Genomic DNA, 57,671 nt, shown 5'->3' with positions numbered 1-57,671 from the left:
GCTCTACCCTATAAACTGATTGCCAGAGTAACGGCCGGAGTGGCTGCTTCCTTTAGTGGAGTCATGTATGCCATATCACTCCGATTGATTAATACCAATGCCTTTTCAATTGAAGTAACTCTGGATGCTCTCTTAATGACGGTGATTGAGGACGGGAGCTCCCGCGGGTGCCATGGCAGGAGCAGGTTGGTAAACAAGGAATTTAAACTATTACTGAAGAAGTAGTAATAGCAAGTAAAGTTTTTTTAATTCCTAAAGTATATTTTAAGGTTAATACATTTCTTATTGCGGATTGGGTATTAAGCAGCAGGTTTGCTGAAAAGGAATTACGAGATTCAAAAAAATAGCAGCTTGTAATGACAAGGAGTTGTGAGGATGAAATTACTGCTTACATCTGCAGGCATTAATAACAAAAGCATACATGACGCGCTGGTTGACATGCTGGGGAAGCCAATCGCCGACTCCAACGCACTGTGCATTCCCACCGCGATGTACGGACACCCCTGGGTCGGTCCTGGCGTCAAAGCCTGGGAGTTTATTAGCGGAAAAGAAGAGAATCCGATGGTCGGTCTGGACTGGAAGTCTGTCGGCGTATTGGAGCTCACAGCGCTGCCAAGCATCGGCGAAGACCGCTGGGTGCCGCTGATCCGGGAGACAGACGCCCTGCTGGTGTCGGGCGGCGACGCCCTCTACCTTTGCCATTGGATGAGGAAGTCAGGGCTCGCAGACCTTTTGCCGTCACTGCACGCAGTCTATGTGGGAATGAGTGCCGGGAGCATGGTGATGGCACCAAACATCGGGGACTTCTTCTTTGGCTGGAATCCACCCAACGGTGGTGATGAAACGCTGGGACTTGTCGATTTTGCAATGTTCCCGCATTTGGATCACGAAATGCTGCCGTATAACACGATGGCTAATGCAGAGAGATGGGCCGCCGGGATGAAGGGGCAGGCATATGCAATTGATGATCAAACCGCCCTCAAGGTGATCGAAGGAGAGGTCGAAGTGGTCTCCGAAGGGCACTGGAAACTGTTTACGAAATGAAATTACTCCGCCGTTAAAAAATTTTTTCTAATATTGTCTGCTTATGATAAAAAAGGTTCGATAAAGGGGAAATGACAATGGAAAAGGTTCTAATTCTTGGTGCAAGCGGTCTAGTAGGAAAAGCTTTAGCTGATGAACTTAAAGAGGGATTTGACCTGTATGGAACATATTCTTCTTCATTTACAAGCCTTACCGAAAGTAAGGAATTCCAATTGGAAGTCCAACAAATCGATAAGATGAGACAAATTATACGATCAATTAAGCCTGACGCAGTGATTTCTTGCATAAGAGGGGATTTCGTTGACCAACTCCAGTTTCATAAAGAATTGGCTATGGAGTTAAGGAGTATCGGCAGCACAAGACAAAATGATTGATGTGTATAGAAATTTAATATGCAGCAATCTTTTGGATGTCGTGTTAGCAAGACAATTACGGTTCATCATTGAAAATAAACTAAAGGGCATCTTTCATTTAGCTTCAGAGGATCTATTTGCTTATGGACAATTCTTTGAACAGATTGTAAGTACAGTTGCAAGTGAAAAGAATATTTTGCGATATAACCTTTTTCAAGACAATGAGAACACCCATTATTTTGCATTGAAATCAATTCGTGAAGATATTCCAGATTCTCTGCAATGCAAGAATAAAGATATTATTTCTTATCTGCTGGGAGAAATGATCCCTTGAAGCTATTAAACTAACACAGGTAATATCATGGCACTACAGGGCAGGTAGGTTAGCAAAATTCCATACTATATTCATACAAAAAACGGAGGAGGTGTTTATGACCTTTTCCGTTTTTTTATCTAAAGCGATAGCCTCATCATCCTTTTCTCAATTTATAAGATCTCCGCTATTTCTTAGCATTAAGTAATAGAAAATTAAATAAATTGACGCATTTACAACACTCTATGTTTTATTTAGACTGTAAAAGTTGGAAAATTAAGAATTTTTGTTGCTTGACGGAAGGAAACCAAATTACAAAGGGGAGAGAATCATGAGAAGGAAAATATGTATTATAGGCAGTGGCACAGCAGGTTTACAGCTGGCTTATTCTCTTAAAGAAGATTTTGATGTAACGGTTATTCACTCAAACTCTTCCGAAAAGATTCAACATGGACGGATTATGTCTACCCAAGTGCACTTTGGTCCAACAAGAACCCGGGAAAACCGTTTTAAAATGCCAAAGTGGGATGGAAAAACGCTTATTAACAGTATCCATATGACCATTGGTGATCAAAAACTATTTGTTGGAAATCTAAAAGAACCAGCATTATCTGTTGACCAGCGTCTTTACTTCTCCCATTGCTTGGAGGATCTTGAAAACAAAGGTGTATCTACTCGGCTTTTAAGAGTTAATAAAGATCAGGCAGAAAGTTTGGCAGATGAGTTTGATTTAATCATTGATTGTACAGGGAAATCGGGCCCTGTCTTTCCATTTCCTATTGAAAAGGAGCTTTCTCCTTTCCAAGTGCCTCAACGAAAATGCATCGTTGGTTATTTTAACGGAGTAAAGCCGGTTGAGCCTTCTGGTGTAAGCGTAACAGTTCTGCCTGAAATTGGAGAAATGTTTGAAATTCCTGCAATCACAGAACACGGGCCAGTTACGATATTGTTCATTATGGCCATCCCAGACAGGGAGTTAGATGTATTTAAAGAAATTAAGCACGAAAAAGAATTTACAAATCAAATGAGGAATGTAACAAAGCAATATTTCAAAGATATCCATGAACGAATCGATCAGGATCGCTTTGCTCTTTCCGATGAAAATGCCTTCCTTAAGGTTGCCATTAAGCCTGTAATTAGAAAGCCTTATGCAACGATGAAAAATAAACTAATAGTTGGCTGTGGAGATAGTGTCTTTCTGAATGATCCGATTACTGGCCAAGGCTGTAATCTGTCTTCTTACTGTGCTGAACAATTATACGAAACTATAATCCAGAATAAAAATTCTAAATGGGACAACCAGCTTGGGGAGGAATATTGGAATCGTACAAAACCATTTGTAAAAGAAGTAACAGCATGGACCAATGCAATGACGCAGGCACTGCATGAGCATGTTGTTCAAACCCTGTTATCAGGCGCAGAAGATCAAAAGATTGCAGACGAAGCAGCCGAGTGGTTCGAGAATCCGCGAAAAGCTTATAGTGCTTTTTTTCAACCGTTGCATTAAGAACAGTACAAGTTGTCCTGTATAAGGATGAGAGGGGATAATACAAAAGAATTTTTGACACTAAAGAAGCCTCCCGTATAGGGAGGCTTTATTATTTATGGGGAGCCACTGCTCAAATTCCGATATTCTACAAGCAATAGATCCAGGAAAAGTTGAAAGGGTGCCCGGGAGCACATATCAATGTCATCAAGGTAGCAATGTTCAATAGGGGTGTAAAAAACAAAATCCGATAGTTCTACTAAACCGTTTGATGGGGTTCCGACAATGGATAGCATTGTGATGCCGCGCTCTTTTAGAATGTGTGCATACTCTAAAATATGTAAGGTTTCTCCGCTATAGGAGACAAAAATAGCAAGGTCATCCGTTCTTACGTTGAGGGCAGCACTCCGCAAATCATCCCAATCCATTCTAGCCGTGCTGCTCTTGCCTAACATCAGCAGTTTTTTGGAAGCATCCCAGCAAACAGAATAGGAATGGCCCATACCGAACCATTCTACATGTCTTGCCTGCTTAATCAGCGAAGCAGCTTTATTCAGCTTCTCTTCATCAATTCTATTTAATACTTCCTGTATATCTTTTTCATAGCGTTTAACATGGAATGATAAGGATTCTGAAATTCCCTGGCTTTCACCTTGATCATTATACCTAATGTTTAAATGCAGCTGGAGTTTAAAGTCCTGAAAGCCCTGAAAGCCGAGTTTTTTACAGGTTCGGCTGATGGTAGCAGTCGAAACATACATTTCCTTTGCTGCCTCTTCGAGTTTTAAATTAATAATCTTCTTAGGATAGCGTATGATATAATCCAGTACCTGCTTTTCAAGCTGACTTAATTGATCCCGATGCTGGGCTAGCCGTTTCATAAACGATTGCATGATATCACCTTTTCACAGCCATGGATCAAGAGTTCTTATCAGTTATGGTGTAAGAGATAGAACCGAGCGTTTTAGTCTCTCTAAACCTTCTATGACTTTAGATTGAGGGCAGCCAACATTCATTCGTAAAAAGATTCCTCTTTCCTCACCATAGACTGCGCCAGACATGATTCCGACCTTTCCCGCTTTAACAAGGGCCTGCTGGAGCTCTTGATTGGTTTTCCCAAGTTCAGTGCAGTCCATCCATGCTAAATATGTGGATTCAGGGATACGAAATTGAATGGATGGCAGTTCTTGATCGATGAACTCCTTCACTAATTTCATATTATTATACAGGTAGGAACATAGTTCATCAACCCACTGATCACCATGACGATAGCCTTCGATAACGGAAATTTCTCCAAAAATTGAGGCGCTTGAAACGCCATCCCGATATTTTAAAAGCTTCATATAGCTTTCTCTCGTCTTTTCGTTCGGAATCAATAGATAGGAGCCGCCCAAGCCGGGTGTATTAAAGGTTTTACTGGCAGACGTACAGATATAGATATTTTGCAGATCATCTGCCACACTGGTAATAGGAATAAACCGGTGGTCTTGAAAGGTAATATCCATATGAATATCATCAGAAATGATCTTTACCTGGTATTTGGCACAAAGGTCGGTGATTTTCTTCAGCTCCTGCTCTGTCCACACCCTCCCGGTCGGGTTATGGGGATTGCAGAGCAATAAGATCTTTGCTTTTGGATGACGCAGCTTTTTTTCCAAATCCTCATAATCAATTTCATATTTTCCATTCTGGTATAAAAGCGGGTTAGGAATCAGCTCCCGTTTCGACTGGTGAATGACATGAAAAAAAGCATCGTAGGCAGGCACCTGCATAACCACTTGATCGCTTTCAGATGTTAAAATCTCTATCAGTCTTGCAATCGAATAAATGACACTCGGACTATAGATTACCCAATCTATTGGTATTTCGTTATCGAACCTTCTTTTATACCAGCCGGCAATGGAAGATTTATAGTCTTCATGGTTCCATCTTGTATACCCAAAAATGCCATGGCTGGTGCGTTTTTGTATCGCCTGAATCATCTCTGGAGGGCTTTTAAAGTCCATATCTGAGATGCTAAAAGGCAGTAAATCACTTGAACCAAATCGATCCTCCATATAATCCCACTGCGTGCAATAGGTCCCGATTCGACTGATAGATTGATCAAAATGATGTTTCATAATAAACCTCTTTTCTCTAGTTGTTTTCAAAGCTGCGTAAGATGAAAAAAGGGATGAGAGATTTCTCATCCACTTTTCACTTCATGAATGTCTATAAGCTTATCTATCTCAACTCGAACATGATTTACTTGTGGTCCAATGACCACTTGAATATTATGGGCATCTAATTTAATCACGCCAAGTGCACCATTCTTCTTCAATGCCGGTTCATTAATTTTTTGAATATCATCAACCACAAGCCGTAATCTGGTAATACAGTTATCAAGCGAAATAATATTTTCTGCACCACCTAAGGCATATAATAATTCTTTTGCCTGGCTGCTCGTTTTTCCGTTGATGCCTTCTGGTGCAGCCGATCCTTCAGTTTCTGTTTGATCTTCTCTGCCTGGAGTCTTTAAGTTGAATTTGACAATGGCATAACGGAAAACGGAATAATAAATCGCAAACCAAACCAATCCCACTGCTGCAACCAAATACCATTTTGATTCAGCTCCTTGCAGGATTCCAAAAATAAAGAAGTCCAAAATTCCGCCATCGGTATTCCCAATTTTTACATTAAGAAGGGCCATTACCATAAATCCTAGTCCAGTTAATACCACATGGATTCCATATAGGGCTGGTGCAAGAAACAGGAACAGAAACTCAATTGGCTCGGTAATCCCCGTTACAAAAGTAGCAATGACTCCTGAGATTAGCAGCCCCTTAATCTTTTGGCGATTCTCTGGTTTTGCTGTGTGATAAATGGCTAAAGCAACCGCTGGAAGACCAAACATAAAGGTCGGCATTTTCCCTTGTGATAGGAAGGCTGTTGCTGAAGAACTGATAGGCTCTCCGCTTTGCAGCTGGGCATAGAAGATATTGAGCGCTCCTGAAACAGTCTCACCATTTACCACCATGGTTCCCCCGGCTTCTGTAAAACGAATCATGGCTACTAAAATATGATGTAATCCAAATGGAAGAAGCAATCGTTCACCGGCGCCAAATAGGAATGGACCGAACACTCCGGCACTGCTTATCATTGACCCTATTCCATTTATAATCATGGTAAACAATGGCCAAATCATTGGAATGAGTATACCTGCGACTGACATGACAATAGAAGTAATGATAGGAACGAATCTGACCCCTCCAAAGAAGGCAAAGGCATTTGGCAGCTTAATCGTATGGAAGCGCTGATGCAGCAAATAAACAAGAATACCCGCGATAATCCCGCCTAAAACACCCATCTCGAGACTCTGAATGCCAAGGACCATCCCTTGACCTTCTTGTCTCATCACATCTGCAGCGGCAAGCTGGTCTGTTTCTGTTAAGTAAAAATTAATCGATAAATGCATCATGATATAACCAATAAGACCTGAAAAAGCGGCGACCCCTTTTTCAGAGCGGACTAATCCAAGCGGAATCGCTACAGCAAATAAAAGCGGCAAATAAGTAAAAGCAAAACCGCCAACCATTGACATAAAGCGTAAGACAACCTGAATCACGCTATGATCCAGAAAAGGTAAATTTTCGATGGTTGCAGGACTTGTAAACGAACTGCCGATACCTAAAAGCAATCCCATAAATGCTAAAAGTGCAACAGGAAGCATAAATGTCTTTCCAAGCCCCTGGAAAAACTCCCACCCGCTTGAAGACTTCTTCACCTTCGTATTCATTACTTAACCCCCTTGACGTAGATGTTGAACAATTACCCTAACTTTACTTCCATATCAGCTCGTTCGCAATCGCTTTCATAGGGAATGTAGCTGTATACAATTTTTGTATGCGCAATACAAAGATGGGGCTGAGAACATTGGAAGAATCTCTTATATAAAAGAAGACTCTAAGATTAGCTCAAAGTATTGGGAGTCGCTGAAGTGAATCAACTGGCGGACGAAGGATGCAGTGGAACCAAAAATATCCCAAGAAGTCAGAAGCGTGCTCGAGTAAAGGAGGTGAAAAAGGCACTGTTTGGAAACTCCTCTTTGAAATGATCGAAATAAATGTTCGTATTTTTAATTTAAATGTCTAGACATTTAAATTAATTTGTTTATAATTGGAACTGTAAGCGGTTCATTTAACAAATCTACTAAAATTTTTTAAGGAGTTTGATAGTCATGAAAAAAATTCTACTAGCCTGCAGCTCAGGAATGTCAACAAGCCTTTTAGTAACGAAAATGGAAGCGCACGCAAAATCGATTGGTGAGGAAGCGAAAATCTGGGCAGTCGGTCAGGATCAGGCCAAAAGGGAGATGCCGGAGGCTGATGTTGTGCTGATTGGCCCGCAAATGAGTTTTCTTAAAGAGGAATTTCAGAAGGAAGCGAATCAATATGGCATAAAGGTTGATGTCATCGATATGATGGCCTATGGAATGGCAGATGGCCAAAAAGCGTATGAACAAGCTTGCAAGCTGATGGGGGATAAGTAATGGAACTAGCTGAGTTAGAAAACCTTAATGCAGAGCAGGTGAATTTCATGCTCATCCTTCATAGCGGGAATGCAAGAAGTAAAATACTGCAAGCACTGAGGGAGTATCGTGAGGATAGGGTTGAGAAGGCAGACAGTCTCTTGCTTCAGGCGGAAGAGGACTTAAAGCAGGCGCACGGTATCCATTTTAAGATGGTCCAAAAAGAAGCTTCTGGTGAAAAAGTTGATTTTGCATTGTTATTGATGCATGCGGAGGATCATTTAATGTCCACGCTGACCATGAAAGAATTAGTAAAAGAATTAATTGAATTATTCAAGAAAAAAAGTATCTGATTTTAATAGGTATTGGAGGGAAAGTGATGTTTGAAAAGCTGAGCAAATTCCTGGTGCCAATTGCTGGCCGGTTAAATAACAACCGATATTTAGCTGTTCTTCGTGATGCGTTTATGCTGGCATTTCCATTGACGATTTTTGGGTCCATCTTTGTCGTATTAACCAATTTGCCATTCCTGGATAAGCTGATGAGCGATGAAGCACTTAACATATTCCGGGGGATGTTTGGAAACGCTTCATCGGCTACAATGGGCATCATGTCCATCTTTGTTGTGTTTGGCATAGGGTATTATCTGTCAAAAAGCTACGATGTGGAAGCGATATTTGGGGGAGCCATTGCTTTAGTATCCTTCCTGCTGCTGACGCCGTTTGTGCTTCAGCCTGAGACCGGAGAAGCGATACAGGGAGTTATTCCCGTAGATCGCCTGGGTGCAAAGGGAATGTTCCTTGGAATGATAACGGCCTTTCTTTCTGCAGAGATTTACAGAGGGATTGTCCAAAAGAATATTACCATTAAAATGCCTCCGGGTGTCCCGCCGGCAGTTGCGAAGTCATTTGCTGCCCTTATTCCGGCTGTTTTAACGTTAACTGTGTTTTTAGGGATCAATATCGTTGTTACTCTGGGCTTCAGCACGAATATGCATGATGTTATCTACAAAGCCATCCAGGCACCGCTTGTTGGCTTGGGAAGCGGAATTATCCCGACGCTGATCGCCATCTTCTTTATTCAAATCCTTTGGTTCTTCGGTTTGCACGGCCAAATCATCATCAACTCGGTGATGGACCCGATCTGGAATACATTAATGATTGAAAACCTTGAGGCATATACAAAAGGTGAGCCTGTTCCTCATATTATTTCAAAGCCTTTTATTGAGATCTATACAGTTGGCATGGGTGGTACAGGCATGACACTTGCCGTTGTTCTGGCCATTCTGTTCTTTATGAAGAGCAGGCAAATGAAGCAGGTCGGAAAGCTTGGTCTTGGACCTGGTTTATTCAATGTAAATGAACCGATCATCTTTGGTTTGCCAATTGTGATGAACCCTGTCATTATCGTCCCGTGGATTTTAGCGCCAATGGTGGTTACGTTAGTTTCCTATTTTGCCACGGCCTCTGGTCTTGTGCCGCCGCCAACAGGCGTTTCGGTTCCATGGACAGTTCCGGTTTTTATCAATGGCATCATGGCCACAAATTCCTTGGCTGGAGGAATCCTTCAGCTCGTGAATATGGCAATTGTATTTTCAATCTGGTTCCCATTCCTGAAAGCCATTGATCGAATAAATACGAAAAAAGAGGAAGAAGAAAGCAAGGCTGCATAATTGAAAAATAAATGAAAAGGGCAGGTGTAACGGAAAAAGCAGCATAACCATCTGCTGGACCGGTTCTACTGCTCTTCTTTATTAAAGGCTGTTTTTGCAGCGGTTCTTGCTAGTTGAATTTTATTTACAGAGTTCATTGCAGCGGAAGATTCGAGACTCTGGGGGAGCAGCGGGACAGGTGATACCCTGCAGAATGCTTGAGCACCCATTACTGCAATTATCATAATAACCAACAATTTATACAAAATGATACTTTAAAATAAATAAATGAATAGAATAGGAGAGTTTCATATGACCAGCATGAACAGCAATAATGAAATCAAATACAGTTTCCCTGAGGGGTTCTGGTGGGGGTCTTCTGCTTCAGCCACTCAAACGGAAGGTGCAGCAGATATAGATGGAAAAGGCAAGAATATTTGGGACCATTGGTATGAAATCGAACCCAACCGCTTTTTTGATGGAGTAGGGCCGGAGAACACCTCGCAGTTTTACTATAAATACAAAGAAGATATTAAATTAATGAAGGAAATCGGCCACAACTCCTTTCGGCTGTCAATTTCATGGGCAAGGCTCATTCCCAATGGAACAGGGGAAATCAATCCAAAAGCCGTTGAGTTTTATAACCGTGTAATCGATGAATTGCTTGGAAATGGCATCGAGCCTTTCGTTAATTTATTTCATTTCGATATGCCGATGGAATTGCAGAAGCTGGGGGGCTGGGAGAACAGAGACGTAGTAGATGCTTATGAGGTATATGCGAAAACCTGCTTCGAGCTATTTGGAGACCGGGTGAAGAAGTGGTTTACCCATAACGAGCCGATTGTTCCAGTTGAGGGCGGATATCTTTACGATTTTCATTATCCAAATGAAATCAATTTTGGGAAAGCTGTTCAGGTAGCCTATCATACCATTTTATCAAGTGCCAAAGCCATTAAGGTCTATAAGGAGCTGAATCAAGGCGGAAAGATCGGCATCATCCTGAATTTGACTCCTTCCTATCCAAGAAGCCGGAACCTGGCTGATGTTAAAGCCTCTGTTCTTGCGGATGCATTTTTCAACCGTTCCTTCCTTGACCCTTCTGTAAAAGGTGAGTTTCCGGAGGAGCTTGTTCAGATCTTAAAGGAAGAAGGATTTATGCCTGCAGTGGAAAATGGGGATTTAGAGCTGATTAAAGACAATACAGTCGACATACTGGGTGTGAATTATTATCAGCCGAGACGTGTGAAAGCAAAAGAGAACCTTCCAAATCCGGATGCGCCTTTCATGCCGGAGAGATTCTTTGATAACTACGTCATGCCAGGGCGCAAAATGAATCCTCATCGCGGCTGGGAAATTTATGAGAAGGGGGTATATGATATCCTTGTCAATTTGAAAGACAACTATGGAAATATTGAATGCTTTATCTCTGAAAATGGCATGGGGGTAGAAGGGGAAGAAAAATTCCGCGATGAGAGCGGCGTCATTCAGGATGATTATCGGATTGAGTTTATTCGGGAACACTTAAAATGGGTCCATAAAGCTCATCAGGAAGGTTCGAATGTGAAAGGGTATCATCTTTGGACATTCATGGACAATTGGTCATGGACAAACGCCTATAAAAATCGCTACGGATTTGTATCCGTTAATTTGGCTAAAGACGGAGAACGGACGATTAAAAAAAGCGGTCAATGGTTTAAGACTGTATCTGAACATAATGGTTTCTAAAGAAGATGGTCATATGACCATCTTTTTTGGGTAATTAGCCAAATTAGTATATATTCTATTTATAATGTTAAGGTAAGAGCCAATATATTTATTTAGGGTGGATCAGTTATGACCAAATATGAATCTATTTCTGCGGAAGTCAGGGAGAGAATCAGCAGCGGAAAGTATTCAGTTGATGAACCGATTCCTGATGAGATAACGCTTGCGAAGGAATTCGGCTGCAGCCGGATGACGATGAAGCGTGCACTTGATATTTTAGTACTTGAAGGTCTTCTATACCGAAAGAGAGGACATGGGACTTTCATTGTAAAGTCAGCCATCCAAAATGGCCGTGTGAATGTAGTAGGTAATGAAGCGGCCGGGCTGACAGGCCTGCTGAAAAATAAAAAAGTGACGAGTGAAGTGATTAAGTTTGAGGTTCAGTTTCCGAGCGAGGAAGTTGCCTCCCATCTGGCAATTGACAGGAAAACCCCGGTATACTATTTAATCCGTTTAAGGTTTGTGGAAGAAGAGCCTTATGTACTTGAAAAAACCTACATGCCGACAACGCTGATTACCGGTATTACGGATGATGTCCTTTATAGTTCCATCTATCAGCATATTAAGGAGAAGTTAGGACTGACCATTGCAGGTTCACATCGGAAAATCAGAGCCTGCAAATCGGATGAATTGGATCAGGAATATTTGGAATGCAAGGCAGATGATCCAATCCTTGAGGTAGAGCATGTGGGATTCCTGGATAATGGAGTTCCTTTTGAGTACTCGTTTGCGCGGCATAGGTACGATAAGTTCGAAGTCACAACAGTGAATATAAAGCGATAGGAGTAAGGGGCATTTCTGTTGAGGCCGCCAAGGGGCATTAGAGCTGGTGCCGGAAGTAAAGCTTAAATAATGTTTTGGAGAACTTTTTTTGAGAAAGGGGCAGGCTAATCTGCTCCTTTTGTATTTCTAAATTACATTATTTACAGAACTTTCTAGGTCTGTTGTACTTCTCTTAATGCCTTTGTACGTCTCTATGATGTTCAATTCTTTGTTTAATGACTCCTTAACGGGGAATAGATTGGAACAGCGAATAGTTACTATAAGTTAGTACCAGGAGCACTAAACGAATGAAAACTAATCTATCACGCAAAGGGGACTTGTCAAAATGATGAAGATAGAAAAGAAAGTGTACACGGCTACTGTAAATGTTCAAGGCGGCAGGGAAGGAAAAGCGGTATCTGATGATAATAATCTGAATGTAGATTTGGGGTATCCAAAGGAGTTAGGCGGGGATGGAAAAGGAACCAATCCGGAGCAGCTATTCGCTGCAGGCTTTGCTGCTTGCTTCGAGGGAGCCATGGGCACGGTTATGAGGAAAAAGAAAGTTAAAGCTGACGGCATTAATATTGATTCAAAAGTTACGCTTGGAAAGGATGCGGACGATGGCTTTGTTCTTGCCCTTGCCATGGATGTCACCGTAAAGGGCGTTGAAACCAGCGTGGCAGAAGAAATCGTTGCGGAAGCACACAAGGTTTGCCCTTATGCAAGAGCAACTGAGGGGAATATCGAAGTTGTAACAAATGTTGTTGGGTAATCATTCTAAAGTATTCACATATGGAGTGTCTATCTTGAAAAAAGATAGGCATTTTTATTTTGATTTAAAACCATTTCATTAAAAAAAAACAGGTACACTTAGTAAAATGAATTTTTAGGGGGCCTCTTCTTACTGCTGCTTCAGGTGTTTGAGTTTTATGGCTATCATAATATGACTATTTCTTTGAAAAAAAATAGGAAATAATAGAAAATGAATAGGTCATGATTTACTTGAAGTATGATCATTTTTTAGGAGTGGAAAGATGAAAGATATATCAATTTTAATTGCAGATGATGAGGAGGACATTGCGGATCTGGTTGCCATTCATTTAGAAAAAGAAGGGTATCGTGTGATTAAGGTTTCAGATGGCGTGGAAGCGGTCCGGGTTGTTGAGACGCAGCCGGTTGATTTGCTGATTTTGGATATCATGATGCCGAAGATGGATGGGTATGAGGTAACGCGCCGCATTCGTGAGAAGCATAATATGCCCATCATCTTTTTAAGTGCCAAAACATCTGATTTCGATAAAGTACAGGGGCTGGTCATTGGAGCAGATGATTATATGACGAAACCATTCACCCCGATCGAATTGGTTGCCCGTGTAAATGCGCAGCTTCGGCGTTTTAAACAGCTGAATCAGCCGAAAGCAGACCCTAAAAACTATCTGGAATATGGCGGGTTAGTGATTACACCTGATCAGCGCTCAGTAACCCTCTATGGCGAATCCATCGACCTTACACCGAAAGAGTTTGACATTTTATATTTACTGGCCAGTCATCCAAAGAAGGTGTACAGTGTGGAAAATATTTTTCAGCAGGTGTGGGGAGAAGCTTATTTTGAAAGCGGCAATACTGTGATGGTACATATTCGTACGCTAAGGAAAAAGCTTGAAGGAGACAGACAGAACCACAAATGGATCAAAACCGTGTGGGGAGTCGGGTATTCGTTCAATGGGTAAACTGGTGCGAAGCTTTCGGTCAAAGATGATTCTGCTATTTAGTTTAAGTATGGCTTTTTCCGGACTTATCACGTTTATTGTCTTTAAAGCATTGCAATTATACTATCACGAGAATGTCCAGTATGGGGACAGGCTGCAATACTATCGTCTGGTGATAGCACAAATTGGCGACATTAACGTCTTTTTACTGCTGTTTATCCCGCTTTCGTTTCTATTTTTTTACCTGCTGACAAAGCGGTATTCCATCTATTTTAACGAAATCTCAACCGGAATTCATCATCTCTCCAGGGGGGACTTTTCGCATCATGTTCACATAGAGTCCAATGATGAATTTCGGGATATTGCCAATGACATTAACCTGGCAAGTGAAAAACTGAGACAAGCGGTTGAAAGAGGAGATTTTTCCGAAAGCAGCAAGGATCAATTGGTCGTAAATCTGGCGCATGATCTTAGGACTCCGCTTACTTCTGTGCTGGGTTATTTAGATTTAATCCTAAAGGACAATACCTTGACTGAAGAACAAGTCCGGCACTTTATGACCATTGCCTATACGAAATCACAGCGTCTGGAAAAACTGATTGATGAATTATTCGAAATGACGAGAATGAATTATGGCATGCTCCCAGTTGAAAAAAAGAGTTTTAATTTAACGGACCTGCTTAATCAATTGAAGGAAGAATTGTATCCTGCTTTCAAAAAGAATCATTTGACTGCCCGTATTGATTGCATCCCTCATCTGCCCATTTTGGCTGATGGAGAACTGATCGCGCGTGTATTTGAAAATCTTCTAACCAATGCTATCCGATATGGGTATGAAGGCCAGTATGTCGATATTAACGGAACCATTGATGGGGATGAAGTGGCCGTTCAAGTGGTGAATTACGGGGACAGCATTCCTCCGGATGAGCTTCCACATCTATTTGATATGTTTTATACCGGTGATAAAGCACGTACCCATCAGGAAGACAGCACTGGTCTGGGATTGTTCATAGCGAAGAATATAGTAGAGCAGCATAATGGTACTATTACCGCAGAAAGTAACGTCATTCGGACTATTTTTGAAGTCCGTCTGCCACTAGAAAGTGAACCAAGTAATGAAGATTAGTTAGGACTTAAGAAAAATTTAAACTTTACCCTACTCTTTATTTAAATAGTTTTTCCTATTCTTAAATCAAGGAAGAATAGGGAGGAAGCTGTAAAATGAAGATGTGGGGTTTTTTACTAGTCGTATTCATAGGGTTGACATTCGTAAACCTGGACTCATTTTTTGAACCAGACGTTAGGATCCAAAAGAAAATAGGAGATAGCAGCTCTACTAATGATTATAAAAAAGAAATAGAGGAAGAACAAATCTATCAAGGAAATCTGCTTTTAGTGAATGATCAATATCCGGTTCATCCGCAAAGTGTGAAATCAGACATCATCAATCTGTCTGAGGCCTATGAAGGGACAAGGGACTATACTGTGCTAAACAGAGACACTCTTTTGTCAGAGGCTGTGGAACGGGAATTTTCTAAGATGATCGCTGCCGCTAAAAAAGAAGGGGTCCGCAATTTCTCCATCACCAGCGGCTTTCGTGGGTTTGACGAGCAAAGTATGCTGTATCAGGAGATGGGTTCTGATTATGCCCTGCCAGCCGGATATAGCGAGCATAATGTAGGGTTATCGCTTGATGTAGGTTCCACGCAAATGAAAATGGCGCATGCACCTGAAGGCAAGTGGATTGAAGAAAATGCATGGAGATACGGGTTCATCCTGCGCTATCCAAGGGACAAGACAGACATAACAGGAATACAATATGAACCTTGGCATATCCGTTATGTCGGCCTGCCTCATAGTGCAATTATGAAGGAAAAGAATCTCGTTTTAGAAGAATACTTAGAGTATTTAAAAGAAGAAAAGCAAATCTCAGCTGAAATTGATGGAGAAGCATACACGATTACTTATTACCCGGTATCCAAGACAGGTACGATTAATGTACCGGAGGATCGCCAATATGAGATTTCAGGCAACAATATGGATGGCGTGATTGTGACTGTAACGGGATGAATTCAGAGTATCCGGCAGCATTAGCTATTATTCCACCAAGCAATGTTGCTGCAGCTTTTTATGCGTTAAATTTGAGCTATTAATTTAAAAGGAGATCCGTGCATCTTGCGGATCTCCTTTTCTATCTAAGTAAATATCCTTCTGATTTCTAAAAGTGTCAAAATAGGTTAAGAGAGAATATCCATGAGAATTAAAAAAGGGTGGATCATTAGTAACTCGCCCACCCATGCACCAAGATTCACCTTTTGTCGCCCTCTGGCTGAAATTCACCAGGACTAAGGAGAGGTTTAAGGTTCTCCCAGTTACAATCCATTATATGCCGGTTATTGCTTGTTTATGTCCCACTGGCTGTCCGGCAGTTCCGGATTCCAATGTCTATATTACTTCTATTTCTCCGACGCTAATTCCAAGCCTTTTTGATAATATTGTGCCATCATTTCTTCAGGAACCATGCTGCCACCAGTCGCCCAAACAATATGTGTGCCCTTATTCATTGCTTCCGTCAAACCATTCATCTTTAAATAATCTCTGCCTTCGTTAAATAATTTACTTGGTCCAATCAGTCCTGCCAGTGCAGAAGGTTCTAACTGGATACCCTCTGTATCAGCTAGTTCCTTTAATAACTTATAAAGCAGCTCATCACTAACAGTATAATTTCCACCTAAAAACGGCTCAATAGTTTTACCAACAAACCCTGATGGTCTTCCTACAGCAAGCCCATCAGCGTCTGTAAGATTATCAATGCCAATATCTTGGACAGAAACTTTATCATGAAGACCAGTCATTAAGCCGAGCAGCATGCATGGTGAGTGGGTAGGTTCTGCAAAAAAACAGTGAACATCGTCTTGGAACAATAATTTTAAACCGAAAGCTACGCCTCCTGGACCGCCGCCTACTCCACATGGAAGGTAAACAAACAAAGGATGATTTTTATCAATTATTACCCCTAACTCTTCTAATTGCTTCTTTAATCGAGATGCAGCCACTGCATAACCTAAAAATAGGTCGTGAGAATTTTCATCATCTACAAAATAACATGCTGGGTCACTATATGCTTGGGATCGACCTTCTTCTACCGCTTTACTATAGTCAGCTTCATATTCAATAACTTTGACCTTTTTGCTTCTCAGCAAATCTTTTTTCCACTGTTTTGCATCAGCCGACATATGTACAGAAACATTAAAACCTAACTTTGCACTTATGATGCCAATACTAAGTCCTAAGTTTCCAGTCGAGCCAACTGCGATTGAGTATTGTGAGAAAAATGTCCGAAATTTTTCACTATCTAAAATCGAATAATCATCTTCAAGGGTTAACAATTGATGTTGAATAGCTAATTTCTCTGCATGCTTGAGAATTTCATAAATCCCGCCTCTTGCTTTAATAGATCCGGATATAGGAAGGTGACTATCGCATTTTAATAATAATTCTCCCGGAATAGGCTGCTGATAATTCTGTTCTAAGGATTTTTTCATTGAAGGTATTCTCACTAGAGGAGATTCTATAATACCATGGGATTCTTTTGTTTCAGGAAAAGCTTTAGAGATAAAGGGTGCAAAACGATTCAGCCTTTCCTCTGCATCCTTTACATCTTCTAGAGTAAGGGGAGATTTTTTAATTCCAGATTGAAATTTCTCTAGATTAGGATTGATCCAAAAAGCCTCTTCTGTCGATATTAGTTTGTTTAGTAAAGGATATTTGTTTTTCCATGCTTGTAAATCTTTCATTTGTTTAATCCTCCTAAATAATGTGCAATAATGCAATTCTGAATTTTTCCATTCCTTCATCTTACTTTTAATTTAAATTTTTTATTGAGGAGGGCCAGCCAATTAGCTCTGGCATTTAAGTGTATACCCTTGCCATCCATAATGGGTGTTCAGTTATGTATTCGATGGGAATCAAGTTAAACCTTCAATTCTCAAGATTTTCAACTAAGATAGGTAAGTAAATGGAAGAGAAGATCATTGAATAATCGAAAAAACGCAGAGTTTAGCTGCAACCTCTGCGTTTTTCTGTGTGATTTTGTTGTCTAAAAGTGTGTGATATAGACTGATATTGCCTTTTAATTTAGTACTACATGCTGCTCTTTGAAAAGTATTTTCGGGTTTCTTCACGCGTTTGATTTGGCAAGACACGATCCAGTTCTTCATTTAACCAGGAAAGTGTTTTGCTCCGCAGGAAATCACGCATTTTTTCTTCGGCTGAGAGCATAACTAAATTGATGGTACAGGATGTACCTGGAGAGCAGATATTTTCTCTATACAAATAACCATTATCTTTAATGTTTTTACATTGAAAAATAGGCTTTGGACCTTCAACTGCTTCAATTACATCCCAAAAAGATATCTCTTCTGGAGATTTAGCGAGTTTATAGCCACCCTTCACTCCAGGAACTGAACTAACAATCCCTTTCTTAGATAATTTACTGAATATCTTTGATAGGTAGGTTTCGGAAATCCCCTGAAAGGTGGAAAGTTCCTTTATTCCGATGGAGGAATCCTCTTTATTATCAATTAGATATACAAGACAGTGAAGTGCGTATTCAACCCCAATACTATATTGCATGACTCACACCTCTTTATAAATGAGATTAATTTATCTTAAGAATTTTCTACACCATTGTCAAACATATTCAATTGGCACTAATTAACAAGAAAAGTGGTTTGACATAATAAAGTATACAATTTATTATAGAGTATATCAATCGCCGATTGATGTTATCCATGATTTGAATTTCAAAATGCGGTTCAATTATATATTGAATCAGCTTAAGGAGGAATTGAGATTGGAACAACGAATTGATTATTACAATTTAGCACCAGAGGCAATGAAAATAATGATGGAAATGGAGAAGTATACGAAAACAACAGGATTAGACCGTAAACTTCGTGAGCTTATTAAAATTCGGGCTTCTCAAATAAATGGCTGTGCCTATTGCATTAACATGCATACAGCTGATGCGAGAAAAATGGGAGAAACAGAACAGCGTTTATATTGCATTAGTGCATGGAAAGAGTGCACGTTTTACACTGAAGCAGAAAAGGCAGCTCTTGAATTAACAGAGCACATAACTCTAATCCCGACAAAACGTGTGCCAGATGAGCTTTATCAGCGGGTACGTGAACATTATGATGAGAAGCAATATATTGACCTTGTTCTAACCATTAATCAAATTAACAGCTGGAATAGAATTTCTATTGCTATGGGGAATGTAGCTACTGAAAAATAATAATTTCAACAGATAGTGCCTTAATTTATAAACGAGGAGCTCTTTTTAAAAATCATCTTACCTTCTAATAAGTAAAACATCGGCCTTTGGACAGTAGAGAAAGTCAAAAACTAACATGGCAAAATAGTCGTTTAGGCTCATAAAGTTTTCCCTTAATGCGAAAGCTACTCGTGGTAATATCGCAGCAAAAATTACTAATCCATTATAAAAGGGGAGTTCTAAAATGATGAAAATAGAAAAGAAGTTGTATACGGCTACTGTAAATGTTCAAGGCGGCAGAGATGGCAAAGCGGTATCTGACGATAATAATCTTAATGTAGACTTGAGATATCCAAAGGAATTAGGAGGGGACGGTGCCGGAACCAATCCGGAGCAGCTGTTCGCTGCAGGGTTTGCCGCATGCTTCCAGGGAGCCATGGGGACTGTCCTTAGGAAAAAGAACATTAAAACAGAAGGGATCAATATTGCTTCACATGTTACACTTGGCAAGGATGCGAATGATGGCTATGTACTGGCCATTACAATGGATATCACTGTAAAGGGCGTAGAAACCAGTGTGGCAGAAGAAGTCGTTGCGGAAGCTCATAAGGTGTGTCCTTATGCCAAAGCAACTCAAGGTAATATCGAAGTTATTTCAAACGTAGTTGGTTAATTAGTCTCCGGAATTACTCAAAGAGTGCCTATCTTTCAACAAGATAGGCACTCTTTTTTTTACTTTTCATAAACCTTTGTCTAACCGATTCTTCATAAATTGGCTTTTAATCCATTTTATAGTGAGAAGGAGCGGCAGATACACATATACAAACCCAATTCCCGCATTAGAAGTAAAATTGGCCAGATAATCAATACTCTTAAATTCCTGAAGGTATACAGAAACAATCATCTGTGCAAACAGTAAGACTAGCAAAGTCGCTTTAGGAGGAATTGAGAAAGTCCTTTTTACGATTCTTGTACATGCCCACAAAGAAATACATATAGGGGATATGATCACTAACAGCCAAATAAAGATGAATACATATTCAAATCTTTCCAGGAAAGAGAATTTAACGATCTTAACCATCATTAGAGTGGGCCAAGGTAAATGCTGTAATACCTCTTGATTAAAGTATAAGAATGATATTATTGTTATAATTAGGTACACAATGAGAGTATATATATTGCCAAGATACGCCCATTTTGAAATATCTCTGTTATTTGAACTCCTAAGGAAGGGATAATACATCAGGATCCACTCGAAACCAAGAAAAAGCAGGGCATACCCTTTAGAAGATAAAATTAGCTCACTGAGGGAATGACTGAAGACAGGGAGCAGGTAAATATAATTCGCATGCATCAATGGGAAGTAGATTAAAAAGAACAAAAAAGCAGGCAATATAACTCCCCAGAAACTAAAGCCGGTTAAACTGCGGAAGCCGCTTGAGATAATATAATAAAATGTGAGTCCGAAAACGAAGCATAGCTGCCATGTTTTGATAGAAGGATACACCCATATTTGGATGACCTCAATATAGGCACGGAGGACCGTCAAAGAAGCCAGCCAGAAATAAACCAATACAAGGACAGACATTATGCTGCCAACCGCTTTTCCAAAGCAATACTGATGAATAGCTACTAAATCATTAGTTCCCCCGCCTAATAGCTTAAAAATAATATAGAGTATGATTTGGGTGATAACCCAGGTTATAATTAAAGAAATCCAGGCGTCCTGCTCAGCATGTTTAATAACCTGGCTTTGAAAATTTAGGATACCAATTCCGGTTTGTGAAGAGTGAATGAGAAAAAATGTGAAAAAAGCCGAAACTTGAAATTGTTTTTCTACTTTTACGGTCACTAATTTCCCACCCCAGTTTGCCTGACTGTAATTTTTGTAATTACCTCATATTTCATATTAGGATATATTCTATCGTAGAAGCTCTGTTCAGAATAATTTCTGTGATGTGCTATATACACTCTTCCTAAACCTAAAGGATCTACACCATTTTTTTGAAAATCCCTAAGCAGTAATTCAGCATCGTTTGAAATTGATTTCTGTACGGCGTTTTTAAATAATTTAAGATCCTTTTCATCTTCTAAATTGATCCATTCAGGCAAAGCATCAAGTTCTACATCTAAATTAAGGCTTATTCTAACATGTTCCCCGAAGTTCTCCTTGATGAATTTCACCTTGTGTTTTCCATAGTTCGTTCTAACCCCAATATTAGCTTTGTGTCCATGCATTTTCAGGTCAAAACTGTATACTCCCCTTTTGTTTTTATCAGTCATTAATTTTAATAAGAAGGTTTCTTTTTCGGAGATCCTAAATGCTAATTTTTCACCTTTAAAAATCCCCATACCATCGACTTTAATTTTACCTTTAGAATCAACTGTCAGATTTGGAAAGGACATATCAATTCCACTTCCAAAAAACTGGTCATACATTACATGGGAGTTAGACTCAGGAATTCCTTCATTTTCAATACTTTTATCAATCAAATCCATTAAGAATAGCGGACTTTCATTAAGTGTTTTACTTAGTATTAAATCTGGAGTTCCATCTGTAATAACAATTCTTACTATGCCGATTTTTGGATCCTTACAAATGGGGTCTAATATAGAAGCTAAACCATCTCTGCTTAGTTGATCCCCAAATATCATTACTCTTACTTGACCTATTTCAAATGGAAATTGAGACTTATGGCTAAGTTCTTCCTGCAGACTGGATGGATTTTTAGCAGCAGCTGTGATTAAAGCAGCAGGATTATCACTCTCGGCATAATTTGGATAAACAACACTTGCCTTTAGCATTTCATCTTCTTTGTCATAACCTACATTATGCATCAGAGAGACTTCATTAATAATATTGTGAGGCACACATCCAGTCAGAATTAGAATTAGAGCAACAATTCCCATTTTAATAAATGTGTTATTCGTCATTAATATCTTCCTTCTTTTTGTTACTCTCTTTTGGTGAATATTTAATTTTATCTTTAGCTCTCAAATATTCCGGCCTTTTGTTTAATTTAGTATAAGGCGGCCTTATGATACTATCCGCAAGACTATTGCTTCGGAAAGGATGCAAAGGAACCATGTAAGGAGTGTCAAACGATCTTAATTTAAATAAATGACATAAAAGCACGGCAAAACCTATCATAATACCCAGCCCGCCCAGGAATGAAGATAGGATGATAAAGGGAAATCTTAAAATTCGAATGGTATTGGACATAACGATAGTTGGTGTTGTGAATGAAGCTAAAGCTGATAAAGCGACAATAATTAATAAGATATTACTTGTCAGTGCTGCCATAACAGCAGCCTGTCCGATGACAATACCGCCAACAATGCCCAATGTCTGTCCTACTTTAGTAGGCAATCGGGCTCCTGCCTCTCTTAATAATTCAATGGTCAATTCTAAAAAAAGAACTTCCAGCAGCGGCGGAAATGGAACGTTTGCTCTGGACTCTATTAGCGGGCCCAGTAAATCTGCAGGCACCACCTCATAATGAAACGTCATAACCGCAACATAAATGGCGGTAGAGAAGATTGAAAAGATGATTGCAAGTATTCGTGTAAAACGGAAGAAAGACCCGATGATCCAGTTATAATAATAATCTTCGGATGAGAGAAAAAAATCAAATATGGTAGTAGGTCCTGATACTGCGTATGGTGAACCATCACTAAAGATAACGACCTGGCCTGAAGTGAGTGAATATGATATTCGATCCAGCCTCTCTGAAGAAAAGTAAAGCGGAAAAGGCGTATAAGAATTTTCCTTGATTAGCTGGATTAAAGCAGAAGTATCCCAAATAATATCAAAATCTATTTCAGAGAGCCTTTTCTTAACAAATTTTATATGCTGTTCATTTGTAATGCCATCTAAATAAACCATCATTACTCTTGTTTTTGACAGCGTGCCCAGCTCGATCTCTTTAGTTGTTAATAAAGGAGATTTTACCTTTGTGCGAAGTAAAAGAATGTTCGTATCAAGACTCTCAACAAACCCTAATTTTGGACCGATAACATTAAATTCATTCTCCGTTTCGTTAGATTCTCTTAACCCTTTAGATAAATTGCCAATATTCACTAATAAACAATCTTCAGAGGTATCCTCACTTTTAATTAAGACATAACCCTGATGTATTTTTTCTTCGATTTCTTTTGCTTCTTTCGTGCTAATAACATCTTCAAGCGGAAGGCTAATCTTAAATTGATTCATATCAAAAGCCTGGTCAGTCTTTTTTTCGCACTCATTAATATATGGAAGAAATATATGCTCCATCGTCTTGTGATCGATTAGTGAAGTGAAGTATAAAATGAAAATCTTGATTCCGGAAAGGTTTTTTTGAATCTCTTTAAAATCAGATGACTTTTTGGCTCTCTTCACTACGTCTGCAGGTCTCATATTACTTTTTTCCATTACCATAAAAAATGTACTCCCCAACATGTATTACTACTTATTATTATTACTATCAAAAATTGTATGCACATTTACATTTTATTAAGGCATGGTATTAGTCACCATCTTTAAATGATAGGAAAAAGGAAAAAACCCGTATGCGTATGGAGTAAATGATATTTTTCATATTGCGATGATTTTAACTCTGGCCTTCCATATTGACACTTACCTATTAGTAAGTTACTATCGGAGTATGGAAAATAGAAAAAAACAGATTGTAGACTTAGCACTTAAATTGATACAGCAAAAAGGGTATGTAGCCTTCAGCTATGATGACATTTCTAAACAGCTTGGGGTGACCAAAGCAAGCATCCACTATCACTTTGAGAAAAAGGAGGATCTAGGGGTCGCAGTTACAGAGCGTATTTTATTGAAACTGCAGGAATCTTTGTCATTAATTAAAAATTCGCCGGCTCCTGCTGAAGAGAAACTGAAGCAGTTCATCGATCAGCAGGCTCAAAGATTTGAATGCACTGAAATTTGTCCTATTTCTTCACTGCAGACGGATTATGAATCATTGCCAACTGCAGTACAAGAAAAGCTTGAAGAAGTCAGCAGGCTGGAGCTCAGAGTAATGAAGGAATTAGTTGCGGAGGCACAAGCGGCAAATGTCATAAATAGCTCTGAAGAGGTACATCAAGTAGCAGTAACGATATTATCAAGTGTAAAAGGAGCATTATTATACAGACGTGTACTTGGTGAAGATGTATTAACAGAAGTACTAAATCAGTTAAATCGATTCTTAAGAAAACCGTAGAAACGGTTTTTTTAAGGAAGTATACTTACCTTTTAGTAAGTAAGTTTATGAATGAAAGTGGGGAATCCCTCAGTGAAAAGAATGCTATTGGTTTCCATATTGATGTCATGCGGGGCTACCTTTGTCACCCCGTTATTCCCTTTATATAGTGAAGCTTACCGGCTGAACAGTCTGCAAATCACAATCTTGTTTGCCATTTATGCGGCTTTCTTGTTGCCAACCCTGTTAATCGCGGGAGAAAAAGGCAGCACTTGGGGACTTAAAAGGGTAATTCGCCTCAGTATATGGATCTCCATCGCATCTACATTGTTCTTTCTGGCTGGCAATCATTCCTGGATGCTATATGCCGCCAGGTCATTGGAAGGAATTGCATACGGAGCCTTTACAGGTACAGCTGCTGCTTTTCTAATGAAGCAAACTTCACCCAGTCAAATAAGTGCAGCTCTTAAATTATCAGGTGTAACGATTCTTATTGGTTTCGGTCTGGGACCAGCTATAGCGGGTTTGATCGTTCAATATATACATTACCTGCCACTCCAGCTGCCATATTGGATTCTGCTTGCTCTGCTCATCCTCTCATTAATTGTGCTGGAAACAGTTCCTAAAGACACTGTTCCCAAAGGACAGATGCCTGTAAAAACTAAGATATCACTTGGTGTGCCAGGCAATATTCGTTTTCCATTTTTCTCAATGTCCGGATTGCCTATCTTCACAGTTTTCACAATCCAAGGAATCGCGTTTGCTCTTATTCCTAATTTTGTCAAGAATGTCATTCATACGTCGAACCTATCTGTGTCAGGATTAATCATTTTCGCACTTCTCAGCGGTGCAGCTTTGGCACAGTTCATTCCTTGGCCAAGTCACCCCATTACCCGTATGAGATTCGGCATCCTGCTTCTTGCGATAGGGGCATGGGTTATTGTTTCTTCTGGTTTAACATCAAGTTTGCCGCTGCTCTGGTCAGGCATTTTCATCCAGTCTATCGGGGGCGGGTGGGCTTTTCAAATTGCCTTGCGACTCACTGGACAGCTGCCGGAGCCAAAAGAACGGACGCGAGTCATTTCGGTTTTTTATTTGTGTGCCTACTCAGGATTTATCGTTCCCGTAATTGGAGTAGGAGTGCTTACTCAGTTTTTCAGTTTGAACCATTCACTGATCGTGCTGAATCTGTCTGCTGCCATTATCGTTATTTATGTGCTGATCTATTCTGTCAGATTTAACCGCACTTATTCGGGATAAAATAAAGAATCTATTACTGACGTCTAAACTCAATCAAGAGTGATTGAAACCATGCTGCCAATACGGCAGCTTTTTTTCTCTCAAATGGGAGTTTAGTTTGTGAAGAGTGCTTACATAATAAGAAGTGTTGTGGTCCGTAGTGTTATTTTCAGGAAATTGACAGATGGTAATCAGTTTGCTGCCCTTTAAAAGGGGATTAATCGAAGAGATATGAACACATATAAGAGACAAAGTAAGGGGCTAGAAAAGAATGGCAACATCTATAGAAAGGCTATTATGGAGTATTGCACTGCCCGGTTTTGGACAGTTTCTAAATGGAAAATTAATCAAGGGAATGGTTATAGTATTTTTAGAGTTCCTTATAAATGTGCAGGCGAATTTCAACGGGGTCATTATTTTAAGTTTTCATGGAGATATTGAAAAGGCAATTACAGAAACCGATTATTTGTGGCTGATGTTTTACCCTTGTTTGTATTTCTTTGCGATGTGGGATTCCTTTAAAGATGCGGGAGGAGGGAAAAACAGTTATTCTTTTCTTCCGTTTGTGTCTTCAGCTTACTTTGTTACGGTAGGGTGTATATTTTCCTCTACCTTTAAGGTTTTTGGAGTACTATTAGGGCCTATTTGGCTGCCCATTTTGTGTGTAATACCAGGTGTCAGTGTGGGTCTTATTTTAATGAAGATAATAAGGAAAAAAAATATCGAACCCTTTTAAACAGGGGTGCCATTATATTGAAAAGGCTTAAATAGTAGGCAAGGTCATGAATAATTACCAGTTTCAATTACAAACTAAGAAAAGAAAAAATTTGTGAAGGGGCATTTAGATGAATTTAACCGAATTAGGTTTTCTTTGGTACTTACATTCAAGTTCAAATATGGTCAATATTTTTTTGGGAAATCTGATTGAAACGGCTGAAGATCCTGATTTGGTGGAAGTTTTAAATGAGATTAAAACACTTTCAACATTTCAGGAAAAAGAGGCTTCAAAATTCCTGGCTGATAATGGATTAAATGCTACACCGTTTTTTAGTGAAAATGATTTACATAGCCCCTCAGAAAAGATATTTTCTGATCAATTAATGATAGAAATAATTAAGCATATAACCAGTAATGGAATGGGTGTCCTTTCTTTTCAATATACAGACTTAATCGTCCCAGAAGTTAAGAATTTCTATAAAGAAATACTCAATAGGTTAATGCAAATTGACATTTCTATTTTAAATCTGCTGGAGCAAAAAGGCCTGCTGCAAAACAAGTCTTTTTCATACCAACAGGCTGAAGACAGAGAAAGCAGGTTATTTAAAGTGGCATCAACCCAGCAGAGGCCGCTTAATGCTGTAGAATTAGCAAGTATGTTTGGTTCAGTTCAATGTAATAATGTTGGCTTAGCATTATGTACTGCTTTTTCGGATGTTGCAAAGGATGGAGACACCAAGAGTTTTTTTGAGGATGGAACCAATTTGGCGTATCATCATGTCGATGTTTTATCCGAAATATATAGAGAAAACGGTGTCCCGACAACCACCGGACTGGAAGCTCACGTTAATAAGGTGAATAAATCACCGTTTTCAGATAAACTAATGGCTAACTTAATTATGTTCTTGAATCCAATCGGAATCGGCAATCTGCAAACTGCTGTGGTTTCCAGTTATAAAAAAAGTCACGTGAAAAGACTAAAGGAATTAATTCATCAGGTAGAAAGCTATTCAGAGCAAGGGTTTAAGTTATTGGTGAGGAAAGACTGGCTTAATGAGCCGCCGGTAGCCAATAGGTCAATTGATAGTTAAATGTTCGGAGGGCTTGAAGCTCTTGATAATCCTAACTGCATAGATAGCCCCTTATCTACAAACTAAAAACCCGTTCGGCGATCTCCGAGCGGGTTCTCTTTTCCTTATATAACATTTTTGGTCATTTGGGACTATTAGAACATAAGTTCCAAATATGGTATAATATAGAATAGCTACAAGGCAGGGTATGGGAGCGGTGGCTACCCCCGAGGTCAGGAAGGGGGTGCTGTCGTGTACGTAACGAATGATGATCTAAGTGTTATGATTGCTTTCGCTACTCTAGTCGTCACTATTATTGTCGCAGCACAATCAGGCAAAAATAAAAACGACTAGCCCACCCTGATTTGGCCGTCGGGTCGTGGAACTAGTCATTTCTTATCGCGACCTCAGCCACCGCAAACTTATACTGCGGAGTAGCTAAGGTGAAGACTTGGGTGTGACAGCACCCGAGTCTTTATTTTTATGTTGTGTTCTTATTTAAATAATATACTAATACATTCTATTCATCAAGTGTTCTGATTATTCAAGCAGACTTCTTCCTATGTACATCCTGAAGATTCATTATGCTAAGAAAATCGCTCGACAAGCTGAACGTTTTATAGAGGGGGAGTGTCCACACCTAAATGAACCCAATCCTCTTTCGGCGGGCCATAAACCCCAAAAGGCTTTAACCCTGCCTGGCGGATAAGGATCGTCAATTGCCCCCTATGATGCACAATGTGTTTAATTAAGCCCATTAAAATTTGTGCATTGGTTTCTTCTCTGCCAAATGCGTTCTGTGTCTGGCTCAATGTGTCCTCTGTCCATTGCTGCTGGATAGCCTGAGCCGCTTCCTCACTCAGCCTTTTGAATGTATCCGCAATTTCTTTTGCCGAAGCGGGCACATTTTCTTCATCTTCTTTCTTCGGCACTTCTACTCCGAAGTGAGCTAAATAATCCGGAATACTTGCTGTTAAATGCCACGCAATTCTTCTTAATGTGCGTCCTTCCGGGTAAACCTGCTGTTTTAAGGATTCATCTGTTAAACCTTCTAAAACGTTTTGAGTCAGCTGTGCTTCTTTGTTCCACTCTTTAATAAAGTCTGAGACTGTCACGTACATAAAGTATCCCTCCGTTCATTGAACTAAATTATAAAACATTTGTTCGCGTTTTTCAAGGAGCTCATCTTGTCAGTTTGGAGAAGCAAGACATAGAACTGTTACAAAATCTTCACAATTCATTCGACAATATTCGCGCGAAACTGGCGGCTGATTTCTATATAGTGAAAGGTGTTAAATGGTACGTTTTGAATAGATTGGGGTGTAAAAATGAGAACGTTAAAGATAAAAGACTTAACCCTTGATGCGCTGGAAGAACTGGAGCATGATATGCATGAAAAAGGCGAAAAAGGCGATTACGGCTATTACATGCAGCTGGTGATCCTCTATGAAACAATGTTTAAAAAGCTTACCAATCTGGCCAAAAATAATGGCCCTTACTACGATGACGCCCTTAAGCAAACGAAGAGACTGCTGGTATCCACTCTTATTAACTATGGCTCCTACTTAAAAATGAATCACTTCAAGGATGACGGGGATGCGGTGGAATCACTCTTAAAGGCGGTTAGAGTGGAGCAAAAGCTGCCAATAGCGTATTTCCGTCTCGGCTGCCTCGCTTATAAGCATGGCAAGTACGGTTCTGCTGTCCGTTATTTCCAGCAGGCCCTAAGCAAGCACCTGATCGGTGACCCAAGCTGCAGCCTCAATCAGCAGCAGGAATTCCATGCCCATATGTATTTGGCCAACAGCGGTCTGCATGTTGCGAGCGAAGCCTATGAGACGATGGGAAAACTTCCGTATCCGGACCAGCTCCCGAAAGCAGAGCTGTCCCCGTTAGCTGAAGCATTAACAGCCAACGAGACCTACCTGCATAACCATGCCTTCTACAAAATCACAAAAAACAAAACCGAAACCTGCTCAAAGGAAGAGTGTGAAAACATATTTGAGAACTGTGAAGCCGATGAGCTGGTTCTGTACTTTAATGACCGGGAAAACATACTCTTATTTAATGGGCAGGATCCCATCGTTACCCCAACCGAGGCGAATATGATCAGACATTTTATGCTATCTTCCAGCAGGGAGAATCCATGTACAAGAATCACCATGCGGGATTTCTTTGGAAGAACGGGAAGTGATGGGGAGGTAAAAAAGAGCACCTTCACTAAATCGATTGAAAGGCTCAGGGGAAAGCTGCGGAATTTTGATATACCTGAGGTAATTGATGTAACGGAACATAAGGGAGAGCCTGCGTATTATTTTAATGATATCCATCGACATACCATTCTTTTCAGGGTGGATGATGCATTTGCGAATGAGTATGTGAACTGATCAGTTTGATTAGTCTCCTTTGCCTGCTAGATCGGATTGTAAAAAGCCCCTTATTCATGATGAATAGGGGGCTCTATGTGTTGAAGGTCATTGAGTAAATTATTTAATGCCTGATCCAGGGCTGCATGATTCTCAGAAACCAGCCAGTTTTCCGGTATGATGAGATAAGAGCAGCTGCCGCTGTGTAAATAACGGTAAATAATATGTGCTGCATCGATTTCATGTCTGCTAATCTCTCCAGCGGCATGTGCTTCATTATTTTTAAAATGAGCTAAAATGTCCGTTTTTATTTTCTCCTCGATATTTCCTACTGCATAGCTCTTGCTGAACAGAATATCTGTCCTTTTAATAAGGAAAAGTTTAAAGGTTGAATCTGATAATCTTTCAATCGCTGCGATATTATGGTTTTCTTCCGTGAATTCGAGCACTTTTTCTTTATTTATCAGGGAGCCTACTGCCTGTATATGATCCCGATAGGCGGACGCCGCTTCAAACTCAAAGTTTTCAGAGGCATTCAGCATCATTTGATTCATGTCCTCTAGGATACTCATGTCCGTGCCCTTCAGAAAACCTATAAACCTGTCCAAAATGTCATTGTACTCTTGTTCCGCAGGCCCTCCAAGACACCGGCCAAGGCATGAGCCTAAGGAATAACTCAGGCAGGCTGAGTTTGTTCCATTAGGATTGCTGCAATTCAGCTTAAAGCAATCCTTTAACGCCCGGATAGCACTTTCCACATTTCTTCGGCTTGTAAAAGGGCCAAGATAAACCTTGCCGTCATTTTCATTGGGTTCAAAGACAATATCAATCTTACGGTGATTGCCGATAAGACCAATCGAGATATAAATGAATGACTGCGGACTCTTCATCATTCGATTATAGAGCGGCTTTATGCTTTTAATTAATTGGCATTCAAGCATAAAAGCCTCGAATTCGGTATCTGTCTGGATATAGTCAAAATCCCTTAAATGTTTGACCAGCTTTTTTATCTTTGGTGAATGATTGGTAGAGTTCCGGAAATAAGACTGGACACGATTCTTAAGATTCTTCGCCTTCCCCACATACAGAGTTTGACCCTGGGAATCCTTCATCAGATAGACGCCTGGAGTTGCGGGCAGGTTTTTTACCTTATCAGGGAGATTAATAGGGATTCATTCCTTTACTAGATAGTATAGTAGTATTTTATCATGGGATGGGATTTGGCAGCTATTTCTCTGAATGGTATAAAGGGGAGTGGGAGAAGCAGGACAACTGTTATTAGTCTAAGATCTTGTGGAAACTGTGCACCCAGCCGGAGTCTAGCGTTAAAATAGTATGTTTCTAAGCAACTTAAACAGTAAGTTGCTTATTTTGCTTGGAAAAATATTGAGTTAATAAACAATCGAAATTGACATCGGAGCCAATCTCTTTTTGGCTTAAGGATATTGAACAGGATCTGGACCAACAGGATCAATCTAACTGCTATACATCATTAACTTAAAATATCGAATTTTTCCTAGTAAAAAAGTTATATAAAAACCCACAAGCGCCATGAATATTCAGAATTTTCCAGAGGTTTTTCAATTTTCGAATCGAATGATATATATCATGAAACAATTCTGAGAGACAGATAAACTTTCCTGCTCATTAGGAGGAACTAATGTATTAGGAGGATATAAATGGGTAAATCAATCCTTTTTGAAATTCAAGAAGAAGTGAACTTAGTAGCAGAAGCCATTAAGTCTGTATTGTCTTTAGAGGTGATTATTTACGATAAAAATAAAGTTGTTGTGACGGCTACAGGCGGGGGCACGCATGCAGTTGTAGGTGAGCCGGTTCGGGGACACATCATCGAAGAAGTCTTAAAAACAAATCAGCCTGTTTACAATTTGGAGCCAGGTTTCCATGACGTATGTAAAAGCTGTATTCTTCATCAAAATTGCCCTGAAAAATCAGATGTTTCATATCCATTAACACATGAGGGCGAAATTGTCGGGGTTATCAGTTTAACGGCATTCTCTGAAAAACAAAAAAATGAATTTAAAGAGAAGCACCGTATATTATCAAATTATCTCGATAAAATGGCAGATTTAATCAGCAGCAAAATAAATGGAACATCATTATTAAAGAAATATTTATCAACCTCACAAATGCTGCAAGTGACGATTCAATCCATGTACGAGGGCATCATTGCTGTTGATCAAAAAGGATTTATATTAGAGATGAACCGTTCCGCAGAAAAAATACTAAATATAAAAAAACAGAGTGTATTAACTTCAAATATTTCAGAAGTTATTCAAAATCTGCCGATTACAAAAGTATTTTCTACCGGACAAGGATACTCAGATAAGGAATGTTCTCTTGTTGTAAATGGAAAAGTGATTCAAGTCATCATCAGTGCTAATCCATTGATCCATAACAGCCAAATTATTGGATGTGCGATTACGCTCAAAGATCTAGCTGAAGTTCAAAAGTTTGCCTATTCTATCACATCAGAGGTAGATGATTCTACATTCGATATTATAGTAGGGAAAAGCCATGCTATATTGCAAACAAAGGCTGCAGCCAAAAAAGTTGCGGCAACCGATTCTACAGTCATTTTCCTGGGGGAGAGTGGAACGGGGAAGGAACTTTTTGCGAGAGCACTGCATCAAGAAAGCAAAAGATTTAATAAACCATTTCGGGCCATAAATTGTGCCGCCATTCCTGAACATTTACTGGAAAGTGAATTGTTTGGGTATAGCGAGGGTGCCTTTACGGGTGCAAGGAAAAATGGAAAGCCTGGAAAATTTGAAATGGCACAAGGAGGCACCATTTTTCTGGATGAAATAGGTGATATGCCATTGCATTTACAAGTGAAGCTGTTGAGAGTGCTGGAAGAAAGAAAAATTGAACGAATTGGATCTAATACTTCTATTGATATTGATATAAGAGTGGTTGCAGCAACCCATAAAAACTTAGAAAAGATGGTAGCTGATGGGGAATTCAGGCAGGATTTATTTTTTAGGTTAAGCGTTATTCCGCTGCATATTCCGCCACTGAGGGAAAGAGAGGGTGATATTCCCGTCCTGCTTCAGCATTTTGTACAGCACTATGACAAAATTACTGGAAAAAAAGTGAGAGGTTTCACTCCTGATGCGGAGAATAGGCTGTGTTCGTATAATTGGCCAGGTAATATACGTGAACTCCAAAATGCGGTTGAATATGCCATAAACATGGCAACAGACCACTGGATTAGAGTAGAAAACCTGCCTCCAAGAATCCGTTATCAAAATCCCCTGAACGATGATAAAGAAAATATTACTCTAGCAGAAATGGAAGAAAGAATGATAAAGGATGTATTAAAGAGATATGGTGATACTCTAAATGGAAAAAAACAAGCAGCAGATGAATTAGGTATAAATGTAGCAACGCTTTACAGGAAAATTAATAAATACGAGATTAATCGCAAAATGCAATTATAGTTCGCAAATTGCGATTAGTTTAGAAACATAGCAGATTTGTCTTTTTTTTATATTTTGGACAGATCTTCTATGTTTTTTTTGCAAATTGCGAACAATGGACCTTAGTGATATTTACAGCAAAATAGAAGTTGTCCTGTAAATCCTTTATAAACAGGGAGTGTAAATGAAAAAAATAGAAAAATCACAACTTGGCACGGTACTTGCATTCTAACTAGTTGAAGGAAAAAACGAGGGGGAGTGCAATGAAAATCATAAATAAAATGTTTATGGTGAAATCCGTTCAGACATTATTGAAGACCTGTTTAAATGTAAAGCCTGGAGAAAACCTATTGATTCTAACGGATACAAATACGACAGAAATTGGGGAGGTTTTCGCACTTGTTGGTGAAGGCATGGGAGCAAAAGTGGTGATGACAATCATGAATCCCACTACAAGGCATGGGGATGAACCGCCAAGAATCATTGCAGAGGCAATGAAAGCAGCTGATGCCATCGTTGCCCCGACAACCTTTTCTATTAATCATTCTACTGCCAGAAAAGAAGCCAGTAATGCAGGTGCCAGATTAATATTTATGCCTGATGCTAATGAAGAGGTTTTCTTAGATGGTTCACTGGATATCGATTATTTTGCCCAGAAGAAAATAATCGATAAAGTATCCGCCATTCTTGAAGAAGGAGAACGATTAAGCATCACTACCCGTTTAGGCACGGAAATTTCCATGTCTATAACCGGACGGCATGCCGTACCTCAAACCGGGATTTGTCATGAGCCTGGAAGTATTTCTCCCCCTCCTTGCATTGAAACAGCTGTGGCACCAATAGAAGGAACTACAGAAGGAGTCATGTACATTGATGGGGCGATTGTGCCGGGCAGGGCTTGTGAAGATCCGGTTAAAGTCGTCTTTAGAGAAGGGAAAATCGTCTCCATCGAAGGAAAAGAAGATGCTGAAATGCTTAAGCAAACGCTGGAAAGTTATAATCATCCCAATGTATATTGTGCAGTGGAAATGGGTATCGGCATGAATCCAAAAGCGAAAATTGGCAGAGGAGGCCAGCTGGAGGACGAGGCAGAGTTCGGAACGATGCATATTGGAATTGGCAATGGAATCACATTTGGAAGCAGTATCAGAGCCCCTGGGCATTGTGATTTAGTGATTCGAAAACCGACTATCAAAGTGGATGGGAAAATCCTTATGAAAGACGGAGAACTCTATATAGATTAGGGGGAGGAGGTTTATTTGGGAGAAATAAGTTTAATCGGCGAATCGCTGGCCAGTTTCTTTACATTTAAAATCATGCTTTTGTTTCTTATTGGCACAGTTGCGGGGATGGCAGTAGGTGCACTTCCGGGTCTGACTACTACCATGGGAGTATCCTTGCTGATTTCATTTACCTGGGGGATGGAATGGATAGAAGCAATGGTTTTAATTGTGTCTGTTCATATAGGAGGAACCTATGGCGGATCCACGCCAGCGATCTTCTTAAATATTCCAGGTACGCCTGCCTCCGCTGCAACGGCTATGGATGGTTATCCAATGGCCCAGCGGGGGGAGGGAGGCCTGGCAAGAGGACTTGCTACCTTTCAATCTTTTTTAGGTACTATTCTGGCAGCTGTTTTATTTCTAATAGGGGCGCCGCTTCTTTTGGATATAAGTATGAATTTCGGATCATGGGAGTATTTTCTGCTTGCCATATTTGGAATTATTCTTAGTGCAAACCTAACCGCTGCATCACTATCGAAAGGGCTTATTTCCGGGATATTAGGATTAGCTTTAGCCACTGTAGGAATGGATAAAATCACTGGTGCCCAGCGTTTTACTTTTGGAGAAAGCGCTCTCATGGACGGTTTTAGCCTAATTGCCGTTTTAATTGGAGTATTCGGAATAGCTGAGGTAATCGACTCTATCATGCAGCTGAAGAAGCCTTTAAAAGCGGATAAATTCCAATCTATTATTCCTCCGTGGAAGATGTTGCTGAAGTTTTTGCCAGCCGGCGGAAGATCTTCAATAATTGGAGCATCTATTGGAGCGATTCCAGGTGTTGGAGCAGATGTTGCAGCGTGGGTTTCCTACGATGTGGCCCGCCGAAGAAGCAAGAAGCCTGAGACCTTTGGAAAGGGAAATCCAGAAGGAATCGTTGCTGCAGAAACAGCGAATAACGCATGTGTGCCAGGTACATATATACCCATGTTAATACTTGGCATCCCTGGTGATGCGGTTACGGCAGTAATTATAGGAGGGCTTTTGCTCCACGGATTACAGCCGGGGCCACTTTTACTTACACAAAACCCTGATATATTAAATCAATTTTTCATCATTTTAACGATATCTGCTGCGTTCATGCTGGTATTTGGATTATTTTTCTCTTATTTTTTTCAGAAAATCCTATCTGTTCCCAGAAGTATAGTTTTGCTGATTGTAACAGTATTTAGTGTGGTAGGGACATTTGCGGTAAACAACCGGCCATTTGATATTGGAATTATGTTTCTTTTTGGGATCATCGGTTTTCTTATGCGTAAAGTAGGGCTCGCTGCCCCTCCTCTAGTGTTAGGGTTAATCCTTGGTTTAATGGCGGAACAGAATTTCCGGAGGGCCATGGTTAGTGCGGATTATTCATTCGGGCCATTCTTCACGCGGCCAATTAGTCTTTTCCTGCTGGTCTGTATTGTATTTCTGCTTTTAAATCAAAATGGATTCCTGACAAAACACTTAAAACACTTGTGGGGGAAAATAAAGCCTAAGGGGGCAAACGTATGAAAATAAAAATGATGTGTCTGATTCTATTTTCAGTGGTTCTGATATTAGGTGCCTGTGCAGGCAGCCAGTCAACTCAAAAGGCATCTGGAAACAGCAAGGAAGCAGCCAATGATTACCCTTCTCAGCCTATTGAAATTATAGTCGGTTTTGGTGAGGGAGGCGGTACTGATACGATGGCCCGGACCCTGCAGCCAATCCTACAGGAAGAATTAGGAGAATCCATTGCGGTAAGAAATATGCCTGGAGCCTCCAGTGCATTAGCCCTTGAATATGTTAACGAACAAGAGTCTGACGGACATACCATCCTATTTCAAACAGATCTGGTCCGCGTCTTTCCAACAATGGGCATGACAGATTTAACATACAAGGATTTCGAGCAAATAGGAATTGGTGCAATGGGAATTGCCAATTTTACAGTCAAAGATAAATCTGACCTGAAGACATTTGATGATGTGATTCAGCTATTGAAAGATGGAAGTGCAAAGGTTGGTGTAGCAGCGATTGGGGACCCATGGCACCTCACTCTGGAGATTGTGAATAGTGTTGTGGGTGGAGATGCCGAAATTATCACATACGATTCCGGTTCAAATGCTGCCATGGCTGCGATGAAAGGTGAGGTTGATTTTTCAATCAGCGGTGTAAATGAGGTAGTAGATCTGCTTCGGGCAGGTGATTTACGTTCACTGGCTGTTATGGATAATAAAGCATTTGAAGTAGATGGAATTGAATCAATCCCGCCGGTCACTGACTTTGTTTCTGATTTGGAAAAATATGTACCGGAAGGAACCTGGTGGGGGCCAGCTGTAAAGCACGGAACACCTGAAGAAATTGTCACTAAAATTAGAGATGCATACAACAAAGCAATCAACAGTAAAGAATTTCAGGCTTTTGCAAAGAAAAGGGCGATTGTTCTCACAGATATTGAGGATAGTCAGGAATATACAAAAGAAATCACCGAAAAAACAAGCTGGCTGCTTTGGGAAATTGGTGTTGGAAAACGGTCACCTGAAGAAGTAGGAATTAGCCGGCCAAAAGAGTGATAGAAAGGAGAAAAGATGAGAATAAATAAAGATTATCTTTTGGCGGGAATTGTTTTTGCGATTGGACTCTTTTTCGTAATAGGCAGTTATGATTTCCCGCCAGGAGAACACTTTTTAAATTCATCCCGTTCATTTCCCACGCTCCTCGGCTATAGTTTGATAGGTCTATCAATCTGGCAGCTTATTCAAACGATCAGAAAGAATAAAGAGGAGGAAGGGGAAACAGGTTCTGCCTCCATTCTGGAAGTTAAAAGAGGAATACTGTATCTGCTATTTACAGTTGTTTATATCTTTTTGTTAATACCTTTTATCGGCTTTCTATTTTCTACCTTAATCTTTTTACTCATTGGCATGCTATATTACAAGGAAGTTCGCTGGTATACTGCGACATTAGTATCCATAGGGATGATTGGATTCATCTATGTGGTGTTTGAAAAACTCATGTATATTCGATTACCGTAGAAAAAATCGAAATCGTAAATGATCGAAATAAAAATACTAGTCAGAGAATCAGAATTAAAAATCATTGATGTAAAAGGATATCAAATAATAGATATGGCGGTGATTTATATGAGGATAAAGCAAACAATTGAAAAAGTGCCTGGAGGTCTGATGGTCATCCCTCTGATGCTTGGTGCTTTATTTAATACGATTGATCAGCTCCACATTCCAATTGTAATGAATTTCCTTAAGAGTTTAGGGGTATCGCCGGTGGAAGAAGGAATTTATGAGTTTATGAGAATTGGTGGGTTCTCGGAAGCACTTTTTAAAACTGGAACCCTGACTCTCATTGGCCTGTTCTTATTCTGTGCAGGCAGCCAGATGAATTTGCGGGTAGGCGGAAAGGCCTTAAAGAAAGGAATTCTATTAACTGGAAGCAAGTGTTTGACCGGGATTGCATTCGGTATTTTATTTGGGGTATTTTTTGACCCAATGAACGGTCTGCTGGGATTATCTACTCTGGCTATTATTGCCGCCATGACCAATGGGAATGAAGGAATGTATGCAGTGCTGACAGGACAGTATGGGAATCGGTCAGATGTTGGAGCGATTTCCGTCCTGACTCTGAATGATGGTCCTTTTTTCACCATGCTGGCTTTAGGGATGGTTGGCGTTAATTTTCCTTTAATCGCATTCATCGCGGTCTTGCTGCCAATTGCTTTAGGAATGCTTTTAGGAAATCTGGATGAAGACATACGGGAGTTTTTAAAGCCTGGTGAAACGCTCCTTGTACCATTCTTTGCTTTCTGTCTTGGCGCAGGAATGAACTTCATGAGTTTCTTTAATGCTGAAGCTGTTTGGGGCGGTCTGGCTCTCGGGTTTGCCACAGTCATATTTACAGCATTAACCGGAATCCTGGTTTATAGGATGTTTGGAGAAAAGAGCACAATTGGCCCTGTTGCAGAAGCATCAACAGCAGGGAACGCAGTGGGTACACCTGCTGCGATCGCAGCAGCAGCATCAGTGGCAGCGGGTGCAGGATTGATGACGGTGGAAAAGGCTCAAAGTTTTCAGGAGATTGCCAATTTGGCAACAATCCAAATTTCAATTTCTACTATTACGACTTCAATATTATGCCCGGTAGCCGTTATTTTGTGGGATAAGTATCAACGAAGCAAAGGCATTGATGGACGCCTGGAGGATATACCCAGTAAAGAAATAAGAATCTCTGCAAAGCTTGAACAGGAATCATAGAAGGGTGATGAAAAATTTGGAAAAAATTCATGCTGAGATATCAGATTTTATTTGCACCATTACCATTAAAAACCCGCCAATGAATATTTTGACGAAAGAGTTTCGGCAGGAGTTTGTTCCTTATATGGAGGAGCTTAAAACCTCTTCGGATGTCAGGGTTATTGTCCTTACTGGAGAAGGGGATCGGGCATTTTGCGCAGGAGCCGATTTAAACGAAGAAGGAGAGCTGACACCTGAATCCGTAAGGCACTTCTTAGAAGAAGATTGCAGAATTTACGATATTGTCAATGAAATGCCCCAGCCTGTCATTGCCGCAGTTAATGGCTATGCGTTTGGCGGAGGGTTCGAGCTTGCCTTAGCCTGTGATATCCGGATCATGTCGGAACGTGCGAAGCTATGTGCAGCAGGGGTAAAGGTTGGACTGGTTGTCGGGCCAACCAGGTTAGTAAGACTGCTGGGTGAAGCATATGCCAAAGAAGTGATATTGACAGGCAGAACCATAACAGCTGAGGAAGCATTTCAAAGAGGGCTGGCCAGCAGAGTGGTATCACATGACAAGCTGCTGGCAGAAGCGCAGGAATGGGCACAGCTGATTGCTTCCCGTGCTCCAATCGCAGTCAGACATGCGAAGAACACGATTCAGAAGACCATGGATGCAGAGTGGCAGGAAGCAATGAAACAGGAATTGGATGCGTTTATTGAATGCCAGGATACATGGGATCACAAGCATGCGATTGAATCGTTCTTTAACAAAAAGCCGCCAGTATTTAAAGGGATATAGTTAGTTATAAAAATTGAATCAGGGAGTTGTTTTAAAAATGAAAGAAGCACTAATGTACCCGGCTGCTACTGCACTAGTAAAAGTTCTGGCAGGTGTTAAGAGCGGGGAAAAGGTTGTCATCTTAACAGATTTTTTAACGGATGGAATCACAAAAGTTCTGGCATCTGTTGTTTGTTCACTCGACGCAGAGCCCATCACAATCTCAATGCCGCCAAGGAAAGGGCATGGAGATGCATTGCCGGATGCAGTGGCAGCGGCTATGAAAGAGGCAGATGTGATCATCGCACCGACAACCTATAACATTGCCCATACAAAAGCACGCCATGATGCGCAAAAGGCCGGGGCCCGCGTATTAATCTTACCTGAAGCACATGAAGACATTTTATTAAGCAAGGGGCTGCGTGCTGACTTTGCTGCACTAAGACCTCAAGTTGAGAAACTGGCAGACATATTGACAGATGGAGAATCTGTCCGCATTACAACATCCCTTGGAACAGATTTAAGATTCTCCATCAAAGGCAGGTCAGGCAGAGCCTTAACAGGGTTTGCAAATAGCACGGATGTTTCGGCAGCGCACTGTATAGAATCCAGCATTGCCCCTGTTGAAGGAACCGCTGAAGGTATTTTAGTGGTGGATGGAAGTATTCCGGGAGTTGGTTTAATGGAGACTCCGGTTGAAGTGGTATTTAAGGAAGGAAAGGCCGTTTCGATTACGGGAGGCAGAGAAGCGGAGCAATTCAGGAAAATATTAATGGAGAAGAATGATGAAGAAGGAAATATCTATTTTGCTGGTGAGTTTGGCATAGGCATGAATCCGGAATGTGAATTGGAAAACAGCATGCTAAGTGATGAAGGTGTTTTTGGAACCATCCATATTGCTTTAGGTACGAATGCATATATTGGGGGAACTGTTAAGGCCAAAGGGCATTACGATATGGTCGTGAAGGATCCCCGGGTAGAAATTGACGGCAGACTTATTCTAGACAATCAGGAACTCTATTTAATTGAAGATAAAGCCTTAAATAGACTTTGAGACAGCGGGAATTCATTTTAATAGAAGGAGATGATTTGAATGGGTGCATTGGAAGGCATTAGAGTAATTGACTTGAGCCAGGTCATGGCAGGGCCATATTGCGGTATGCTGCTGGCTGATATGGGTGCTGATGTTATAAAAGTGGAACCGCCAAAAGGTGAGAGTACCAGAAGATGGTCCCCTTATAAGGAAGGGGAGAGCGGTGCGTTTATGGCGATAAATCGCAACAAGCGCAGCATAACGCTTGATTTAAAAAGCAGTGAAGATCAGAAGGTATTTTACAAGTTAATTGAAACTGCAGATATTTTGATAGAAAATTTCCGCCCCGGGGTTGTAAAGCGACTGGGAGTTGACTATGAAACCCTCAATCAGATAAATCCGAAACTCATCTATTGCTCTATTTCCGGATTTGGCCAGTATGGTCCATATTCATCCCGTGGCGGTTATGACTTAATCGCACAGGGAATGACCGGCATTATGAGTGTGACAGGTGAACGGAATGGCAACCCGGTGAAATGCGGACTTCCGATTATCGATTTGGGTTCTGGCCTGTTTTCTGTCTATGGTATTTTATCCGCATTGTATGCAAGGGTTCATTCCAATGAGGGGCAGTATATTGACGCATCTTTATATGATACGGGAATCGCATTGTCGGTTTGGGAAAGCACTCAATATTGGTTTACGGGAGAAACACCTGCACCTACTGGAAGCGGACATCGCTTGTCTGCTCCTTACCAGGCATTTCGTGCCAGTGATGGTTATTTTACTGTTGGTGCAGATACACCGCATCATTGGCCCGTGTTCTGCCAGATCATCGGCAGACCTGAATTCTTATCGGATGACCGATTTGTTGATGATGCCTCCCGAATTCAGCATTTAAATGAATTTGTCAGATTAATTGAAGAGAAAACAGGTCTGAATCCAAGACACTACTGGCTGGAAAAATTCGAAAAAGCGGGGATTCCCGCAGGCCCGATCAATACCTATCCGGAATCTTTAAATGACCAGCACACACTATCCAGAAGAATGGTAGAAGAGGTTGTACACCCTGTTGCCGGGAAAATAAAAGCATTGGGAATTCCTGTAAAACTATCAAAAACACCTGGAAAGGTTGCAAAAGCTGCGCCTGTACTGGGAGAACATAAGGAAGAGATTCTAAAAGAGTTAGGGCTCGTAGCTAAATAACATTTAAATCCTGCTACTCAGTAAGGAGAAGGATATGCATGATTAAACCTTTGAAAGGACGTGTTCCATCCATTCATGCCGAAACCATGATACACGGCTCGGCACAAGTGATAGGAGACGTCAGAATAGCCAAAAATGTGAGTGTATGGCCTCAATCAGTCTTACGGGCAGATGATGATAATTTTATCGAAATTGGTGAAGGAAGCAATATTCAGGACGGGTGTATCTGCCATGTGACATCAGAGGCTCCATTAAGGATAGGGAGAATGGTAACGGTCGGGCATGGTGCCATTTTACATGCCTGTACTGTCGAGGATGGAGCATTGATTGGCATCGGTTCTATAATCTTAGATGGAGCGGTCATTGAAAAAGGAGCACAAGTTGGAGCGGGTGCATTAGTTCCTCCAGGGAAAGTGATCCCAAAAGGCAGCTTAGCTGTTGGAGTTCCTGCCAAAATTGTGCGTGAACTAACAGAGAATGAAAGACATGAACTGGAAAAAAATGCAGAAGAATACATTGAGCTATGGAAACGAGATTATCGTGAAGAGAGTGGGGAGTCATTATGATTAATGAGAATAAAAGTTTAGCAGAAAGAGGCGATCGTGTTCTGCCCCCGGCAGCAAACAGAGTAACGAGGATAGGTGTAACGAAAGCATCTGGCTCAACCATAGAGGATGAAAACGGAAAAAAATATCTCGACTTTGCAAGCGGTGTAGGAGTAAATAATGTTGGACATTGCCATCCCAAGGTAATTGAAGCGGTAAAGCAGCAGCTGGATACGATGATTCATGTGGGCCATAATGTGGCCTACTATCCATCCTATATTCAACTGGCGGAGGAGTTAAACGAATTAACAGGAAAAGAGAAGATGGTGTATTTTTCAAATAGCGGAGCAGAAGCGAATGAGGGAGCAATCAAGTTAGCGAAAAAAGTGACAAAGCGTCCAGCCATATTATCATTCAAAAGGGGGTTCCATGGACGGACACTTGCAGCCACATCGATTACTTTCTCAAGCTCAGCTTATCGTCAGGATTATGAAGGCCTCCTTCCAAGTGTATATGCTTGTGAATATCCATATCCTTTTAGAACCGGCTTAAATTATGAAGAAGAGACGAAACGATGTATTCAAAGCATCAATGAAGTGTTCCAGTATCAAGTGGCTCCATCCCAGGTGGCAGCCATAATCCTTGAACCTGTACAGGGAGAGGGCGGGTATATTGTACCTCCGAAAGAATTTTTGAAACAAATAAGAGAAATATGTGATCAGCATGGGATATTGCTTATTTTTGATGAAGTTCAAACCGGTTTCGGAAGAACGGGGAAAATGTTTGCCTATGAACATTTTGGAGTAGAGCCGGACATCCTTACTTTAGGAAAGGGAATTGCTTCAGGCTTCCCTTTAAGTGCTATCATTGCCAAGAAAGAAATTATGGAGAAATGGGAGCCGGGAACACATGGAGGCACTTATGGCGGAAACCCGGTCTCGTGTGCGGCTGCCCTGGCTTCCATTGAAATTCTAAAACGGGAAGGTATAGATAATGCCCAAACTTTAGGGGGATATCTAAAACAGCAATTATATGATTTGAAATCAGAATTTTCGGTCATCGGTGATGTAAGAGGCCTGGGCTTGATGATCGGCATAGAGTTCATGGATGAAAAATGCCGCCCGGATGCCAGTACAGTAACTTGGCTGAAGAATTTTGCTTTAGAAAACGGAGTCATTCTTTTAACCTGCGGCACGGAGAAGAATGTTTTGCGGTTTATCCCGCCAGTAACGGTATTAAAAGAGGAACTTGATCAGGCAGTTTCTGTACTGAAAGAAGGATTGCAGCAGCTTGCTAAAAAGGAGAACGGTCATGCTATATATTAATGGAGAATGGAAATCTTCCTATAAAAATAAATCGATTACTGTGTATAATCCCGCTACTTTAGAAAAATTCGGTACGGTGGCTTATGGAGGAAAGGAAGAGGCCGAGGAAGCAATCCATGCCGCATCCGCTGCCTTTCAAGACTGGAAGAAAACAAGCGCAGTTGAGAAATCGCAATATCTTAGAAAAATTGCCGATTGTCTAAGAGACAGAGAAGAAGATCTGGCAGTAACCATTACAAAAGAGATGGGCAAACCCCTGAAAGAATCCCTTGGTGAAGTCAAGCTGGCGATTTCCTATATGGATTGGTATGCAGAGGAAGCTAAGCGTATTTATGGAGAGACAATTCCAGCGTCCAGCCGGGATAAGCGCATACTGGTACTGCAGGAGCCGGTTGGAGTGACGGGCGCGGTTACACCATGGAACTTTCCAGCCGCCATGGTTACCCGCAAAATTGCACCAGCGTTAGCTGCCGGATGTCCTGTCATCCTCAAGCCAGCTTCAGCTACGCCTCTAACGGCCGTGAAAATCTTTGAAGCCATTCATCAGGCTGGTCTGCCAAAAGGAGTAGCCAATTTGATTATTGGACCTTCTAATGAGGTTGCCCAAACGTTATTAGACAGCAAGCAGGTGCGAAAACTGACTTTCACAGGTTCAACGGCAGTTGGGAAAAAGCTGATGAGGGACGCATCCAATACAGTCAAAAAAGTTTCAATGGAATTAGGCGGTCATGCCCCTTTTATCGTATTTGAGGATGCTGATTTAGAGAAAGCCGCAGAAGCAGCGGTGGCAAGCAAGTTCAGGAATGCAGGACAAACATGTGTATGCACAAACCGGATTTATGTTCAGAAGGAAGCCGCAGAGGAATTTACCCGCTTGTTTGCAGAAAAGGTAAATCGTCTGCAAATCGGGAATGGCATGGATGATGATACAGATATTGGGCCATTAATTAATAAAGAAAGCCTTGATAAAGTCGTTGAACATGTGGAGGATGCCAAAGAAAAAGGCGGTGTGGTCATTTGCGGCGGATCTCTGGCAGATATGACTGCTAAAGGTGTATTCTATCAGCCTACTGTTATTCAACATGCAAATGAATCGATGAAGATTGCAAGAGAAGAAACATTTGGCCCAGTGGTGCCGATCTTCACCTTCGAAACGGAAGTAGAAGCAATCGAACGGGCAAATCATCCAGAATACGGACTTGCATCTTACTGCTACACTTCTGATTTAAATCGCGCTTTCCGGGTCATGGAATCTCTCGAATATGGCATTATTGGCATTAATGATGCGATGCCGACAACAGCGCAAGCCCCGTTCGGAGGAATGAAGGAAAGCGGTGTAGGAAGGGAAGGCGGCAAGTACGGAATGATGGAGTATCTGGAAGAGAAGTTTGTCTCATTGAATATTGGATAATCAAAGGGGCCATCAGAATGGAATTATTAATGGAGGAAATAAGCAGTATAATACCTTCAGACCAAATTTTAACGAGTTTAGCTGATCGCTATAGTTATAGTTATGATGCTTCATTCGGCAGCTATCTTCCTGAACTGGTCATCCAGGTGAAAAATAAGGAAGAGATTTCTTCACTTTTGAAATTGGCCAATACATTTAATTTCCCGGTATACCCAAGAGGACAGGGGACTTCTTTAAGCGGAGGTCCTCTCCCTGTTAAGGGGGGCATGGTTTTAGACATGTCCCAATGGAATGGTGATTTAAAAATTTATCCGGATGATTTGGTAGCAGTCGTATCACCAGGTGTACTGACAGCGAACATCAATCAGGAAGCAGAAAAGTTTGGACTCATGTACCCCCCTGATCCAAGCAGTGCCCATGTATCAACAATTGGAGGGAATTTAGCGGAAAACTCCGGCGGGCCAAGGGGCTTAAAATATGGGGTAACGAAGGATTATGTTATTGGTTTGGAAGTGATAACACCTGAAGGAGAAATCATCAAAACAGGCGGAAAAACAATTAAGAATGTAACTGGATATGACTTAACGAAATTGATTGTTGGATCGGAAGGAACGCTTGGGATCATTACGGAAGCGACACTGAAATTAGTGCCAAAGCCCCCAGCATCAAAAACCATGATGGCTGTCTTTGATGATCTTGTCCAGTCAGGACAAGCGATTTCAAAAATATTAACTTCCGGCATCCTTCCGGCCAAAATGGAAATAATGGATCAGACTTCCATAATAGCTGTGGAGAACTATCAGCCGCTGGGGCTCCCTATTGATGCAGAAGCCATCCTCTTAATAGAACTTGATGGCCACCCTCTGGCGATTGAAGAAGAAATGAAAAAAATAGAAGAGATTTTTACAGATTTTGAATCTGTGAAAGTGAAAATAGCCGAAAATCAGGATGAAGCACAGAGTTACTGGAAGGCAAGGAAGCTGGTTTCCCCGGCTATTGTCAAAATAAAGCCAACTAAAGTATCTGAAGATGCAACAGTGCCCCGCAGCAAGATTCCCGATATGTTCCAAAAACTAAAAGAAATCCGCGAGAAATATGATATTCATCTAGTCGTGTTTGGACATGCGGGTGACGGAAACCTTCATCCAAATATTATCTGTGATAAAAGGGATACAGAGGAAATGATACGGGTTGAAAAAGCAGTAGAAGAAATCTTTAGAGCTGCTGTTGAACTGGGAGGGACACTCTCGGGTGAACATGGAATTGGAACATTGAAAGCCCCTTTTATGGAAATGGAATTGGGTGCAGCCGGACTTGATATGATGAAACGAATTAAACAAATATGGGACCCGAATAATATTTTAAATCCCGGTAAAATCTTTCCTGAAGAAGGCCAGAAGCTGGTGCTTAGGGAATGAGTGCGGGAGCCGGTCTAAAAGACAGATTACATTATAATGAGACGTTTAATTGTGTCCAATGCGGATATTGCCTGCCGGTTTGCCCCACTTACGAAACGATGAAGAGCGAGGTGCATTCGCCGCGCGGCCGCATAAATCTTGTCAAAATGCTGGCAGAAGACAAAATCAAGGCAGAGGATTTACGGGAACCCATTGAAAAATGCCTGGGATGCCGCGCCTGCGAAACAGCCTGTCCCACCAGCGTACAGTATGGGAAGATTTTAGAAGGAGCAAAAGAAGTTCTAGAATTTGCAGAGCAAAAAACGAGAGCGCAAAAAATAAGTGAATCATTGATTTTTAATCAAATATTTCCATCAAGGAGATGGATGAATACAATCGGTAATCTTTCATGGTTTTATCAAAAGTCCAGGCTGCAAAAAATGGCACAAAGAACAGGAATAACCCAATTGGCCCCGCTTCATCTGGGGAAATTTGAGTCCGTTCTCCCTGATCTTCCATCTCCCGCAGAACGGAAAAACAGGGCCCACCTCTTCAAAGCCATTGGTTCCAGGAAAGTTACTGTTGGATTTATTACCGGCTGTGTAATGGATGCCATCTTCTATGAGACGAATAAGAACACAATCGACCTGCTGACCAAGGCAGGAGCTGACGTACTTATTCCTGTAAATCAGACGTGCTGTGGAGCACTGCATGCCCATGCCGGAAAAATAGGGGATGCTAAAGGTCTTGCCAAAAGAAATATAGAGGCATATGAAAAGGAAGAAGCAGACTATATCGTTAACAATGCTGGAGGATGCGGCGCGACTCTATTGGAATATGGTGAACTACTTAAGGGAGACAGCGAGTGGGAAAGCCGAGCACAAGCTTTTTCTAATAAAGTAAGAGATATTTCACAGGTGCTAACTGAATTAGATGGTTTGAAATTTACAAAGGAAGTGAATGGAACCATAACCTTTCAGCCATCCTGTCATATGGTTAATGTTCAAAAGGTGAGAGATGAGCCATTATCTTTGTTAGAGAAAGTAAAAAGTAAAGGGTACCGTGAAATGAATGACAAAGAACGGTGCTGTGGTTCTGCGGGTATTTATAATATTGTTAACTATGAGGATTCCATGGAAATATTAGATAGTAAAATGAAAAATGCGAAAGGTACAAATGCTTCTATAATTGTAACTTCAAATCCAGGCTGCCTGCTGCAAATGAAATTAGGCATTCAAGGGGAAGGGCTAGAGAAGAGTGTAAGAGCTGTTCATCTTGTGGATTTGCTGGTTGAGGCTGGGGCGGTTTCTAAATAATTTATAAATAATAAAGATGATGAAGCTGCAATGGATTCAACAGTCATCCCCAAATAACCGTCTTTAAACACAAATTTTCATGAAAAATGAGAGTAACATCCGCACAGTGAGAATACTGTGCGGTTTTTTAATTGAAATATACTGGACTGATTTAATGTGTGTGGGGGGGGAGGCCCCTATTTCAATTACATTATTCATCTTAAAGATTGGCTGTTAGCATTAAATATACCTTTGTTTAAATTCTAAACTAGCCTAGTAATTTCCAGTATAGTAAAATTGAATCAATTATATAGATATTAAGATAGGAAGTGTTAGGAAAGCCTGGAAAAAGCGAGAGATCAATGGATGAAACCCTCATAATTCATAAATGAGTTAAGCTTATTATTGGGGGTATGAGCAGTAAATCAAGAAATTTGATAACAATTATAGTCTAAATTATAAAATTAGAAAGGCGGAGAAGTATGATCTTTAAGGAACTAACAATTAAGAATTTTAGGAGTTTCGAGAATGTAAAGTTAGAATTAACAAACCGTAATATAATATTTGGACTTAATGATATTGGAAAAACAAACCTATTAGCCGCAATTCGTTTTTTACTAGATAGTAAATTTAGAAGCAATGGTTTGGTTGATTCAGATTTTTATAACAAAGATATTAACAAAGAAATTAATATTATCCTTAAAATTAACATTTCTGATGATGAAGAAAATGATGATAATAAAAAAATATTCACTATGATGAAAGGGGCTATTCCATCAGAAGCAGAAGATATATATATACAACTTAGGTCTGTATTTGATGGTGAATCCCTAATAGGGCTTCCCAATTTATTTTGGGGAGTAAATAAAGATAATCTAGAAGCTGTCCCAAGTAGTCAGTCATTTTTTGAGCTAGATAAGTATTTTAATGTTGTTTATATTGATTCTTCAATAAAATTAGAAGATACATTTAAAAAATATTCTAGAGAGTTATTTAAAGGTGAATCTAGTATTAGTGAGGAAGAAAGAAATCAACTTAATGTTCATATAAAAAATCTTAATACTAGCGTAGGTCAATTAAATACAATTAAATTATTTGAGAAAGACTTGATTAAAGAATATAAAAAATTTAAAGATGATAAAAACTTTATAGTATCAATTCGATCGGAAGTGGAGTTAAGTAATATTCATAGTAAGCTTAAACCATACATATTAGATGATAAGCTTGAAAATTACCCTACATCAGGTGACGGTAGAAGAAAAATCTTGGCATATACATTACTTACTCTAGAAAATCGGCGAGTAGAAGAGAAAAAAATAAATATTTTTTTAATAGAAGAATTAGAAAATCATTTACATAGATCAATGGAAATTGCACTTTCATATCAAATTTTCAGTGACATAATATTTAAATATTTATTTATGACGACTCACTCTTCTTTACTTATTAGTCAGATGGATGATGTAAATCTTATTAAATTATATAAAGAGAAGAAGGTCACTGGTAAGTCATACATATATAAAGTGCCTCAAGATTATAAAATGCTAAAACAAAAATTAAATCAGAATCTAGCGGAAGCTATATTTGCTGATGTAGTCTTATTAGTAGAAGGTCCCTCAGAAAAAATATTATTTGAAAGGATTCTTAAGGAAAAATGTGAAAGATATGAAAGTTTCGGGGGATATATTCTAGAGGTAGATGGAATTAATTTTATTGAGTACTATAAAGTATTAGATGCATTAGGAATTAAAGTTATTGTAAAAACGGATAATGATTTAAAAAAAGTTAAAGGAAATAAATGCAATCTATTAGGTATAAATAGATGCCAATCACTAATTAATTGTCATAAAAAAAATAATATTAAAATAGATAGTTCTCTTTATGAAAGTAATATTGACTATGTAATTGAAAAAAAGAGATATTTATACGATAAATTACCTGTTACTATAGGTAAACTAAGAAGAAATAGAATTTATTTATCAAGGGTAGATTTAGAAAATGATCTATTTGAAGTGATTCCTGATCTAATGGACAATTTAGCTAGGGAAAGTAATAGTTCAAAGTCTGCAGTGGATTATTTACAGAGTTCTAAACTTATTAATATGATTAAATTAAGTAAACTGATTGACACAGATGGAATTAATAGAATTTATAAAGATGAAAGGTTTGAATGTGTAAAAGCATTGGTGGAATTATGTTACCGTTAGATAAAGATGTGAGAGATCAGATTCTTGTAAATGAGGGCAATATTGTTATAAGTGCAAGTGCGGGTACAGGAAAAACACATACAACAATAAAAAGAATAATTCGAGATATTGAAAAGAATAATAATTATAAAACCTTCGCAGCTATTACTTTCACTCGTAAAGCGGCTAGAGAAATTGTAAATCGATTAGGAATTAATAAGGGTGGAGGATTTGTGGGAACAAATGATAATTTTATTCTTTCTGAAATTATTCAGCCGTTTATGTATGATTTTTATGGTACTAATTTTAAATTAGAGATTAAGCCGGATTTTAATGACGAAAATCAAATAGCAGATTTCCAAGAAGGTATAAAAAAAATTGAAGAAACACAATTAATGTGTAAATTCAGTGATAATAAAAAAAATTTCGCTTTTCAGTTAGCTTTAACAATTCTAAAAGAATCACATGCAGCAAGGAGGTATTTAAAATCTAAATATTATAGAATTTACATAGATGAATACCAAGATAGTGATATTGATATGCATAAATTATTTATGTATATTTGTGAAGATTTAAGTATCCCATTATTTATAGTTGGGGATACAAAACAATCTATTTATCGTTGGCGTGGAGCTTACAGTGATGGTTTTGAAGAACTCACTTCCAAATCAAGTTTTGAGAAATTTGAATTATGGCACAACTTTAGATCAAATAGGGTTATTCAAAATTATTCAAATGTATTTATGGGAAGTGTAAGACATCACTATCGCCAAACGGATTTCAATGATGAAATAATTGCATTAGAATTTAACACAGATCAAGAAGCCGCTAATTATATCAATGATTGGATAGATAAAAGTAAAAAGTGTGCATTTTTGAACTTTAGCAATAGCAATGCAGAAAAATGGAGTAAACAATTAAATGAAGTCAATCTTCCTTTTGTTTTTATACCTGGATCTCCTTTAGATAATTCTAATCTTGAAAGTGAACATATTTGGGTTGCTAGGTGCATAGCAAATTATGAATTACAAAATAAATATAGCGAATATGACGTAATGGATGAAATTCCGTTGCCGGAGGCTTATAGAATAATGGACTTAAAGAAACTATTATTCAGAATAAAAGATTCACATAATTATTTTGATTTATATGAAGAGAATTGTATAAAATTGTATGAATACTTAGGCTATCGAGATGATAGTGAAAAAATAAAAAGAGAAATAAAAACTTTATTTGAAGTTGTAAATGATAATAGATTTGTACCTACATATAATCAAGAAAGTTATAGCTTAACTTGTGGAACAATCCACTCATCTAAGGGACTTGAATTTGAACAAGTAATAATTAATGCTGGGGACTTTAATATGAGTAGGGATGGTACAATCTTCTTGCACTATGTAGCTATATCGAGGCCAGAGCAAAGACTTTTAATTATTGGAGAACCTTTTTATTTTAAAAGATATATTGGATATATACATGAAGCAGTTAAAAAAACTAAAGATTTAGGGATAGATATTAGTATTGAATCCATTATTAAATTAGTTGAACTAGAAGAAAGGGCTTAACTCCGACTGCGTTAATACGTTATTTAGTGAGGGCACAGGCCCCCTTTTCGGTCGTAACAAAGAGATGACTTGACGAATGAAAAGATATAACTAAGAACTTCAAAGCACATATTGTAATGGTATGCCCTTTTTAGAATAGGGAAATCCAACGATTCGTTTGTTCCTTTGTAGCTGACTTGGTTTTACAAGTATTATCATGGGTTGCGAAGAAGAAAGAACTAAAATAAAGACTCGTCAAGCTGATGGTATGATCTCAGATATATATAATGAATTGTTTTAACCAGTAACAAAGAAAGCTGGAAAATCCTTAGTACAGTTCTAGATCTTAGTAATTTTATCATTTTCAATAAATCTATATACAGGCTCAATAGTGTTTGGAGCTGCATCTGATGGTGGACAACTTTCTGGCAAGTCAGCTTGACTTTTAAAAACCATTATTATATCCTTTCCTTTCTTTTTTATTCGTATACTTTACCCATATGTATAAAAAAGTAATTAATCTATGTCATTAGGAATTGCGTCCTGCTTTCGACAAAACAATACATTAATAACAAAAAAACGCCACCTAGTTTTAACAAAGGTGTTTTCAAGTCGATTTTTTAAAACATGGATTCCTTTGTAAATATTCAATTTTACTAACGTAATAAATTAATATATAAATTATGTTTATAAAAAATCCTTCCCATTAGATTGAAAACAGACTAGGAAACGGATTGAAAATTATTTCACAGCTCTTTTTGAAAAAGGCCTTTATCATTCCATAACTTTTTAGAAGACAGTCTCTAAAGTTCTACATTTTCATGATAAAATAATACTAATAATCAGAACTAAAGCTGAATTTTTTTCTCAGATGAAAGATAGGTGAAGAGTTTTGGAAGGGAAAAATCATAAAAGTTTCGTTGCTTTAATTAATGAGATAGACACGAAGCAACATACACAACGTGATAGAGGAACACTATTCGAACTATTAATTGTTGCATATTTAGAAAATGAACCGATGTATTCTCGTATATACGATAAAATATGGAAATTAAGTGAAGTTCCAGCCGAGTATAATATCCCTAAAAAAGATACAGGTGTAGATTTAGTAGCAAGGAAACGTGAAACTGGCGAATTGGTAGCGATACAATGTAAATATTACTCTGCTGATACGGTCATTAGAAAATCACATATAGATTCGTTTTTAAATGAAGTAGGAAAAAGCTATTACTCAGAAGGAATTATTGTCACGACAACAAATAAATGGAGTACCAATGCAGAAGATGCATTAAAGTATCGAAATAAAACCATTGCACGAGTCTCATTGGCGAATTTACAAGAAAGTAAAATTGATTGGTCTGCATATTCCTTTAATAGCCCTAAACAAGTTAAGCTGCAAAGTAAAAAGACGCCTCGACCTCACCAAGTTCCAGCAATCAATGCCGTAATTGAAGGTTTCAAGAATGCTAACCGTGGAAAGCTAATTATGGCCCCTGGCACAGGGAAAACCTACACTTCCATGGCCATTGCAGAAAAAATGGCCGCTGAAAAAAATGGAGTGTTTAAAGTTCTTTATCTTGTTCCAAGTATTCAATTATTATCTCAAACATTACGAAGTTGGAATGCTGATATTAGTTTTAAGATGGATACCATTGCAGTGTGTTCAGATAGAAAGGTAACAAGAGAAAAAGGAGAGAATGAACTAGAAGATATTGCAGCTGCTGATATTGGATATCCAGCTACTACGAATACGGAAAAATTATTAGAATATCAGGATCGAATTGAAAGAAGTACGGATCAGGGAGAATTCCTGACTGTTTTTTCGACATATCAATCGATTGATGTAATCATAGAGGCTCAGAACAATGGTTTTTATAACTTTGATTTAGTTGTATGCGATGAAGCTCATCGTACAACAGGAGCAACAGAGCATAATAAAGTAGCCTCTGCCTTTACAAAGGTTCATAGCGATGACAATATTAAAGCTACTAAACGTCTCTACCAGACTGCAACACCACGTGTATATGGTGAAGATGCGAAAAAGAAGGCAGAAGAAATGTCTGTTTTGATTGCGGATATGAGTGACCTCGAAATTTATGGCGAAGAATTCTATCGTATTGGATTTGGAGATGCTATTCGCAAGGATATCTTAACTGATTATAAAGTGATGGTTCTAGCTGTTGATGAAGAAGTCATTGCTCGCCGTTTTCAGCAGATGCTTGCACGTGAATCCGAATTAGAATTTGATGACGTAACGAAAATTATAGGTTGTTGGAATGGTCTAGTAAAACGGAAAAGCCACTCAGATGAAACTCTCGGAGAACCAATGAAAAGGGCGATTGCGTTTACAGGCACAATTAAAGATTCGAAATTAATTACAAATATGTTCGCTCAAGTTGTGGATGAATATATTAATGAGATTAATGAGGACATATTCTCTATAGAAATCGAACATGCAGACGGCTCAATGAACGCACTTCAGAAGAACGAGAAAATTTCATGGTTGAAAGCTGATGTTCCAGACCGTACCTGCAGAATCTTATCAAACGCAAGATTTTTAACAGAAGGTGTCGATGTTCCTGATTTGGATGCAGTAATGTTCTTGAAACCACGTAAATCAAAAATTGATATTGCGCAGGCAGTTGGGCGTGTAATGCGTAAAACACCTGGTAAAGATTACGGGTACGTGATTCTACCTATTGGAATTCCATCAGGTTTAGATCCTAATACAGTATTAGATAATAACGAGAAGTACCGTGTGGTCTGGGAAGTATTGAATGCATTACGTTCACTTGATGAGCGCTTTGATTCCACTATCAACAAACTAGAATTAAATAAAAAGAAACCAGAGCAAATCCAAGTTATCGGGGTCGGGGATGCACCTGAAGATAGATTAGTTATACCTGAGCCCCAAGATCGACAATTAGCATGGTCGCTTACAGACGAAGATTGGTCTGAACTCGAACGTGCAATATATGGAAAAATTGTAAAAAAAGTTGGTAATGTACGCTATTGGGAACAATGGTCTGAAGACGTTGCTGAAATTGCACGTAAGCATATGATGCGTATTCGTATCATGTTAGAGGATAAGGACAGTAAAGCATATAGAGAATTTCAGAAATTTGTAGCAAGTCTTCGTCATAATATTAATGATTCTATATCAGATCAACAAGCAATTGAAATGCTTGCTCAGCACCTTATTACAAAACCTGTGTTCGAAGCATTATTTGATTCTTACAGTTTTGTCCATAATAATCCTGTTTCGAAAGCAATGGAATCTCTATTGAGTATCTTGGATGAACAAGGTCTTGTTAAGGAACAGGAAAAATTGCAAGATTTCTATGATAGTGTTCGTGTACGTGCAGAAGGAATCGATAATCTTAAAGCAAAGCAAGATATTATTATTCAACTGTATGATAAATTTTTCAGAGTGGGTTTTAAAGAAACTACAGAACGATTAGGAATTGTCTTTACTCCAGTTGAAGTGGTAGATTTTATTATTCATTCTGTTGATGATGTATTAAAGGAACACTTTGGTAAATCATTAGCAAGTGAAGGGATTAATGTACTTGATCCATTTACTGGAACGGGAACATTTGTTACTCGTTTGTTGCAAAGTGGATTAATACCGAAAGAAGACTTGATTCGCAAATACACCCAGGAAATACATGCTAATGAGATTGTGTTGCTGAGTTACTACATTGCGGCCATAAATATTGAAGAAACATTTCACAACTTAACAAATGGCGATTATATACCATTTGAAGGAATTGTTTTAACTGATACATTCAAAAGCGCAGAACGGAAAGAATCTTTTATGGATGAATTGTTTGATGAAAATAATAAACGGATCAAGAAACAGCAGGAAGATCCAATATTTGCTATAATCGGCAATCCTCCATACAGTGCTAGACAAACTAGTGATAATGACAACAATCAAAATACTAGTTATCCGATTATTGATGAGAAAATAAAAGATACCTATGTAAAACATTCAAGTGTTACTAATAAAAATACACTGTACGATCCACTTGTAAGAGCATTTCGTTGGTCAACAGATAGAATTGGCGATCGAGGTGTAATTGGTTTTGTTACAAACAATGCTTTTATTGATAAGCAGACAACTTCAGGAATTAGAAAGTGTTTTTACGAAGAGTTTAATTACCTTTATGTAATTAATTTGAGGGGTTCAGTAAGAGGGCGTTCAGGTGATGATGCTAAACGTGAAGGACAAAGTGTTTTTGATATTTTAACAGGTGTTGCAATTTGTTTACTTGTTAAAGATGGTTCTGATACACATCAACTTAAATATTTTGATATTGGTGATTATTTATACCGCAAGGAAAAGTTAGGTAAACTATCTAAACTTCAGTCTATTAATAAAGTCGACTGGTCAATTATTATTCCAGATAAAAATAATGACTGGATAAACCAAAGAAACGAAAAATATTCAGAGTTTGTCTCAGTTGATCCTGAGGAAAATGGAATTTTTAAAATGAAGTCCCTAGGTGTGAGTACGAACCGTGATGCTTGGGTATATGGTTTTTCAAAAACGATGGTTAATGATAATGTCATTAAAATGGTTGGGAATGTAAACTCAGAAATCGATCGATTGAAAAACATTGCAGTTAAGGAAGAAAGAATATCTCAATTAAATTCTGACCCTAAGTTTGTAAGTTGGAGTCGGGGACTAAAACAAGTTTTTTCAAAAGGTGAAAAAATAGTATTAGATCCAAATGTACTTAATATTCATGTATATCGTCCTTTTACAAAAAAATGGTTATATTACGATAAAAGTATTATTGAAATGTCTCGGAAGTTTAGAAGAACCTTTGGAGATACTAATAAAGTGATTCTAGTTCCAGGAAATGGTTCAAGGAGAAGTTTCTCGTGTTTAATGGTTGATAGAATTCCAGATCTGAATATTTTAGATGCAGGTGCACAGGGATTTTCATTATATAATAAAGAGATGATTTCAGGTTTGTTTGAAAATGACGATAGGAATATATCAGGAGAAATTTCAAATGAATTTAATTTATCTCCTGATGATTTATTTTATTATACTTACGCAGTACTACATTCTAATGAGTATCGTGAAAAATTTGAAAGTGATTTAAATAAGCAATTACCTCGTATTCCAAAATTGAAAAATGCAGTAAAATTTGTTGGGATTGGTAGGAAACTAGCCGATTTACACCTGAATTATGAATCAGTTCCACCTTATGATGGGGTTATAATTGAAGGTAAGACGAATCCTTCATTTAAAGTTACAAAGATGAAACATCCGAAGAAAGTTCTAGATAAGATTGTATTTAATAATGATATCACGATTACGAACATCCCTGAAAAAGCTTATGAATATGTGGTAAATGGTCGTTCTGCGATTGAATGGATTATCGATCAGTATCAAGTTAAGACTGATAAAAAATCAGGCATCATTGACGATCCAAATGAATATTCTGATGATGAAAAATATATCTTTAACTTGTTACTGTCAGTTATTAATGTCTCTGTTCAAACAGTTGACTTAGTCAAAAGTTTACCTCCTTTAGAAATTGAGGAATAAAGAGAATTAATTGGATGATGTAATTATGTAAACAATTTCAAAGCATACTTCTAAGGTAGTCCTAAAGTATGCTTTTTTATGTTCGTATTATCGTGAATTCCAGAGTCTGTGCTATAAAGGAATGTTGTTAAATATTGTGCGCTGCTTATTAGAGTATTATAGCCCTTGCCTTTAGAAAATAGCTTGTAAGAGGAAAGGACGATGATGAAGATTAAATAAAGTTTTCCACAATAGACAAAATCGTACGTACACATAGGAAATGAACAAGTTGATTATTGAAAATTTATTTATTAAGAAGGTACAGTAGATGAGGATTTCGACAATAAGGCTCTTTACAGCGATAGTAGAGGAGCAGCTTATAAAGATGAATATTTGACTTTAATAAAGAAGCAATCACCAAGAAAGAATTACTGTTGAGAAATTTTATCGTCACTGAAAATGTTCCTGATGATTTATATCATTATGTGAGCTGAAGGGCATTCAATCGAATAGATGGTAGGATACTATGCCTTGAAATTTTCTTCCTGAAGAAAATGCTGCTATAGCTTCATCAAATGATGATATTGAAAGTATAGGAGATATATTGGCTGTTAAAGGTATTAGGGTTTACATCATTGGAACAGATAACCGTTGAATTATTATTTATCCATATAAGATAAACAGGGATAAAAGATATTTTAATGTAGCAGAAGATTATAAAGACAATTTAATGTCACTACTTTTTTAATAATATGTGAAAACATGAGATTTAAGATTTTTAATAAATAATGTAATGTTTACGAACTAAGCAATACAGTCATATATAAGATGGAAGAGAAGGATAAAAACTGTTGAAATAATCATGTATTTTGTGGAATTTCTATGGCACGTGGAGACGTCACATAGATTTCCTATTAAACATAATATGAAATCTTTATAAAATAGTTATTTTTTGAGTTAAGTATCAAAGAGTCTAAAACTACATTGAAACTAATAATTAAAGTAAATTATAAATAGA

The 57,671-nt window shown here is 39.1% G+C and carries 48 protein-coding genes; 38 read left to right on the top strand and 10 right to left on the bottom strand.

The features are described 5' to 3' along the window. Window positions 1-375 precede the first annotated feature (375 nt). The 4 genes from AC6CHU_RS08470 to AC6CHU_RS08455 all read left to right on the top strand — a co-directional run bounded on the left by AC6CHU_RS08470 (window position 376) and on the right by AC6CHU_RS08455 (window position 3,217). Complete coding sequence (locus tag AC6CHU_RS08470) at window positions 376-1,044, top strand: Type 1 glutamine amidotransferase-like domain-containing protein (protein ID WP_159864786.1); 669 nt, start codon at window positions 376-378, stop codon at window positions 1,042-1,044. A 77-nt stretch (window positions 1,045-1,121) separates the two neighbouring features. After that, window positions 1,122-1,418, top strand: coding sequence for an NAD-dependent epimerase/dehydratase family protein (locus AC6CHU_RS08465; protein ID WP_159864783.1), 297 nt, complete (start codon window positions 1,122-1,124; stop codon window positions 1,416-1,418). Continuing rightward, window positions 1,411-1,731 (top strand): hypothetical protein, encoded by a 321-nt coding sequence (locus tag AC6CHU_RS08460; RefSeq protein WP_498121200.1) that lies wholly within the window; start codon window positions 1,411-1,413, stop codon window positions 1,729-1,731. Before AC6CHU_RS08465 ends, AC6CHU_RS08460 begins: the two co-directional genes overlap by 8 nt. A gap of 310 nt (window positions 1,732-2,041) precedes the next feature. Then, entirely contained in the window at window positions 2,042-3,217 is a 1,176-nt protein-coding gene (locus AC6CHU_RS08455; protein WP_498121198.1) for a styrene monooxygenase/indole monooxygenase family protein, read from the top strand. A gap of 95 nt (window positions 3,218-3,312) precedes the next feature. Here the strand turns inward: AC6CHU_RS08455 and AC6CHU_RS08450 are convergent, their stop codons facing one another. The 3 genes from AC6CHU_RS08450 to malX form a co-directional block, all read right to left on the bottom strand. Continuing rightward, window positions 3,313-4,089: a MurR/RpiR family transcriptional regulator gene (locus AC6CHU_RS08450; RefSeq protein WP_498121196.1), complete on the bottom strand. Its 777-nt coding sequence runs from the start codon at window positions 4,087-4,089 to the stop codon at window positions 3,313-3,315. 42 nt (window positions 4,090-4,131) lie between these two features. Beyond that, window positions 4,132-5,316, bottom strand: coding sequence for a MalY/PatB family protein (locus AC6CHU_RS08445; protein ID WP_498121194.1), 1,185 nt, complete (start codon window positions 5,314-5,316; stop codon window positions 4,132-4,134). 65 nt (window positions 5,317-5,381) lie between these two features. Continuing rightward, window positions 5,382-6,971 carry a maltose/glucose-specific PTS transporter subunit IIBC gene (gene malX / locus AC6CHU_RS08440; RefSeq protein WP_498121192.1) on the bottom strand — a complete coding sequence of 530 codons (1,590 nt, stop codon included), beginning with the start codon at window positions 6,969-6,971 and terminating at the stop codon, window positions 5,382-5,384. A 441-nt stretch (window positions 6,972-7,412) separates the two neighbouring features. Between malX and AC6CHU_RS08435 the strand changes: the two genes are divergently transcribed. From AC6CHU_RS08435 to vanY, 9 genes are all read left to right on the top strand, one after another. After that, window positions 7,413-7,724, top strand: a complete 312-nt coding sequence (locus AC6CHU_RS08435) for a PTS sugar transporter subunit IIB (protein WP_159864768.1) — start codon at window positions 7,413-7,415, stop codon at window positions 7,722-7,724. Then, a complete protein-coding gene (locus AC6CHU_RS08430; RefSeq protein ID WP_159864765.1) occupies window positions 7,724-8,056 on the top strand; it encodes a PTS sugar transporter subunit IIA in 333 nt (110 codons plus the stop codon). The genes AC6CHU_RS08435 and AC6CHU_RS08430 overlap by 1 nt, the downstream gene beginning before the upstream one ends. A gap of 26 nt (window positions 8,057-8,082) precedes the next feature. Continuing rightward, window positions 8,083-9,375 (top strand): PTS cellobiose transporter subunit IIC, encoded by a 1,293-nt coding sequence (celB, locus tag AC6CHU_RS08425; protein ID WP_498121189.1) that lies wholly within the window; start codon window positions 8,083-8,085, stop codon window positions 9,373-9,375. A gap of 300 nt (window positions 9,376-9,675) precedes the next feature. Continuing rightward, the gene (locus AC6CHU_RS08420; RefSeq protein ID WP_159864844.1) at window positions 9,676-11,079 is read left to right on the top strand and encodes a glycoside hydrolase family 1 protein; all 1,404 of its coding nucleotides are present in this window, start codon (window positions 9,676-9,678) and stop codon (window positions 11,077-11,079) included. A 108-nt stretch (window positions 11,080-11,187) separates the two neighbouring features. Further along, entirely contained in the window at window positions 11,188-11,901 is a 714-nt protein-coding gene (locus AC6CHU_RS08415; RefSeq protein ID WP_159864759.1) for a GntR family transcriptional regulator, read from the top strand. Between the two features lie 325 nt (window positions 11,902-12,226). Further along, entirely contained in the window at window positions 12,227-12,655 is a 429-nt protein-coding gene (locus AC6CHU_RS08410) for an organic hydroperoxide resistance protein (protein WP_159864756.1), read from the top strand. Window positions 12,656-12,917: 262 nt separating this feature from the next. Continuing rightward, on the top strand, window positions 12,918-13,613 hold the full coding sequence (gene vanR / locus AC6CHU_RS08405) for a vancomycin resistance response regulator transcription factor, VanR-F/VanR-M family (RefSeq protein WP_251284352.1): 696 nt from the start codon (window positions 12,918-12,920) through the stop codon (window positions 13,611-13,613). Continuing rightward, on the top strand, window positions 13,606-14,718 hold the full coding sequence (locus AC6CHU_RS08400) for a sensor histidine kinase (protein WP_159864750.1): 1,113 nt from the start codon (window positions 13,606-13,608) through the stop codon (window positions 14,716-14,718). Before vanR ends, AC6CHU_RS08400 begins: the two co-directional genes overlap by 8 nt. A gap of 95 nt (window positions 14,719-14,813) precedes the next feature. Beyond that, window positions 14,814-15,662, top strand: coding sequence for a VanY-A/VanY-F/VanY-M family D-Ala-D-Ala carboxypeptidase (gene vanY, locus AC6CHU_RS08395; RefSeq protein ID WP_159864747.1), 849 nt, complete (start codon window positions 14,814-14,816; stop codon window positions 15,660-15,662). Between the two features lie 386 nt (window positions 15,663-16,048). On the opposite strand, the gene dsdA is transcribed toward vanY, so the two are convergent. Next, window positions 16,049-17,389, bottom strand: coding sequence for a D-serine ammonia-lyase (gene dsdA, locus AC6CHU_RS08390; RefSeq protein ID WP_159864744.1), 1,341 nt, complete (start codon window positions 17,387-17,389; stop codon window positions 16,049-16,051). 346 nt (window positions 17,390-17,735) lie between these two features. Then, window positions 17,736-18,227, bottom strand: coding sequence for an RrF2 family transcriptional regulator (locus AC6CHU_RS08385; protein ID WP_159864741.1), 492 nt, complete (start codon window positions 18,225-18,227; stop codon window positions 17,736-17,738). 220 nt (window positions 18,228-18,447) lie between these two features. Between AC6CHU_RS08385 and AC6CHU_RS08380 the strand changes: the two genes are divergently transcribed. After that, window positions 18,448-18,891 carry a carboxymuconolactone decarboxylase family protein gene (locus tag AC6CHU_RS08380; protein WP_159864738.1) on the top strand — a complete coding sequence of 148 codons (444 nt, stop codon included), beginning with the start codon at window positions 18,448-18,450 and terminating at the stop codon, window positions 18,889-18,891. A 223-nt stretch (window positions 18,892-19,114) separates the two neighbouring features. Next, window positions 19,115-19,543 carry an organic hydroperoxide resistance protein gene (locus AC6CHU_RS08375; protein WP_159864735.1) on the top strand — a complete coding sequence of 143 codons (429 nt, stop codon included), beginning with the start codon at window positions 19,115-19,117 and terminating at the stop codon, window positions 19,541-19,543. 66 nt (window positions 19,544-19,609) lie between these two features. On the opposite strand, the gene AC6CHU_RS08370 is transcribed toward AC6CHU_RS08375, so the two are convergent. The 3 genes from AC6CHU_RS08370 to AC6CHU_RS08360 are packed head-to-tail and all read right to left on the bottom strand — an operon-like array spanning window position 19,610 to window position 23,290. Continuing rightward, window positions 19,610-20,722: a GerAB/ArcD/ProY family transporter gene (locus AC6CHU_RS08370; RefSeq protein WP_498121183.1), complete on the bottom strand. Its 1,113-nt coding sequence runs from the start codon at window positions 20,720-20,722 to the stop codon at window positions 19,610-19,612. Continuing rightward, a complete protein-coding gene (locus tag AC6CHU_RS08365) occupies window positions 20,722-21,804 on the bottom strand; it encodes a Ger(x)C family spore germination protein (RefSeq protein ID WP_159864704.1) in 1,083 nt (360 codons plus the stop codon). Before AC6CHU_RS08365 ends, AC6CHU_RS08370 begins: the two co-directional genes overlap by 1 nt. Further along, on the bottom strand, window positions 21,794-23,290 hold the full coding sequence (locus AC6CHU_RS08360; RefSeq protein ID WP_159864701.1) for a spore germination protein: 1,497 nt from the start codon (window positions 23,288-23,290) through the stop codon (window positions 21,794-21,796). The genes AC6CHU_RS08365 and AC6CHU_RS08360 overlap by 11 nt, the downstream gene beginning before the upstream one ends. Before the next feature lie 226 nt (window positions 23,291-23,516). Here AC6CHU_RS08360 and AC6CHU_RS08355 point away from each other — a divergent pair, with 226 nt between their 5' ends. From AC6CHU_RS08355 to AC6CHU_RS08335, 5 genes are all read left to right on the top strand, one after another. After that, on the top strand, window positions 23,517-24,080 hold the full coding sequence (locus AC6CHU_RS08355) for a TetR/AcrR family transcriptional regulator (protein ID WP_159864698.1): 564 nt from the start codon (window positions 23,517-23,519) through the stop codon (window positions 24,078-24,080). A gap of 81 nt (window positions 24,081-24,161) precedes the next feature. Beyond that, window positions 24,162-25,319, top strand: coding sequence for an MFS transporter (locus AC6CHU_RS08350; RefSeq protein WP_236566211.1), 1,158 nt, complete (start codon window positions 24,162-24,164; stop codon window positions 25,317-25,319). Window positions 25,320-25,569: 250 nt separating this feature from the next. Continuing rightward, window positions 25,570-26,034: a hypothetical protein gene (locus tag AC6CHU_RS08345; RefSeq protein ID WP_159864692.1), complete on the top strand. Its 465-nt coding sequence runs from the start codon at window positions 25,570-25,572 to the stop codon at window positions 26,032-26,034. A 109-nt stretch (window positions 26,035-26,143) separates the two neighbouring features. Further along, window positions 26,144-27,106 (top strand): DUF3231 family protein, encoded by a 963-nt coding sequence (locus AC6CHU_RS08340; RefSeq protein ID WP_159864689.1) that lies wholly within the window; start codon window positions 26,144-26,146, stop codon window positions 27,104-27,106. Window positions 27,107-27,337: 231 nt separating this feature from the next. Then, entirely contained in the window at window positions 27,338-27,439 is a 102-nt protein-coding gene (locus AC6CHU_RS08335; RefSeq protein ID WP_222500437.1) for a putative holin-like toxin, read from the top strand. 263 nt (window positions 27,440-27,702) lie between these two features. Here AC6CHU_RS08335 and AC6CHU_RS08330 read toward each other — a convergent pair whose 3' ends face one another. Beyond that, window positions 27,703-28,206: a DinB family protein gene (locus AC6CHU_RS08330; protein ID WP_159864686.1), complete on the bottom strand. Its 504-nt coding sequence runs from the start codon at window positions 28,204-28,206 to the stop codon at window positions 27,703-27,705. A 207-nt stretch (window positions 28,207-28,413) separates the two neighbouring features. Between AC6CHU_RS08330 and AC6CHU_RS08325 the strand changes: the two genes are divergently transcribed. Beyond that, complete coding sequence (locus AC6CHU_RS08325) at window positions 28,414-29,472, top strand: tetratricopeptide repeat protein (RefSeq protein ID WP_498121179.1); 1,059 nt, start codon at window positions 28,414-28,416, stop codon at window positions 29,470-29,472. Window positions 29,473-29,522: 50 nt separating this feature from the next. Here AC6CHU_RS08325 and AC6CHU_RS08320 read toward each other — a convergent pair whose 3' ends face one another. Beyond that, entirely contained in the window at window positions 29,523-30,590 is a 1,068-nt protein-coding gene (locus AC6CHU_RS08320) for a GIY-YIG nuclease family protein (RefSeq protein ID WP_498121317.1), read from the bottom strand. 540 nt (window positions 30,591-31,130) lie between these two features. On the opposite strand from AC6CHU_RS08320, the gene AC6CHU_RS08315 reads away from it, so the two are divergent. The 17 genes from AC6CHU_RS08315 to AC6CHU_RS08235 all read left to right on the top strand — a co-directional run bounded on the left by AC6CHU_RS08315 (window position 31,131) and on the right by AC6CHU_RS08235 (window position 56,674). After that, window positions 31,131-32,915, top strand: a complete 1,785-nt coding sequence (locus AC6CHU_RS08315; RefSeq protein ID WP_159864680.1) for a sigma-54 interaction domain-containing protein — start codon at window positions 31,131-31,133, stop codon at window positions 32,913-32,915. Window positions 32,916-33,157: 242 nt separating this feature from the next. Then, a complete protein-coding gene (locus AC6CHU_RS08310) occupies window positions 33,158-34,138 on the top strand; it encodes an aminopeptidase (RefSeq protein ID WP_498121176.1) in 981 nt (326 codons plus the stop codon). Window positions 34,139-34,153: 15 nt separating this feature from the next. Next, window positions 34,154-35,671, top strand: coding sequence for a tripartite tricarboxylate transporter permease (locus AC6CHU_RS08305; RefSeq protein ID WP_498121174.1), 1,518 nt, complete (start codon window positions 34,154-34,156; stop codon window positions 35,669-35,671). Beyond that, a complete protein-coding gene (locus AC6CHU_RS08300) occupies window positions 35,668-36,711 on the top strand; it encodes a Bug family tripartite tricarboxylate transporter substrate binding protein (protein WP_498121172.1) in 1,044 nt (347 codons plus the stop codon). The genes AC6CHU_RS08305 and AC6CHU_RS08300 overlap by 4 nt, the downstream gene beginning before the upstream one ends. 15 nt (window positions 36,712-36,726) lie before the next feature. After that, complete coding sequence (locus AC6CHU_RS08295) at window positions 36,727-37,173, top strand: tripartite tricarboxylate transporter TctB family protein (protein ID WP_251284371.1); 447 nt, start codon at window positions 36,727-36,729, stop codon at window positions 37,171-37,173. Between the two features lie 108 nt (window positions 37,174-37,281). Then, complete coding sequence (locus tag AC6CHU_RS08290; RefSeq protein ID WP_498121315.1) at window positions 37,282-38,406, top strand: 2-keto-3-deoxygluconate permease; 1,125 nt, start codon at window positions 37,282-37,284, stop codon at window positions 38,404-38,406. A gap of 16 nt (window positions 38,407-38,422) precedes the next feature. Next, window positions 38,423-39,187, top strand: coding sequence for an enoyl-CoA hydratase/isomerase family protein (locus AC6CHU_RS08285; RefSeq protein WP_159864662.1), 765 nt, complete (start codon window positions 38,423-38,425; stop codon window positions 39,185-39,187). Between the two features lie 37 nt (window positions 39,188-39,224). Next, complete coding sequence (locus tag AC6CHU_RS08280) at window positions 39,225-40,220, top strand: aminopeptidase (protein ID WP_251284373.1); 996 nt, start codon at window positions 39,225-39,227, stop codon at window positions 40,218-40,220. A 39-nt stretch (window positions 40,221-40,259) separates the two neighbouring features. Then, window positions 40,260-41,405, top strand: a complete 1,146-nt coding sequence (locus AC6CHU_RS08275; RefSeq protein ID WP_498121170.1) for a CaiB/BaiF CoA transferase family protein — start codon at window positions 40,260-40,262, stop codon at window positions 41,403-41,405. A gap of 38 nt (window positions 41,406-41,443) precedes the next feature. Further along, on the top strand, window positions 41,444-41,971 hold the full coding sequence (locus AC6CHU_RS08270; RefSeq protein ID WP_498121168.1) for a gamma carbonic anhydrase family protein: 528 nt from the start codon (window positions 41,444-41,446) through the stop codon (window positions 41,969-41,971). Then, on the top strand, window positions 41,968-43,275 hold the full coding sequence (locus tag AC6CHU_RS08265) for an aspartate aminotransferase family protein (protein WP_498121166.1): 1,308 nt from the start codon (window positions 41,968-41,970) through the stop codon (window positions 43,273-43,275). Before AC6CHU_RS08270 ends, AC6CHU_RS08265 begins: the two co-directional genes overlap by 4 nt. Continuing rightward, window positions 43,262-44,686, top strand: coding sequence for an NAD-dependent succinate-semialdehyde dehydrogenase (locus AC6CHU_RS08260; protein ID WP_498121164.1), 1,425 nt, complete (start codon window positions 43,262-43,264; stop codon window positions 44,684-44,686). Before AC6CHU_RS08265 ends, AC6CHU_RS08260 begins: the two co-directional genes overlap by 14 nt. 17 nt (window positions 44,687-44,703) lie before the next feature. Continuing rightward, window positions 44,704-46,104, top strand: coding sequence for an FAD-binding oxidoreductase (locus AC6CHU_RS08255; RefSeq protein ID WP_498121160.1), 1,401 nt, complete (start codon window positions 44,704-44,706; stop codon window positions 46,102-46,104). Further along, entirely contained in the window at window positions 46,101-47,399 is a 1,299-nt protein-coding gene (locus tag AC6CHU_RS08250; RefSeq protein ID WP_498121158.1) for a (Fe-S)-binding protein, read from the top strand. Before AC6CHU_RS08255 ends, AC6CHU_RS08250 begins: the two co-directional genes overlap by 4 nt. 461 nt (window positions 47,400-47,860) lie before the next feature. Next, window positions 47,861-49,585, top strand: coding sequence for an ATP-dependent nuclease (locus AC6CHU_RS08245; protein WP_498121156.1), 1,725 nt, complete (start codon window positions 47,861-47,863; stop codon window positions 49,583-49,585). Beyond that, on the top strand, window positions 49,573-51,129 hold the full coding sequence (locus AC6CHU_RS08240; RefSeq protein ID WP_498121154.1) for a UvrD-helicase domain-containing protein: 1,557 nt from the start codon (window positions 49,573-49,575) through the stop codon (window positions 51,127-51,129). The genes AC6CHU_RS08245 and AC6CHU_RS08240 overlap by 13 nt, the downstream gene beginning before the upstream one ends. A gap of 871 nt (window positions 51,130-52,000) precedes the next feature. Next, a complete protein-coding gene (locus AC6CHU_RS08235) occupies window positions 52,001-56,674 on the top strand; it encodes a DEAD/DEAH box helicase (protein WP_498121152.1) in 4,674 nt (1,557 codons plus the stop codon). The last annotated feature ends 997 nt before the right edge of the window (window positions 56,675-57,671 follow it).

Source organism: Cytobacillus sp. GQ23, from assembly GCF_059758675.1.
Note: the sequence above shows the minus strand (reverse complement) of the source record. Positions and strands in the feature narration are given on the sequence as shown.

Coding starts and splice junctions, on each gene's coding strand:
- AC6CHU_RS08435 (WP_159864768.1), top strand. CDS start 7,413: ATGAAAAAAATTCTACTAGCCTGCAGCTCAGGAATGTCAACAAGCCTT.
- AC6CHU_RS08315 (WP_159864680.1), top strand. CDS start 31,131: ATGGGTAAATCAATCCTTTTTGAAATTCAAGAAGAAGTGAACTTAGTA.
- AC6CHU_RS08310 (WP_498121176.1), top strand. CDS start 33,158: ATGAAAATCATAAATAAAATGTTTATGGTGAAATCCGTTCAGACATTA.
- AC6CHU_RS08420 (WP_159864844.1), top strand. CDS start 9,676: ATGAACAGCAATAATGAAATCAAATACAGTTTCCCTGAGGGGTTCTGG.
- AC6CHU_RS08355 (WP_159864698.1), top strand. CDS start 23,517: ATGGAAAATAGAAAAAAACAGATTGTAGACTTAGCACTTAAATTGATA.
- AC6CHU_RS08260 (WP_498121164.1), top strand. CDS start 43,262: ATGCTATATATTAATGGAGAATGGAAATCTTCCTATAAAAATAAATCG.
- AC6CHU_RS08270 (WP_498121168.1), top strand. CDS start 41,444: ATGATTAAACCTTTGAAAGGACGTGTTCCATCCATTCATGCCGAAACC.
- AC6CHU_RS08290 (WP_498121315.1), top strand. CDS start 37,282: ATGAGGATAAAGCAAACAATTGAAAAAGTGCCTGGAGGTCTGATGGTC.
- celB (WP_498121189.1), top strand. CDS start 8,083: ATGTTTGAAAAGCTGAGCAAATTCCTGGTGCCAATTGCTGGCCGGTTA.
- AC6CHU_RS08325 (WP_498121179.1), top strand. CDS start 28,414: ATGAGAACGTTAAAGATAAAAGACTTAACCCTTGATGCGCTGGAAGAA.
- vanR (WP_251284352.1), top strand. CDS start 12,918: ATGAAAGATATATCAATTTTAATTGCAGATGATGAGGAGGACATTGCG.
- AC6CHU_RS08360 (WP_159864701.1), bottom strand. CDS start 23,290: ATGGTAATGGAAAAAAGTAATATGAGACCTGCAGACGTAGTGAAGAGA.
- AC6CHU_RS08350 (WP_236566211.1), top strand. CDS start 24,162: ATGCTATTGGTTTCCATATTGATGTCATGCGGGGCTACCTTTGTCACC.
- dsdA (WP_159864744.1), bottom strand. CDS start 17,389: ATGAAAGATTTACAAGCATGGAAAAACAAATATCCTTTACTAAACAAA.
- vanY (WP_159864747.1), top strand. CDS start 14,814: ATGAAGATGTGGGGTTTTTTACTAGTCGTATTCATAGGGTTGACATTC.
- AC6CHU_RS08430 (WP_159864765.1), top strand. CDS start 7,724: ATGGAACTAGCTGAGTTAGAAAACCTTAATGCAGAGCAGGTGAATTTC.
- AC6CHU_RS08465 (WP_159864783.1), top strand. CDS start 1,122: ATGGAAAAGGTTCTAATTCTTGGTGCAAGCGGTCTAGTAGGAAAAGCT.
- AC6CHU_RS08280 (WP_251284373.1), top strand. CDS start 39,225: ATGAAAGAAGCACTAATGTACCCGGCTGCTACTGCACTAGTAAAAGTT.
- AC6CHU_RS08385 (WP_159864741.1), bottom strand. CDS start 18,227: ATGCAATATAGTATTGGGGTTGAATACGCACTTCACTGTCTTGTATAT.
- AC6CHU_RS08255 (WP_498121160.1), top strand. CDS start 44,704: ATGGAATTATTAATGGAGGAAATAAGCAGTATAATACCTTCAGACCAA.
- AC6CHU_RS08400 (WP_159864750.1), top strand. CDS start 13,606: ATGGGTAAACTGGTGCGAAGCTTTCGGTCAAAGATGATTCTGCTATTT.
- AC6CHU_RS08295 (WP_251284371.1), top strand. CDS start 36,727: ATGAGAATAAATAAAGATTATCTTTTGGCGGGAATTGTTTTTGCGATT.
- AC6CHU_RS08240 (WP_498121154.1), top strand. CDS start 49,573: ATGTTACCGTTAGATAAAGATGTGAGAGATCAGATTCTTGTAAATGAG.
- AC6CHU_RS08375 (WP_159864735.1), top strand. CDS start 19,115: ATGATGAAAATAGAAAAGAAGTTGTATACGGCTACTGTAAATGTTCAA.
- AC6CHU_RS08250 (WP_498121158.1), top strand. CDS start 46,101: ATGAGTGCGGGAGCCGGTCTAAAAGACAGATTACATTATAATGAGACG.
- AC6CHU_RS08455 (WP_498121198.1), top strand. CDS start 2,042: ATGAGAAGGAAAATATGTATTATAGGCAGTGGCACAGCAGGTTTACAG.
- AC6CHU_RS08330 (WP_159864686.1), bottom strand. CDS start 28,206: ATGTACGTGACAGTCTCAGACTTTATTAAAGAGTGGAACAAAGAAGCA.
- AC6CHU_RS08460 (WP_498121200.1), top strand. CDS start 1,411: ATGATTGATGTGTATAGAAATTTAATATGCAGCAATCTTTTGGATGTC.
- AC6CHU_RS08275 (WP_498121170.1), top strand. CDS start 40,260: ATGGGTGCATTGGAAGGCATTAGAGTAATTGACTTGAGCCAGGTCATG.
- AC6CHU_RS08415 (WP_159864759.1), top strand. CDS start 11,188: ATGACCAAATATGAATCTATTTCTGCGGAAGTCAGGGAGAGAATCAGC.
- AC6CHU_RS08470 (WP_159864786.1), top strand. CDS start 376: ATGAAATTACTGCTTACATCTGCAGGCATTAATAACAAAAGCATACAT.
- AC6CHU_RS08450 (WP_498121196.1), bottom strand. CDS start 4,089: ATGCAATCGTTTATGAAACGGCTAGCCCAGCATCGGGATCAATTAAGT.
- AC6CHU_RS08340 (WP_159864689.1), top strand. CDS start 26,144: ATGAATTTAACCGAATTAGGTTTTCTTTGGTACTTACATTCAAGTTCA.
- AC6CHU_RS08445 (WP_498121194.1), bottom strand. CDS start 5,316: ATGAAACATCATTTTGATCAATCTATCAGTCGAATCGGGACCTATTGC.
- AC6CHU_RS08410 (WP_159864756.1), top strand. CDS start 12,227: ATGATGAAGATAGAAAAGAAAGTGTACACGGCTACTGTAAATGTTCAA.
- malX (WP_498121192.1), bottom strand. CDS start 6,971: ATGAATACGAAGGTGAAGAAGTCTTCAAGCGGGTGGGAGTTTTTCCAG.
- AC6CHU_RS08265 (WP_498121166.1), top strand. CDS start 41,968: ATGATTAATGAGAATAAAAGTTTAGCAGAAAGAGGCGATCGTGTTCTG.
- AC6CHU_RS08245 (WP_498121156.1), top strand. CDS start 47,861: ATGATCTTTAAGGAACTAACAATTAAGAATTTTAGGAGTTTCGAGAAT.
- AC6CHU_RS08300 (WP_498121172.1), top strand. CDS start 35,668: ATGAAAATAAAAATGATGTGTCTGATTCTATTTTCAGTGGTTCTGATA.
- AC6CHU_RS08345 (WP_159864692.1), top strand. CDS start 25,570: ATGGCAACATCTATAGAAAGGCTATTATGGAGTATTGCACTGCCCGGT.
- AC6CHU_RS08365 (WP_159864704.1), bottom strand. CDS start 21,804: ATGACGAATAACACATTTATTAAAATGGGAATTGTTGCTCTAATTCTA.